General features: G+C 45.4%; 44 protein-coding genes and 1 riboswitch (2 of these 45 running past the window's edge). Of the genes, 28 read left to right on the top strand and 16 right to left on the bottom strand.

Annotated elements, in window-relative coordinates; all coding sequences use genetic code 11:
- From rlmKL to rmf, 5 genes are all read left to right on the top strand, one after another.
- Nucleotides 1-1,212 carry the 3' portion of a bifunctional 23S rRNA (guanine(2069)-N(7))-methyltransferase RlmK/23S rRNA (guanine(2445)-N(2))-methyltransferase RlmL gene (rlmKL, locus tag F0316_RS06855; RefSeq protein ID WP_032469989.1) on the top strand. Its footprint begins 915 nt before the window's first position, so 1,212 of the gene's 2,127 nt are visible here — the last part of the coding sequence; its start codon lies beyond the left edge, outside the window; it ends in the stop codon at nucleotides 1,210-1,212.
- 8 nt (nucleotides 1,213-1,220) lie between these two features.
- Complete coding sequence (locus F0316_RS06860; RefSeq protein ID WP_080342404.1) at nucleotides 1,221-1,463, top strand: glutaredoxin family protein; 243 nt, start codon at nucleotides 1,221-1,223, stop codon at nucleotides 1,461-1,463.
- On the top strand, nucleotides 1,441-3,360 hold the full coding sequence (locus F0316_RS06865) for an ABC transporter ATP-binding protein (protein ID WP_149560339.1): 1,920 nt from the start codon (nucleotides 1,441-1,443) through the stop codon (nucleotides 3,358-3,360). The genes F0316_RS06860 and F0316_RS06865 overlap by 23 nt, the downstream gene beginning before the upstream one ends.
- Nucleotides 3,361-3,365: 5 nt before the next feature.
- Nucleotides 3,366-5,102 carry a DUF3466 family protein gene (locus F0316_RS06870; protein WP_149560340.1) on the top strand — a complete coding sequence of 579 codons (1,737 nt, stop codon included), beginning with the start codon at nucleotides 3,366-3,368 and terminating at the stop codon, nucleotides 5,100-5,102.
- Nucleotides 5,103-5,268: 166 nt separating this feature from the next.
- Nucleotides 5,269-5,442 (top strand): ribosome modulation factor, encoded by a 174-nt coding sequence (rmf, locus tag F0316_RS06875; protein WP_001881287.1) that lies wholly within the window; start codon nucleotides 5,269-5,271, stop codon nucleotides 5,440-5,442.
- 82 nt (nucleotides 5,443-5,524) lie between these two features.
- Here the strand turns inward: rmf and fabA are convergent, their stop codons facing one another.
- Both fabA and F0316_RS06885 read right to left on the bottom strand, forming a co-directional pair.
- The gene (fabA, locus tag F0316_RS06880) at nucleotides 5,525-6,043 is read right to left on the bottom strand and encodes a bifunctional 3-hydroxydecanoyl-ACP dehydratase/trans-2-decenoyl-ACP isomerase (protein WP_001180252.1); all 519 of its coding nucleotides are present in this window, start codon (nucleotides 6,041-6,043) and stop codon (nucleotides 5,525-5,527) included.
- A gap of 64 nt (nucleotides 6,044-6,107) precedes the next feature.
- Complete coding sequence (locus F0316_RS06885; protein ID WP_001965088.1) at nucleotides 6,108-7,757, bottom strand: S16 family serine protease; 1,650 nt, start codon at nucleotides 7,755-7,757, stop codon at nucleotides 6,108-6,110.
- A gap of 163 nt (nucleotides 7,758-7,920) precedes the next feature.
- Here F0316_RS06885 and matP point away from each other — a divergent pair, with 163 nt between their 5' ends.
- The 3 genes from matP (at nucleotide 7,921) to F0316_RS06900 (ending at nucleotide 9,173) form a co-directional block, all read left to right on the top strand.
- The gene (gene matP / locus F0316_RS06890; RefSeq protein ID WP_000877146.1) at nucleotides 7,921-8,370 is read left to right on the top strand and encodes a macrodomain Ter protein MatP; all 450 of its coding nucleotides are present in this window, start codon (nucleotides 7,921-7,923) and stop codon (nucleotides 8,368-8,370) included.
- A gap of 19 nt (nucleotides 8,371-8,389) precedes the next feature.
- The gene (locus F0316_RS06895; protein ID WP_001918575.1) at nucleotides 8,390-8,707 is read left to right on the top strand and encodes a DUF3634 family protein; all 318 of its coding nucleotides are present in this window, start codon (nucleotides 8,390-8,392) and stop codon (nucleotides 8,705-8,707) included.
- Nucleotides 8,708-8,861: 154 nt separating this feature from the next.
- Nucleotides 8,862-9,173: a hypothetical protein gene (locus F0316_RS06900; RefSeq protein ID WP_000948763.1), complete on the top strand. Its 312-nt coding sequence runs from the start codon at nucleotides 8,862-8,864 to the stop codon at nucleotides 9,171-9,173.
- Nucleotides 9,174-9,560: 387 nt separating this feature from the next.
- Here F0316_RS06900 and rtxA read toward each other — a convergent pair whose 3' ends face one another.
- From rtxA to rtxH, 3 genes are read right to left on the bottom strand one after another with little or no spacing between them, the layout of a single operon-like run.
- The gene (rtxA, locus tag F0316_RS06905) at nucleotides 9,561-23,198 is read right to left on the bottom strand and encodes an MARTX multifunctional-autoprocessing repeats-in-toxin holotoxin RtxA (RefSeq protein ID WP_172625977.1); all 13,638 of its coding nucleotides are present in this window, start codon (nucleotides 23,196-23,198) and stop codon (nucleotides 9,561-9,563) included.
- 23 nt (nucleotides 23,199-23,221) lie between these two features.
- On the bottom strand, nucleotides 23,222-23,683 hold the full coding sequence (gene rtxC, locus F0316_RS06910; RefSeq protein WP_001910779.1) for an RTX toxin-activating lysine-acyltransferase RtxC: 462 nt from the start codon (nucleotides 23,681-23,683) through the stop codon (nucleotides 23,222-23,224).
- 25 nt (nucleotides 23,684-23,708) lie between these two features.
- Nucleotides 23,709-24,056 carry a protein RtxH gene (rtxH, locus tag F0316_RS06915; protein ID WP_001906284.1) on the bottom strand — a complete coding sequence of 116 codons (348 nt, stop codon included), beginning with the start codon at nucleotides 24,054-24,056 and terminating at the stop codon, nucleotides 23,709-23,711.
- A 425-nt stretch (nucleotides 24,057-24,481) separates the two neighbouring features.
- Here rtxH and rtxB point away from each other — a divergent pair, with 425 nt between their 5' ends.
- The 3 genes from rtxB to F0316_RS06930 are packed head-to-tail and all read left to right on the top strand — an operon-like array spanning nucleotide 24,482 to nucleotide 30,113.
- Nucleotides 24,482-26,587, top strand: coding sequence for an RTX toxin T1SS ABC transporter subunit RtxB (gene rtxB, locus F0316_RS06920; RefSeq protein WP_149560561.1), 2,106 nt, complete (start codon nucleotides 24,482-24,484; stop codon nucleotides 26,585-26,587).
- Entirely contained in the window at nucleotides 26,584-27,945 is a 1,362-nt protein-coding gene (locus F0316_RS06925; protein ID WP_172625978.1) for an HlyD family type I secretion periplasmic adaptor subunit, read from the top strand. The genes rtxB and F0316_RS06925 overlap by 4 nt, the downstream gene beginning before the upstream one ends.
- Before the next feature lie 2 nt (nucleotides 27,946-27,947).
- Nucleotides 27,948-30,113: a type I secretion system permease/ATPase gene (locus F0316_RS06930; RefSeq protein ID WP_149560343.1), complete on the top strand. Its 2,166-nt coding sequence runs from the start codon at nucleotides 27,948-27,950 to the stop codon at nucleotides 30,111-30,113.
- Between the two features lie 60 nt (nucleotides 30,114-30,173).
- Here F0316_RS06930 and F0316_RS06935 read toward each other — a convergent pair whose 3' ends face one another.
- From F0316_RS06935 to F0316_RS06945, 3 genes are all read right to left on the bottom strand, one after another.
- On the bottom strand, nucleotides 30,174-31,886 hold the full coding sequence (locus tag F0316_RS06935; RefSeq protein WP_172625979.1) for an ATP-binding protein: 1,713 nt from the start codon (nucleotides 31,884-31,886) through the stop codon (nucleotides 30,174-30,176).
- A 2-nt stretch (nucleotides 31,887-31,888) separates the two neighbouring features.
- Entirely contained in the window at nucleotides 31,889-33,007 is a 1,119-nt protein-coding gene (locus tag F0316_RS06940; RefSeq protein ID WP_000377952.1) for an FIST signal transduction protein, read from the bottom strand.
- A 167-nt stretch (nucleotides 33,008-33,174) separates the two neighbouring features.
- Nucleotides 33,175-33,531 (bottom strand): hypothetical protein, encoded by a 357-nt coding sequence (locus F0316_RS06945; protein ID WP_172625980.1) that lies wholly within the window; start codon nucleotides 33,529-33,531, stop codon nucleotides 33,175-33,177.
- Between the two features lie 258 nt (nucleotides 33,532-33,789).
- Between F0316_RS06945 and ccoN the strand changes: the two genes are divergently transcribed.
- The 11 genes from ccoN to ttcA all read left to right on the top strand — a co-directional run bounded on the left by ccoN (nucleotide 33,790) and on the right by ttcA (nucleotide 43,763).
- Entirely contained in the window at nucleotides 33,790-35,217 is a 1,428-nt protein-coding gene (ccoN, locus tag F0316_RS06950; protein ID WP_000076726.1) for a cytochrome-c oxidase, cbb3-type subunit I, read from the top strand.
- A gap of 13 nt (nucleotides 35,218-35,230) precedes the next feature.
- Nucleotides 35,231-35,851, top strand: coding sequence for a cytochrome-c oxidase, cbb3-type subunit II (gene ccoO, locus F0316_RS06955; protein ID WP_000097777.1), 621 nt, complete (start codon nucleotides 35,231-35,233; stop codon nucleotides 35,849-35,851).
- Nucleotides 35,852-35,862: 11 nt separating this feature from the next.
- A complete protein-coding gene (locus tag F0316_RS06960) occupies nucleotides 35,863-36,027 on the top strand; it encodes a CcoQ/FixQ family Cbb3-type cytochrome c oxidase assembly chaperone (RefSeq protein WP_000351115.1) in 165 nt (54 codons plus the stop codon).
- A 7-nt stretch (nucleotides 36,028-36,034) separates the two neighbouring features.
- A complete protein-coding gene (gene ccoP / locus F0316_RS06965) occupies nucleotides 36,035-37,015 on the top strand; it encodes a cytochrome-c oxidase, cbb3-type subunit III (protein ID WP_000206863.1) in 981 nt (326 codons plus the stop codon).
- Between the two features lie 77 nt (nucleotides 37,016-37,092).
- On the top strand, nucleotides 37,093-37,569 hold the full coding sequence (locus tag F0316_RS06970) for a FixH family protein (protein WP_001897374.1): 477 nt from the start codon (nucleotides 37,093-37,095) through the stop codon (nucleotides 37,567-37,569).
- A 4-nt stretch (nucleotides 37,570-37,573) separates the two neighbouring features.
- A complete protein-coding gene (locus F0316_RS06975; RefSeq protein WP_000361686.1) occupies nucleotides 37,574-39,946 on the top strand; it encodes a heavy metal translocating P-type ATPase in 2,373 nt (790 codons plus the stop codon).
- A 3-nt stretch (nucleotides 39,947-39,949) separates the two neighbouring features.
- Nucleotides 39,950-40,114, top strand: coding sequence for a cbb3-type cytochrome oxidase assembly protein CcoS (gene ccoS / locus F0316_RS06980; protein ID WP_000445305.1), 165 nt, complete (start codon nucleotides 39,950-39,952; stop codon nucleotides 40,112-40,114).
- A complete protein-coding gene (locus F0316_RS06985; RefSeq protein ID WP_000074296.1) occupies nucleotides 40,111-40,785 on the top strand; it encodes a sulfite exporter TauE/SafE family protein in 675 nt (224 codons plus the stop codon). Before ccoS ends, F0316_RS06985 begins: the two co-directional genes overlap by 4 nt.
- An 89-nt stretch (nucleotides 40,786-40,874) precedes the next feature.
- Nucleotides 40,875-41,627 (top strand): FNR family transcription factor, encoded by a 753-nt coding sequence (locus F0316_RS06990; protein WP_000622582.1) that lies wholly within the window; start codon nucleotides 40,875-40,877, stop codon nucleotides 41,625-41,627.
- 129 nt (nucleotides 41,628-41,756) lie between these two features.
- Entirely contained in the window at nucleotides 41,757-42,704 is a 948-nt protein-coding gene (gene uspE / locus F0316_RS06995; protein ID WP_000029912.1) for a universal stress protein UspE, read from the top strand.
- 126 nt (nucleotides 42,705-42,830) lie between these two features.
- Nucleotides 42,831-43,763: a tRNA 2-thiocytidine(32) synthetase TtcA gene (ttcA, locus tag F0316_RS07000; protein ID WP_000126820.1), complete on the top strand. Its 933-nt coding sequence runs from the start codon at nucleotides 42,831-42,833 to the stop codon at nucleotides 43,761-43,763.
- A gap of 75 nt (nucleotides 43,764-43,838) precedes the next feature.
- On the opposite strand, the gene F0316_RS07005 is transcribed toward ttcA, so the two are convergent.
- From F0316_RS07005 to F0316_RS07015, 3 genes are read right to left on the bottom strand one after another with little or no spacing between them, the layout of a single operon-like run.
- Nucleotides 43,839-44,498: a DUF2987 domain-containing protein gene (locus F0316_RS07005; protein WP_000837783.1), complete on the bottom strand. Its 660-nt coding sequence runs from the start codon at nucleotides 44,496-44,498 to the stop codon at nucleotides 43,839-43,841.
- Between the two features lies 1 nt (nucleotide 44,499).
- The gene (locus tag F0316_RS07010; protein ID WP_000549540.1) at nucleotides 44,500-45,300 is read right to left on the bottom strand and encodes a glucosaminidase domain-containing protein; all 801 of its coding nucleotides are present in this window, start codon (nucleotides 45,298-45,300) and stop codon (nucleotides 44,500-44,502) included.
- Entirely contained in the window at nucleotides 45,293-46,099 is an 807-nt protein-coding gene (locus tag F0316_RS07015) for a hypothetical protein (protein ID WP_172625981.1), read from the bottom strand. The genes F0316_RS07010 and F0316_RS07015 overlap by 8 nt, the downstream gene beginning before the upstream one ends.
- Before the next feature lie 324 nt (nucleotides 46,100-46,423).
- On the opposite strand from F0316_RS07015, the gene potA reads away from it, so the two are divergent.
- The 5 genes from potA to F0316_RS07040 all read left to right on the top strand — a co-directional run bounded on the left by potA (nucleotide 46,424) and on the right by F0316_RS07040 (nucleotide 51,451).
- The gene (potA, locus tag F0316_RS07020; RefSeq protein WP_001881184.1) at nucleotides 46,424-47,557 is read left to right on the top strand and encodes a spermidine/putrescine ABC transporter ATP-binding protein PotA; all 1,134 of its coding nucleotides are present in this window, start codon (nucleotides 46,424-46,426) and stop codon (nucleotides 47,555-47,557) included.
- Nucleotides 47,541-48,398: a spermidine/putrescine ABC transporter permease PotB gene (gene potB, locus F0316_RS07025; RefSeq protein ID WP_001911544.1), complete on the top strand. Its 858-nt coding sequence runs from the start codon at nucleotides 47,541-47,543 to the stop codon at nucleotides 48,396-48,398. Before potA ends, potB begins: the two co-directional genes overlap by 17 nt.
- Complete coding sequence (potC, locus tag F0316_RS07030) at nucleotides 48,398-49,168, top strand: spermidine/putrescine ABC transporter permease PotC (protein ID WP_000533748.1); 771 nt, start codon at nucleotides 48,398-48,400, stop codon at nucleotides 49,166-49,168. The genes potB and potC overlap by 1 nt, the downstream gene beginning before the upstream one ends.
- Before the next feature lie 102 nt (nucleotides 49,169-49,270).
- A complete protein-coding gene (locus F0316_RS07035; RefSeq protein WP_000731892.1) occupies nucleotides 49,271-50,302 on the top strand; it encodes an extracellular solute-binding protein in 1,032 nt (343 codons plus the stop codon).
- A 111-nt stretch (nucleotides 50,303-50,413) separates the two neighbouring features.
- Nucleotides 50,414-51,451: an extracellular solute-binding protein gene (locus F0316_RS07040; RefSeq protein ID WP_000791554.1), complete on the top strand. Its 1,038-nt coding sequence runs from the start codon at nucleotides 50,414-50,416 to the stop codon at nucleotides 51,449-51,451.
- A gap of 148 nt (nucleotides 51,452-51,599) precedes the next feature.
- Here the strand turns inward: F0316_RS07040 and F0316_RS07045 are convergent, their stop codons facing one another.
- Entirely contained in the window at nucleotides 51,600-52,334 is a 735-nt protein-coding gene (locus tag F0316_RS07045; protein WP_149560347.1) for a chromosome partitioning protein ParA, read from the bottom strand.
- A gap of 16 nt (nucleotides 52,335-52,350) precedes the next feature.
- A complete protein-coding gene (locus F0316_RS07050) occupies nucleotides 52,351-52,509 on the bottom strand; it encodes a hypothetical protein (RefSeq protein ID WP_000251901.1) in 159 nt (52 codons plus the stop codon).
- 310 nt (nucleotides 52,510-52,819) lie between these two features.
- Nucleotides 52,820-52,919: riboswitch (glycine riboswitch) on the top strand.
- 92 nt (nucleotides 52,920-53,011) lie between these two features.
- On the opposite strand from F0316_RS07050, the gene F0316_RS07055 reads away from it, so the two are divergent.
- Nucleotides 53,012-54,388, top strand: a complete 1,377-nt coding sequence (locus F0316_RS07055; RefSeq protein WP_032481511.1) for an alanine/glycine:cation symporter family protein — start codon at nucleotides 53,012-53,014, stop codon at nucleotides 54,386-54,388.
- A 72-nt stretch (nucleotides 54,389-54,460) separates the two neighbouring features.
- On the opposite strand, the gene F0316_RS07060 is transcribed toward F0316_RS07055, so the two are convergent.
- The 3 genes from F0316_RS07060 to F0316_RS07070 all read right to left on the bottom strand — a co-directional run.
- Nucleotides 54,461-55,099 (bottom strand): LysE family translocator, encoded by a 639-nt coding sequence (locus F0316_RS07060; protein WP_000236663.1) that lies wholly within the window; start codon nucleotides 55,097-55,099, stop codon nucleotides 54,461-54,463.
- Between the two features lie 87 nt (nucleotides 55,100-55,186).
- Nucleotides 55,187-55,918, bottom strand: a complete 732-nt coding sequence (locus F0316_RS07065; RefSeq protein WP_000753349.1) for a DUF2931 family protein — start codon at nucleotides 55,916-55,918, stop codon at nucleotides 55,187-55,189.
- On the bottom strand, nucleotides 55,915-57,671 hold the 3' portion of the coding sequence (locus F0316_RS07070) for a phospholipase effector Tle1 domain-containing protein (RefSeq protein WP_149560348.1). The gene runs 373 nt beyond the window's last position; only the last 1,757 of its 2,130 coding nucleotides appear in the window; its start codon lies off the right edge, out of view; its stop codon occupies nucleotides 55,915-55,917. Before F0316_RS07070 ends, F0316_RS07065 begins: the two co-directional genes overlap by 4 nt.

The raw sequence follows: 57,671 nt of genomic DNA on the forward strand, positions 1-57,671 counted from the left end.
ATTTGTAACCCACCGTATGGTGAGCGTTTAGGCACTCATCCCGGTTTGATCGCTCTGTACACTGCATTTGGTGCACAGCTTAAAGCTGAGTTTGGTGGTTGCCACGCTTCTATTTTCTCGAGTTCTGATGAATTACTCAGTTGTTTGCGCATGCGTGCGGACAAACAATTCAAGCTGAATAATGGTGCGTTACCATGTCACCAAAAGAATTACACCATAGCCATGCGAGAGCAAAACAGCGTCAGCAATGGAGGCTCTCAAGAAATCCTCATTGCCCCCGATTTTGCCAACCGTTTGAAGAAAAACTTCAACAAGATTGGCAAATGGGCTAAGCGTGAGGGGCTCGATTGCTTCCGCCTCTATGATGCGGATCTTCCCGAATACAATGTGGCTATTGATGTCTACCAAGATCATCTCATGATCCAAGAGTACGCAGCGCCAAAGGATATTCCTGAAGAGAAAGCGAAGCGTCGTTTGACCGATATTATTCGCGCAGCCATTCAAGTGTTGGATGTCGATGCGAACAACGTCGTGCTCAAAGTTCGTGAAAGACAAAAAGGCACGTCGCAATACGAGAAACTCGGCCAGCAAGCACAGACCATGCAAATTACCGAGTATGGCGTGAAGTTGATCGTCAACCTATACGATTATCTCGATACTGGCTTATTCCTTGACCACAAAATTACTCGTCGTCGTTTAGGGCAAATGGCACAAGGCAAAGATTTTCTCAATTTATTTGCCTATACCGGCTCTGCGACAGTACATGCTGCTTGTGGCGGTGCAAAATCGACGACGACCGTCGATATGTCGAAAACTTATCTTGAATGGGCCAAAGAGAACATGCAGTTAAACGGGCAGGTTGGGCGTCAGCACCAGTACGTTCAGGCCGACTGTCTACAGTGGCTCGCGAATGCCCAAAGCCAGTACGATCTTATCTTTATTGATCCGCCAACGTTTTCTAACTCTAAACGTATGGAGCAGACTTTTGATGTGCAACGTGACCACGTCACGCTTATGACCAATCTTAAACGGTTGCTGCGCCCAGAAGGGACGATTGTTTTCTCTAATAACAAGCGCCATTTCAAGATGGATATGGAAGCGCTACACGCTTTGGGGCTCAACGCTCAAAATATCTCGCATCAAACCTTACCGCTGGATTTTGAGCGAAATAAACAAATTCATAACTGCTGGCTGATCACCCATCAGAGTTAGGAAATTCAATGATAACCTTGTACAGCACTGAAGGATGCCATCTCTGTGAGATGGCCTATGCGTTACTTAATGAAGTAGGGCTCACCAAACAAGTTAACGTGGTAGAGATTGCCTTTGATGACGAGCTATTTTCTCGTTACGCGGTCACTATACCGGTTATCGCTTACCAAGGTAATGAACTGAATTGGCCTTTTGACATACAAGAATTAAGAGAGTGGTTAAAACATAATGGCATTAATTACCATCCATAACGGTTTGCTGGCCTTTGGCGATCACCCATTACTGGATCACGCTGATTTCGCCTTACAAGAAAATGAAAGAGTGTGTCTGGTTGGGCGTAATGGCGCCGGAAAATCCACGCTGATGAAAGTACTCGCAGGCGAGATTCTGCTGGATGATGGCAAGATGCAAGTCATGCAAGATGTCGTCGTATCCCGTTTAGAGCAAGATCCGCCTCGCAATCAAGCGGGTACTGTATTTGATTATGTTTCAGGTGGTCTGCAAGGCATTGGCGAACAACTCAAGATCTATCAAGATCAATTAGATCTCGTAGCAACAGATCCAAGCGAATCCAACATTAATAAGCTTGCACATATCCAAGAGCAGCTTGAAGTTTCTGGTGCTTGGCGCTTTGAAGATCGAATCAAAAATGTGCTAGGTTCCTTAAAACTAGATGGCCACACCAAATTAACCGACCTGTCTGGTGGTTGGCAGCGTAAAGCTGCATTAGCGCGAGCGCTGGCGTGCGATCCCGATGTCCTGCTTCTTGATGAACCAACCAACCACCTCGATGTAACAACGATTGAATGGTTAGAAGGTTTTCTGAAAGATTTCCGAGGTTCTATCATTTTCATTTCCCATGACCGTGCTTTTATTAAGTCTATGGCAACCCGCATTGTGGATCTCGATCGCGGTCAACTCAGCTCTTTCCCAGGAGATTATGAAAATTATCTTACTGAAAAAGAAGAGATGCTGCGGGTTGAAGAGCTGCAAAATGCCGAGTTTGATAAAAAGCTCGCTCAAGAAGAGGTTTGGATCCGTCAAGGTATTAAAGCACGAAGAACTCGTAATGAAGGACGAGTTCGGGCACTGAAACGTCTTCGTCAAGAACGTAGTGAACGTCGTGAAGTGCAGGGTAAAGTGAACCTGCAAATCGATGATTCCAACCGCTCAGGGAAAATCGTTTTTGAAGCCGAAAATCTTCATTACTCGATCGGTGGCAAAACCATTGTTGATGGTTTCAGCTTCAACATTATGCGCGGTGACAGAATTGCGTTAATTGGTCCTAATGGTTGTGGCAAAAGTACCTTACTCAAAATTTTGCTGGGTGACTTACAGCCCGATAGCGGCAAAGTACACTGTGGTACTAAGCTTGAGGTCGCCTACTTTGATCAATACCGAGAGTTACTCGATCCTGAAAAAACCGTTATCGATAACTTAGCGGATGGCAAACAAGAAGTGATGGTAGGCGGGCGTCTTCGCCACGCGTTAAGCTATCTACAGGACTTTTTGTTCTCACCCAAGCGGGCAAGAACCCCAGTAAAAGCGCTATCTGGTGGTGAAAAAAACCGTTTGCTGCTTGCGCGCATTTTGCTTAAAGCCAACAACCTCTTAGTGCTTGATGAACCAACCAACGATTTAGATATCGAAACTTTGGAACTTTTGGAAGAATTACTTGCCAATTACCAAGGCACTTTATTGCTGGTCAGCCACGATCGTGAATTTGTCGATAACACCGTCACCTCAAGTTGGATTTTTGAAGGCGACGGTAAGATTGAAGAATTTGTCGGTGGCTACCATGACGCTCAGCAACAGCGTGCCCAAGTTTTACAAAGCAGAGCTGCTGAAAATATCGTCAAAAAAGAAAAAGTGGTTGAGGAGTCTCCCAAATCCGCACCATCGAAAACTAAGCAGAAGAAATTATCTTATAAACTGCAGCGCGAACTTGAAGCTCTTCCGCAAAGATTAGAAGAGCTGGAAGTTGAGATCGCAGAGTTACAAGACATCGTCAATAGTCCAGACTTTTTCAGTCAGCCTGTCGATAAAACACAACCCATTTTAGACAAGTTAACTGCAACAGAGCAGGAACTCGAAATTGCTTTTGAGCGTTGGGAAGAGCTTGAAGCGATGCAACAGGAAAGTGAATAGAAAACATGAGTCGTATTACTTTTAAACGTTCGATTTTAGCCAGCGCCGTATTACTTGCTACCCAAACGGCCAACGCGGCACTCTACCAAGTGATGGAAGTGACCCCAAGTACAGGGCAAAGCTACGGTAGTGCATGGGGTGTGGCGATCCAAGCAAGTAACCCTGATACTATTGCAAACTGCTTCACGAGCTCGTCAATTGATATTGGTTCTCCTTCTACTGGTACAATTGCATGTACAGACTTTGCTTTAGCAGGTGAAACTCGCATTGAAAAAGCCAGCACAGGTAAAGCAGTCGATGGTTTAAGTTACCGTGATGAAGTGGCTTTCGGGATTGATAATGCGTTCGTGTATGTACAAGAACGCAATGACTTTGAACGCTATTGCTACAACGAGCTTTTGTATTCGACGTGTAATACCTGGGCAGATCCCCATTGGAATCGCTGGCAAGCAGAGATCAATAGTACGCAAGTTCCTAACTCAATTGCTTTTGTTGGTACTGGAACAACGGGCGAGCCTCTTAATGATGGTGTTGATGAAGCGCAAAACGTGATGATAAATAGCCTAACGGAGAGCGCAGAACCTATCGGGATCAATGTAAAAACTGGTGACGTGACAACGTATCGTAGAAATACTAATGCCATTCAAGCCCGTCTACCATCAACAATCAGTGCACCTAATGTAGCTGATGCCTTATATACCCGTGCATGGAAAACAGATGGTGTTTACACTGTTGGTAGTATTTCACGAAGCTCAAACAATAATGAAGGTGCCTATTTTTATTCCAAACCCACAATTTGGAAAAATGATGGCAGTGCCGTTGAATTGAATTGGCCGAGTACACGTGAAAGTACCAATAACCGTTTAGCACAAGGTAGCATCCGAGATGTCCTCGTACGTGACAATAAAATATATGCTGTTGGTTATAGTTCTTTCGATGCCGACAATAACTACATGCAGGCCTCAGTTTTCCAACTAGATGACACCAGTAATTTTTCTAATGCAGCAAGTTGGACGACCAAAGCCGTTTCAGGTGCGGAATCTAGAATTGGTGGCGATTACATTCACAGCAATTCGGTAGTCACCGATGTAAACAAAAACCTCGTCGCGTTAGGTTCTGCTAAACGTGCAGGTAGCCGCCCAGAGAATGGAGCCGCGGGCAATCGATTATTTGTTATCGAAGATGTTTCTGCTAGCACTCCAACAGCGAACTTCTTAACCGGCGGCATCTTCTTCACAGGAGCCGGCGGCAAAGCAGGGGCAATTAACAGCTATAACGAGATTGTCGGTCAAGTCGACGCAAACGACACCCGTGAGAATGATGGTAAACCGCGCCGTAAAAGAGGGTTTATTTATCCATACAGTGCCAATGGCAGTGATCCAAGCCGCATGGCTATTTTTGCTAATAAGGCTTGGTTGTTAGATGATCTCACTAATGACAATACCGCAACAGGCAACAACAACCAGTTCCGCATTATTGATGCCACAGATATTAATGATGCTGGCGTTATCTCTGCAACTGCGCTGAAATGTTCAGGTGGATACGATACGACAGCACATAATTCATTGTGTAGTAACCGCGAAGAAACCGTCGTCGCCGTGAAGTTAGTTCCAATTGTGAATGCAACAAGTGCTAACATTCAACAGCGTTCAACCGAAGAGCAAGCCTCTGAACGTAAAGGGGGTAGCTTCGGATTAGGGCTTTTGATGGTGCTTGGTGTACTAGGGTTCCGTAGAAAATAGGGATTTTTGTCAGGAAGGGCACAAGCTCACAGATTTGGGTTTGTGCCTTTTTTATTGCTTGAGAAAGGCGAATAATTGATCGATTCTGTATTGGTGTGGTCATAAAAGATCCACACAAGTTTAATAGTTGTACGTTACACCAAAGTTACCGTATGAGGACAGAACTATGAAGAGACAAAAGCGTGATCGCCTAGAAAGAGCTCAATCGCAAGGATACAAAGCCGGTCTAAACGGTCGATCCCATGACGAATGTCCCTATCAACAGACGGAAGTACGCTCTTATTGGTTAGGTGGTTGGCGTGATGCTAGAAACGATAAACTTTCTGGTCTCTGCAAATAATTTCCCATACAACAAAGCTTGAAAAGGCTTATCGCTAGGAAAACAGCCCGAAACGGGCTGTTATTCGTTAGAGATTCTATCTTTAAAACGCAGATGTATCTTGGAACAAGCCAACTTTAAGATCTTTGGCTACGTATATTTCTTTGCCATCAACAAGTACGCGACCATCGGCTAAACCCATCACTAGCTTACGGTTCACCACACGCTTCATGTTAATTTCGTAGGTGACTTTTTTAGCTGTTGGTAAAATTTGTCCTGTAAATTTCACTTCGCCAACGCCAAGCGCGCGACCTTTACCTTTACCGCCAACCCAGCCAAGGAAAAAACCCACCAGTTGCCACATGGCATCTAAGCCCAAGCATCCCGGCATCACTGGGTCTCCTGGGAAATGGCAATCAAAAAACCATAAATCAGGCGTGATATCGAGCTCAGCTAAGATCAAACCTTTACCAAATTCACCTTCAGTTTCTGACATCTTGGTAATGCGATCCATCATCAACATATTTGGCGCTGGAAGTTGAGGATAGCCCTCACCAAACAACTCACCTTGGCTTGACGCTAAAAGATCTTCTCGATTATACGAATCACGTTTGTTCTGCATTATTGGTTACTCCATTTTTTGTTGGGTGCATGTTAGTGAACACGTGTACGCCAAACAACTCCGATCAGTGCCAGCTAAGCCAGTTTTTGATCCGTTCCACAATTCCGTGCGGTTGCACAAGTTTTTCAAAATTATCAATTCTTTCTGCGATCTTTGCGATCACGCTGTCTTCATCTTCTCCACGGAAAGGTTTACCCATGAGAAGAGGAATCGCTTCATCCACCGTCGAAACAGGCCAGATGTTGAATTCACCATTCTTAATGCTTTCTACTACTGATTTATGAAGCGCCAAGTGTTTCAGGTTCGAACTTGGCAAAATCACACCCTGTTCTCCAGTTAAACCTTGGTGACAACAGACGCGATAAAATCCTTCAATTTTTTCATTCAGACCACCGACCGCTTGAACTCGGCCAAATTGGTCAACAGCGCCAGTAACGGCAATCTGTTGGTCAATCGGATACTCAGAAAGCGCACTCACTAATGAACATAATTCCGCCAGTGAAGCGCTATCACCATCAACTTCACTATAAGACTGCTCAAAAACAATCGAAGCAGAAAAGGGCAGAGAACCATCAAGATTCAAGGCACTACTCACAAAAGCTTGCATAATCATCATGCCTTTAGCATGCAGGTTGCCGCCTAACTCAACTTTTCTCTCTACATCCGCAATGTCACCATCACCAAAATGGATCACACAGGAAATTCGAGCAGGCTCACCGTAAGGCATTGGGTGTCCAGTAACTTCGATGACTGTCAAGCCATTAACTTGCCCGACTTGTTCACCCTGGGTTTCGATGATCACTTGACCGTCAAGAATGTCGTCTAGAGCTCTTTCGGGTAAATAAGACTCGCGCAGATAGCGTTTATCTAGAGCAATTTCAATATGTTCAGCGTCAATCAACGGATCTTCAGATTCAAGGCGAGCTTCTTCAAGTAACGCTCGATGCCACATTAAACAAAGGGGGGCGTAATGTTGATCTTCAGTATAACGAGCACCAGCCGTCATCAGAGACTGGATGGCAGAGCTGGTTAATGAAGGCAAATTGTACTGTTCACACAACCAGCGTAAGTAGCCGAGGTAGTCTTCAATCGTTTCTTCTTCTATCTTGAGATCTAATTCAAGCTCTGAAAACAAACATAAGCCGGAATGAATATCAGCATCTAAAAAATCCAGATCGCCAAGCTGCGTGCGATCACCGACAACAATAAGTTTAACGTCGTAACTTGAACCTAAGCGATTAGGGAGCGGAGATTTTGGATCGCAATTGATAGGAGAGACAGTTTCACCCAAAACGGCGGCTTTTACTGTTGGCCAATAGCGTGGATTAGCCAGCAATAAATTCGCTGAAACAATCAAATAACCGCCATTCGCTTGTTCGAGATATCCTGACGTTTTATGAACTAGACCACCATGCTCAACTTTGACTTGGCCTAGAATCTCTGAAATATCTAACGTCTCTGTACTCACGACAGGAACATCAAGATCCTGCTCAAGTAATGCGTCTTTAAAGAGAGAGCGATAAATCGAGTTATCGGGAGCATTAATCAAGAGGATTCGACTAAACCCTTTAAGGTGAACAAACTGTTCAAGCGCACTGGTTAAACGAGGCTGAATCTCGATCAGTGAAATGGGAGCTAGGTTAGGGTAGTTTTCAAAGACTTTGTTAAACTGCTCAAATTGAGGCGTTACACTGCGCCAGATGCTTTGGGTCATTGAGATATCGAACTGATTGAAAAGAGCCAAATTATATAGAAAAAGCCGAGCAGCGAACAGTGAAAGTCGACGATGATCTTTCTCGCTTTTTTGATAGGGAGAATTGCAAGTCTGCAGACAGTGGGTTACGCTGTCACTGTATAACAATGGAAAGTGGCCGAAGATGAAATATCAACAACTTGAAAATTTAGAATGTGGTTGGAAATGGCAGTATCTCATCAATAAATGGAAGGATGGAGAGCCCGTTACTCGCTATATTGATAAAAGTGAAATTGAAGCTGCGGTACAGAAGCTCAGGGCGATAGAACATGAACCAACCCATGTACTGTCTTGGATTGAAGAACATATGTCCTCTGAGCTCGATAACAAACTTAAACAAGCGATCAGAGCCAAGCGTAAGCGCCACTTTAATGCAGAACAAATCCATACACGCAAGAAATCTATTGATTTAGATTACCGAGTTTGGGAAAAATTATCCCTAAAAGCCAATGAGTTAGGTTGTACATTATCCGATGCGATTGAGTATCTACTCAGCGAGGCTTCAAGAAGTGAAAAGGCAAGCAAAACCGTCAACAGTTTAAAAGAAGATCTCAGTCGGTTATTAGCAGAATAAGGAGATGTCTCTTATGGATATGCTGTATGTAATACTTGTTGCGGCGATAATTATCTTCTGGCTAGTCGCGATCGATAGACCCATCTTGGTGGTCAGCTTCAAAGATGGTCATCTTGTTCGTAGCAAGGGACATTTTCCGCCAACATTCAAACATAACCTTATCGATATCGCTCAACATGAACCTTTTTCAGGGGAAATTAAGGTGTATCAACAAAGGACTGGAGCCAAGCTGGCGTTTTCGAAGCAAGTCCCGAAAAAGATCCAGCAAAGAATCCGCAACGTATTCCCACACCAAGGATTTACACGCCAAAGCTCGACATTAAAGAAAGGTCGCTAAGCGTATCATCCTTGCTCGACATCGTCATTGCAAGAAAAAGCAGGTTAAGCTCCAAACAGCACAAGTTCAAACTCGCCAAGAAGATATTTCTGTTACATTTTCCTCCTTGCTTAATCTTGGTGAGGTGAATTTGATGAAGTTTTTGAGGCGAGTAATGTTGAGCATTTTCCTCACAATTTTTAGTCAATCGACGCTTGCGGACGATGCGGATTTGAATCGAGTGGCAAAGAAAATCAAGACTCAAATTGAAAAGTCGCTCAAAAAGAGCAAAAAACCACTTGAAGGTTACTGTGATGTTTTTGTTGATTTAGATTACACACATCCGAAAAACGCTGTCGTAAAGAAAGTTTCCACATTAGGTGACAACGAACTTTGCTTTATCGCAAAGAAAACCATAAAAGTAGGCAATAAATATGCTTATGATTGGCCAGAGAGATACATAAGAGTTCAAGTGGTTTCGAAATGAAATCCGTTACAAAAATCATCCATAAATCAAAACACCTTAGTGCGCATTAGGTATATTATGTTAAATGGCAATATAAAAGCAAATCGCAAACCCCAATCTGCTCCCTATTCTTAATCCAACATTAAACATAACCGTATTTACCATAAAATACCTAATAATCATATTTATCATTTGACAATGTTAAGTATGATTATTAGTGACATTGTCACTGTACTTACGTCAATTGTGTATGCCAAAGTGTTTGTGTAATCCCTTGATTTGAAAACCTGTTACCAACACATTTCAAATGTGTTTAGGTTTGCTTCGCTAAAAAAGAACTCCACACTAAGGCGGAGTTCTTGGATATTTTGGCAGCTTGTTTTTGCTGCTTAAATTTGGGCTACGCGATTACACCATCAATCCTTTTTTGTGAACCACGTCTGACCACGCCATGCTGATCGCAGCTTGAGATTTACTCTCTAGGCTGTCGATAAAGCCATTGTCACCCGCTTGCGGTTCAAAACCACTCATCGCTTGAACCAGAGCGTCAATCGCACTATCCGATAGCATGGTGTATTCACGTTCACCCGACAGGTCTTTCTCACTCATTCCGATAACCACTTGAGCGCGGTTACCATTAAAGTAATCACTGAATGTCACCGAACCAATATGCTCAAACTTCGATTGGTCACTGTCGTTAGACGGATCACGCAAAATCGACAGTTTCAGGTCATACCCGCTGCGCTCGAACCACAGTTTCTGCCAATCGATACCATTGAAGACAATTTTATCTTCGCTGCGAATGTCTTGCACAAGGTTGTCGATAACATCACCGCTCACCACAAAGCTGTCCACATCCGTGCCACCTTTGAAAGTATTTTGATAACCACCAAGTACCATCAGATCACGGCCTTCACCACCGTTGAACTGGCTAAACTTAGAGATGGCCGCTGCAATCAGGTGATCATCTCCATCACCACCGTTTAGCACGGCATGGTAACCCATCAGTTTCACCACATCGTTATCCGCACCGGCATTGATACGGTTATAGTTACCAAAGACATTGGCAAAGTCATTACCTGATCCGAGTTCCACTTGGTTATTGTTGCCAATCGTAACGGAGTAGTCTTGATCATCTCCCGTATCCACACGGTTGAAGTTGCCAGAAGTCACCACATAGTCACGACCTGACCCTGTATCAATTTCACCACCTTCGCCAAAGACAAACGACTGGTCGTCACCAGCACCAAGGAAGACATGGTTAATGCGTCCAGCAACCACTGCTGTGTCGTTGCCATCGCCACCAAACATCATGTTTTCACGTCCCATCAGAACGCCCATGTCGTGGCCTTCTCCACCCGTGAAGATGTTTGACGTGCCTGTTGCGTAGAACACATCATCGCCTCGTCCGCCCCAGAAGTTGTTGTTATCTCCGAGATACGCACCGAGATCTTTACCATCACCACCCCAGTTGAAGTTGTAGTTTCCTAGGGAGATGTTGATATCACCATCTCCTTGGAGATGGCCACTATTACGAAGGAAATCAAACGTTTTCTCCTTCATGTTCAACAAATCAGCAGTGAGATTCTGTTTGAGATTCTCCACCAGTGACTTCATTTCCTTCTGCTTATCTTGGCTGAAAATAGTCGCAAACAAGTTAGGCAGGTTAAGCGAGTTAAAGCCAAGGGCACGATCTTGTGTTTCTGCTGTTTCAGTATTGCCATCAGCCATAGTCGCACCTTGCGCACTGTTCACGTTCGCACCATTAACAGAAACCGAAGAATTGTCCTTTTCCTCTTCAGGCGCTTTCTCTTTCAGCCCATGAGTTTCAGCAAAAGACTTAATGCCATCCGCTCCCATGTCGATACCCGCTTTCAGGCTATCTAGCAACTTAGCTGGGTCGACAAAAGCCTGCAGTTGATCTCCGCTGAACTCACCGATGACTTCCTGCATCTCTTTGAGAATCACCACTCCATCGACGGCTTGACCATTACGCGAAACAATTTGACCTGACGCGGTGTAATCCACACCAAAAATATCCGCCAATGTCGTTTCAGCCCCTACTCCTGCTAACTGGCCGAGTAGCTTATTCTTGAGCTGGCGCGGCAAATCTTGTGGCGTATAAGTGAAGGTGGTTTTTGCTTGTCCCGTTGCGGTGAACTGCTGCGTCATGAGACCAAACAGTGAACCTAAGTTTGTATCCAAAATCGACTGAATGTTATCGCCGAACATAAAGTTCCAGTTACCCGTCGTGACTTGAATATCCGCCCCTTGTCCACCTACGGCAAAGTTAAATGCTAGCTTTTCATTGGCTTGACGAAGCTTATCAGCGCGGCTGAGCTGACTCGTGCCACTATTACCGTTACCGCTTAGCCACTGATTGTATTGCTTATTCAGTGTCGCTTCTGCATCGTGCTTCAGGCCACGGCTATCACGTTCATTTTGTGAATCCAATTCAACTAATGTGGTGTAATCCACACTGCTACTTTGATCCAAACCAGACATATCTTTGACGAACTTCTTCGCGCCAGACAGTGTCCATTGCTGCTCTTGAGCGGCAAGCCAATCTTCTCCCTCTCCAGACGTAGCAATACTTTGCAGCACACCAGAAATACGCGCGGCACCGTCGAATGGATTGACGAGTGGTGGAGTTGGGATCGACTTATCCATCATTAGGATCAGATCATTACTGTGTCCGAAATTAAAGCTCACATTACGGTTACCGAGGAACATTTGCGCTCCTTCCAGTGCTTGATAGCCACCGATATCGACACTGTGTTTGCTTTCACCGTCACCGATATGAACCATAACGTTATTGTCACCAAAGGCCAGCGATTTAAAGCCACCAGTACCGACTTTAATACCCACATTCGATGTGCCCCAGTTCACCGCCGTAAACTCCCCTTCGCCCACGTTAACTTGAATGTTACCTGAGTAGCTGAGTTGATTACTGTTGCTAGAATTAGCAATCACTTCCGTTTCTGGCTTGCGTTTTTCTGGCGCATCAAACACGTCATTATTGTCACCGATCGCGCCACGAGCAGGCTCATCAACGTCGCTGACACCAATACGAGAGAGATCGATGTCGCCTTCCGCAATACCATTGCGAATACGTTCATCCTTGGCAACAACTTCACCTTGCGCGTCCCAGCTTAGCGAAACTTTGTTGTTTTCTGCCTTTTGAACCCAATCGCCATTCGCGTCCTTGGTATGCTTACGTCCCGCCTCGTCTATGGCCAGTTCAGAACTACGAACAGAGACATCGACACGAAGACCATTCGCATCCATCGCGTTAATAAACTGATGACCAAAGCCTTTTTGCTTGTCGTCACTCACCAAAGAACAACCAACAATACTGATGTGATCCGGTTTGTTGTTGATGTTTTCGGCTTGATTAAACGACTGTTGGAACTTGGCCAATTTCACGGCCAACTCATCGGCACTGTAACCACTTAAGCGAGTATTGTTACTTTCTGAGTGATCGCGACCATGCCCCACCAACTGCCAACGTAGCTTTCCATCCAGTTTTGACGGATCGCCATACACCACGCGATAGTTGCCGTCTGAATCGAGCTGCACCACCACACTGCTTTCTGGATGCTTACCCGCAAGGTTCGCAGCCGCTTTTGCAACAACATCATCGTTCTCCATTTGCACGATAATTTGACCGTCGAAGCGGGTTTCACCACCATCTGTCGTTGGTGTAACCGTAATCGGGCCCCAGCCATTAACATCTTGATTATGGAGTATTTTTCCATCCGCTAATGCTTCTTTACTATCCACCACTTGCAGATGATCATCCTTATTTGAGACGCCTTGATCCTTGGTTGATGTGGTATCCAACCCTTGTTGATCTAGGTCTTCATCTACACTTGCACTGCTGGACAAACCGGAGACAATTTGATCCGCATATTGACTCATCAAACGGTTGCTTGCTTCGTGACCATAGAATGTCTGCTCACCAGTGACGTTGTAACCAGAGGCAGTGAGTTTGGTACGAAGTTTCTCACCTTCGTTACCCAAACCTTCGTTATCGGTCAACAGCAGAATGGATGTTTCTTTTGGCAAACCTTCGAGATTTTTCTCTACAGAGAACTGGCCGTTAACCGCTTTCGCGATAGCCCCCACAATGCCCGCTGGATTCGCCACTTCGTGAGCGGTGATGGCTTTGGTCATGCTTGGCATAGGACGGTCAAGCAATAAGCCAGACACCGCTTGGCCGTTTTGCGCGGCATAACGTGCTAAATCTGCGGCAATTGGACCGCCCATTGAGTAGCCGTGAATGATGATGTTGCTTGGGTCAATACCCTTATCATTCACTAGGTAGTTGAACATGGTGCGAGCATCTTGGTACAAGCCTTTTTCGCTTGGTCCACCGTCGCTTTCACCATAGCCACGCAGGTTGACTGCGAGCATATCGATACCTTGCTTCTGGTAGTGATTTCGAATCGCGCTCGCTTGCTCTTCAGCAGAAGAACCAGAACCGTGCAGGAACAATACGACTTTGCCGCTTGTCGTGCTCGTTTCACCTTCCCTTGGGGCAGTTCCCTGATGGTAATACCCCGTTAGACGGCCCGCTTCTCCTTGCAGAGTGATTTTCTGCGATTCACCTTTTTCCACCGCATGATCAAGTAGGGTTTGCGTGATTTCGCCAATCTTACGGCGAGCCTCTTTATCACCATACAACTCGTTATTGAGGAATCGAGTCAATGGGCTCAGAGATTCTTTATCGCGCGGTGGCGTACCATCATTTTCAATCGCCACGTTTTCTTTGGGCTTCTCATTGCCTGACAAGGCATCAAGGACATCAGTGACTTGATGACTTTGCTTCTTCGCGGCAATTTCCATCTGAGCTTCCTGCAGTGCCTGACCAAAGTTGAAAAGCTCGGTCGGCGTCCAAACACCAAACTTAGGCAGCCATGTATGGCCAATCAGTTTATCCGCCCCGCCGGCTTTCAACACTTTAGCCACTGTGCTGGAGCAGTTTTTGGTCAGTAATTGATAGCGAGCATCCGGATCGTTGCTTAGACGATGCCATTCTGCTTGCATTGCCGCCACATCGAGGCCTTCAAGGTTAATGCGGAATACTCGACCTTGATCGGCTTGGCTTGCTTTGAAGGTTTCGATCTCTTCCAGTGCTCTTTCTGCAAATTGGCGAACCACATTGCCGATGCGCTTTTCAAGCAGTTCGGGATCGTCACTTCTTTGAGCCTGTAGTCTGAGCTCTTGCGCAAAACGGTTTGCCACGTCCATCATGTCATAACTGGTGTCATTCCATTGTTCGACAAATGGTTGGAAAACATGTGCAGGAATACCTGTCGTTTCGAGCATATCTGGGTTACCCAGTAGTACGCTCGCGTAACCTTCAGAAGCCTCTTTAAATGAAGCGTCAATTCCTTTCGCAGCATTGAGCTTCTCGATAAAGCGTTTCAGCTTAATGTCGCCATCATGCAAACCAAAGCCATCGTTTTCTTCCGAAGCAACATCATGCTCAAGCGTGTCATTTTGATGTGCAGGTTGACTGAAGTCGCTCCAGCGCAGCTTAAGATCAGGTTGGTCTTTTGTGGCCACATTCAAGATATTGCTGATATTGGATGACTTGCTGCCTAGTGGCCACCAGCTTACGTAATTTTGCTGGTTAAAATCAGCTGCAGCTTGACCTTCAAGTTGCGTGCGACCTTGGCCTATTTGCAATGCGGCATGACCTAGCGCGCTATGATCACTCGGTTTCCAAACGTACAACGTGGCGCTGACAGGTGACAGATGCTGTTCAATCGCTTGATGTACTTTATTCAAACCCGCGATATCAATCCCTTTACCGTCTTTGGCAAGATCTTTGGCTGATAATCCAGCAAAAATTGTATCCGCAACGGTTTGACCGTACTCGTTACTTACTGTTAACTTCACTTTTTCAAGCACAGCTTCGCGGCTACCTAGCAGATCGATATTGGCAAGATTACCTTTGCCTTTGGTAACAAAGTCACCATTTTGATCCAGATAAAGGTGCTTACTCTCTTTCAAGTTAGCGGCTTCTAGCTGGTCATATAGTCGGCTGAAACTGTCTTGCGCTTGGATAGTTTGCTCAGCAACTGACAGCAGTGAAACTTCACCTAAACGCGTATTCACCTGATTTAACAGTGAATTCATCGCTTCAACACGACCTGAGTCTGGGTGTCCGAGTACATAGCCTTCAATTTTTTTACGCAAGTTGAGCAGTTTTTCCACGGACTCCGGTTCATAATCTGCGTGCTCAGTGATGCTGGCGTGGTAATCAGTCAATGCGTCGATCACTTGCTGATAGCTTTCACCGCGGATCTTACCCGTTACATTCGCCGCATCCAGTAGTTCAGTGACTGACATCAGCTCTACTGTGGCGTTGTATTGCCATGCACCATCGACTTTTTGCGCCAACACATGTGTACGACCTTCATGGTGTGAAATCACCTTGTTATCCACCAAGAAGAGCTCGTCTGGCATTTGTTCGAAATTATCGAAGTTGGCCAGAATGAAGCGTTCGATGGCTTTGTGCTGAGCCGCGTCTTCAGGGTCCTCAAGAATAATGGTTTTACTCTTGTCTTCGGTTCCTGGCCAAGCACGCACTTCGAAGCCTTCATCTCCTTCTTGTACCAGTAGATTTCGTTCGGTACGCAGTGCATAGAATGGCAGCATGTCATTTAACATGGTGTTAATTATGGAAGCGACGTTTTCTTGCTGCTTGTTATGCTCTAGATTCGACGTTTCACCTAAAGCGTGTAATTCTTCTTTATCGTTAGAAGCAAGCTTGGTAGATGTGAGCGTCTCATGGTTATCAGTATAAGGAGCGGTAATTTTCGCCCATTGTTCAGCATGCTGCGTCATCAACCATTCAGCTTTGTGATTGGCGGATGCACTGGACTTAGGATTTTTGACTGGCGGCTGTCCTTTGCTTGCTCGATACTCCTGATACCAAGCATCGAAATCCTCACTACCGCTAACCAAAGCATTTACTTCAGTAATGATGGCTTTACGGCTTGCCGAGTCAAAATGATCGAGTGCCTTAACATCCACTTTCACCGTTGACGCTGTTTTGGGTACAAAGTCACTTAATGCACTCGGTACACTGCGAAACTCAAATAAGATCGCTGGTTCAGGCTGTTGCACACTTCCTGTCGTCGCATTATTGATTCCATGTCCAGCGACTTCTCCACCATATTGGAAGTATTCAAACACGTTCTTAGCAAGGCTTTCTGAATAGGTGCCTTTCAGCTTTTCCGCAATTTGTTGCCTTACGTAGCGTGAGTCTTCCGCACTCAGAAGTTCCAGCATTCTAACGGGTTTAGTTCTTGGCAATATGCTCCAAGCATTTTTGACTTTCGGATCCGTTAACCCTTGAGCATTCGGTGAAAAACCTTCAGAGGCAGGATCCCAATCATTGATGTAGATCCCATACTCTTTGGCCAAATCTGCTGTTTTTGAATAGACAGACGTGAGATAGGCATACACATTTTGTGCTGTAGCGGGATCATCCAACGTGGTGTTTTTCGCGTTTGCTAAAAACTCATCTCTCAACCCTGCTTGATACCAAGGCGCAGATTCAAGCAGTCTGACTTCCGGCGACGAGCTTGTACCAAATTCTTTCGCACTGATCGCCATTGTTGCTTGTTGACCACTAGGAGTCATTCCTATGGTCTTGCCTTGTGCATCAATAGAGGTTCCGTTACCCGCCGCGATAAGATGCTTAGAGTTCGATATAACCAGTGTGAAACGACCGTCATCACTCACTAAATGAGGTAAGCTTTGGTGGTTAGACTGATTGATATGATCGGTAAACTCTTTCGCAAGCCATAGCATTGCCTCTTTACGACTTTCAATCGCTGCTGTATCACTGATTTCACTAGGATATGTAACCAGTTCAATCGTATGCGTCTGCCAGTTGTTCACCCCTTGAATATCATTGATACCCACTGGGTTGCTATAACCACCTTGATTCATATCCTTGGTTAGCATGAACAATGGGTTACCTTGTGAATCATGCACATAGCCAAAAGTCTGCGCTGAGTTTTTCGGTAAAACCACCACCAGACCGGATAGCTCATTTTCTATACCAATGGATGTCGATGCGAAATGGCTTTTAAATCCGGGGACACTTTTCGAAGCCAGTTGACCCGTTGGTTGACTTCCCTGTACCGCACTTAGACTTTCGAGGTTCACCCCTGAGATACGGACGTCTCTACGAGTCACTTCTTGGCGATCTGGTTCAGGCGAGACTTTGGTAGGAACAACAATGCTCTTGCTATTTGTTTCAGAGAACATAGAAGTCATACTGCTAACGCTGTTTTTCGCTCGAATACCTGCGTTAATTTGCAAACGGTTCACTGCGTTGGTCGCACCTTCTAGCGCTTCTTGCTCTTGTTCGGTCAAACCTTCACTGAATCGGCCATCGGCGTTGGTTTGGCTGTCGGTTTTGACATGACTGTCTGTTTCGCCAGCGCCTTCCACGCTATGAGCGTTACCCGAAAGGCCACTACCAGTCACGCCTTGACGATCAGGACGATCACCTTCGCTTTGTTTAGCACCTTGAGCATCAGCTTGCGCTTGGTTGGCTTTGTTTTCCGCCACTTGCACATCACGATCGCCGCGTGATTGAGCGTTATTTACCGCATGATGTGCATCAGATTCCGCTTGTTGCGCATCCTTACCTTTTGCTAAAGCATCAGCTTTACGTTTTTCAGCATCGGCTTGAGCATCAGCAATATCTTGCTCTGCTCCCGCTCGATTTTGCTCGCCTTTGGCGACTCCCGCTTCAGACTTCGCAACCGCATCTTTGACTTTATTTTGATTGTCCGCGTGCGTCTGCTTCGCCTCAGCAATCTTCTCATTCGCGAGCTGCTTCGCATCGTCGAGTTGAGTTTGAACGCCAGCCAACAGACCGCTAGCAAATTCGTTACGCCATTGGTCGCCTGACTCGCCAGTATGCGTTGCTTGGCTATCAAGCACATCGAGACCTTGCGCCAGTTTTGTCAACTCAGCCGTGATAGCTTCTGATTCTTCTTGCACCGCATCACGTTGAGCTTGACCGTTATTTTCTAAGGCTTGTTGGTCGGTCGACTCCAACTGACTTTGTGAACCTGCGACAGCATCAAGCTGTTTCTGTTTTTCTTGTTCTAGACGTTGGCGATCCGCTTCTGCACGCTCTTTATCGGATAGAGCATTCTGCGCTGCTGGGTTTTGCGTTGCGTGCTCACGGATTGCATTGGCTTGTTGCGATGACTCTGAGGTCGCCACCACATTATCTAGGATGTAGCCCAGTCCATCATTGTGGCCTGTGCCTTTGAATTCGATACGGTTACTGCCAGCCTGCGCGGTCAGCTTTAAGGTTTTTTGCTGCCAAGCAGACTCGTCACCCGACGATGAGAATACCACTTCACCGTTCCAAAGAACTTCGATGCCTTCGTTATTAGAAAGGCCCGCGCGTTTTGCAAAATCAAAGCTCACCGCAATAACTTCACCTTGCGCTAGATTAGCCAGATCTTGATAGAGACTGGTGTTGGTATAAGTATCGAGCTCGGTCACACGTGCGCCGTGACCTTCACCCTCTACACCATACACACTGCCTGCATAAGAGGCTTCAACCCCATGAGTAGATTGCCAGCCATGTTCGCCCAGCTCGAAATCCCCATTCACAATCAGATTCGGAGCTTGAACGGAAGAATCATCAACATTGAGCGCATGCTGCATCTTGTTGAGATCTGGGGTATCAACCTTAGTCACGCTGCCCGTGAGACTATCACCGAGGTCAGAACCGACTTCCTTAATGGCATCCATTTGGAAACCATCCAGTTTGGTGATTTCAGGTGTAGTAATCGCACCACGACCTTTATGCGTGCCGGATGAGGAGGCTTCATCGCCTTGCACTAAGTAGTTGATGGCTTGGCTGCCACCGACACCGAGTACAGTTTGTTTGATGTTATCAAACAAGGCAGAGAGCTTGTTGCTGCTGGTATTGCTCGATGCCACCGCTAAACTATAGAAATCGCCGTTACCGACTTTGATGGCGACGTTGTTTTGTGCGTAGGAGGCATTGATGTTGAGACCGTCCCCAACGTGAATATTGGCGTTAGCTTTGCCCTTCATCACAGCGACATTGAGCCCATCACCCACTTTCGTGTTGATGTTATATTTGCCCCAAGCGACGTTGACGGATACCCCATCACCGACCTTGGTGTTGATATTGGCATCGCCGTAGGCAGCAGTGACACTTAGACCGTTACCCACGGTGGTGGTGATATTGGCTTGGCCTTTTGCCGCCGTCACCTGCATACCATCACCCACTTTGGTAACTATGTTGCCTTTACTCCAAAGTGCGTTAAAGCTATCACCATTACCCACTTGAGTAACAATGTTGGCTTCACCTTTTGCCAGTACCACGTTTTGGCCATTACCGACTTTAGTAATGACGTTCGCTTTACCCCAAGCGCCAGTGTAGTCGTCGCCATTGCCCACATGAGTAATGATGTTGGCTTCGCCTTGCACCACGGAGACTTCTTGGCCATCACCCACCTTGGTGATGAGGTTGGCTTCACCTTTGGCAAAGTTATAGCGATCACCGTCGCCCACTTGGGTAAACACGTTGGCTTGCCCCCAAGCGACATTAACACCTAAACCATCACCGACTTTGGTAATGAGGTTGGCCTTACCTTTGGCAATACCAATGGTGGTGCCGTCACCAACGTGGGTCATCACGTTGCCGACATCGGAGATCAATAAACCAACGGTTGTACCTTCACCCACCTTGGTGAGGATATTGCCTTTACCCGCCAATACGGCTGCGGTGGTAGCATCACCAACATGAGTCACGACGTTGGCTTTGGCCGCGGCCACCACACCCATGAAATCATCACCCACTTTGGTAACGATATTGGCTTCACCCAGTGCGAGTACACCGGTTAAGCCATCACCGACATGGGTCATGATGTTCGCTTTACCGAACATCGCCGCTAACGTGGTGCCGTTACCAACCTTAGTCATCACGTTCACTTCGCCAGCAAACAGCCCTAGGCTGGTACCATCGCCAACATGGGTCATGATGTTCGCTTTGCCGACCATCAGCGCCGCCGTGAGATCATTGCCCACTTTGGTCATGATATTGGCTTGGCCGATCATCGCCGCAAACGTGCTGCCATGACCAATATGGGTAAAGATGTTGGCGTTCCCCACCATCGCCGCGAGTGTGGTTCCATTACCCACTTTTGTCGCAACGTTACCTTTGGCTAACATCAGTGCCACCGACATGCCATCACCAATGTGAGTGAAGACGTTGGCTTCTGCTACCATTAACGCGAGAGCATCACCGTTGCCTACTTTGGTAAAGACGTTACCCAAGCCGCCCATCAGCGCCCAAGCATTCCCTTCTCCCACATGAGTAAAGATGTTGCCCGCGCCAATCATGACTGCAATAGAGGTTCCATCACCCACTTTGGTGAAGATGTTACCCGCCGCGCCCATTACGCCAAGGGTTTGGCCATCACCCACATGCGTCAGCACGTTGCCAACGCCAAGCAGAATGCCGGTCGTGTCGCCGTTACCTACTTTGGTGAGAATGTTCGCACCGCCGACCATGACACCCGTTGTGGTGCCATCACCCACATGCGTCAACACGTTTGCGCCACCGCCCATCACCGCAAGGGTATTACCTTTGCCTTTTTTGGTGAGAATATTTGCACCGCCAAGTGCCACAGCCGTGGTATTCGATAATTGATCATCATTGCTGATTTGGGTTATTACGTTCGCGCCACCCAGCATACCCGACGTGAGTTCACCCTCACCCATTTTGGTCAGTACGTTTGCACCGCCAGCGAGTACCGCAGCAACATCACCTTTGCCGACTTGCGTCATCACATTGAAACCGCCCGCCGCCAACCATAATCCGTTGCCAGAGCCGATTTGGGTATGGGTGTTGTAGCCACCGAGCATGGCGACACGACTGTTGCCATTGCCCTTGTGCACAGAAATGTTGCCGTAAGCCAGCAAATGCGCAAGGTATTGACCATCGCCAATTCGAACCAATACGTTTACCGCACCGCCCGCGTAAACATCCATCTTGCCTTGCTTGCTTTGGTGTACCAATACGTTCGCCAAACCCGCACCGCGGAAGGTGAGATCCCCTTCCTCGCCACTTTTGACAATCACGTTTGCCGCACCACCACCGTTAAATTCGGTATTACCAAATTGGGAGCTATGCAAAATCACATTGGCAATACCGCCACCGTTGAAATGCACATTACCGCGAGTCACATTGGACTTGATGACGTTACCGCCACCGGCACCGTTGAAACGAACATCACCTGAGCTTTCACCGCTATCGTTTGCGGGTTTAAACAAGGTTTGATCTGTGTATTCTTCGATATCCGCTACGGTTTCGCTGGTACTTCTAACGGCGTTTACGCTGTAGTGCAAGTCACTGAGCGAGTAGCCACCTTTGCCCATTGGGTTATACCCAGTTGCAGATGAAATATCTTGGTTGGCTATATTGGCCGTGTGATCACCTTCTTTATACCAAGAGCGAGCTTGATATTTCAGTGCCCCGGTTTCGGGATCGTTTGCCAGTTCCACCACCACAATTTTTGTGTAAGGCCCAAGCACTTTGGCATAAATGTAAGTGTTGGGTTGGCGGTTGGATTTTACCGCTTTGACATCCACCTTAGTGCCATCAGCATAAATCGCATGACCGCCCATTTTGGCATCCGACAATGACACCTCTTTCGCATCAATCACCGCACCATTGGCGTAAGTCACCCACTCGTATTCAGTCAGGCTTTTTTCAACCGCATGAACGGTGACGGATTGCTGATGTTCAACTTTGAGGTCAGATAGCGTGTAGGCGCCATTGATATTAACGGCTGTGAAACCACCGTTGTCGGAAATGTCTTGATTCGCTAAGTTGCTTAGATGGTTACCCTCTTTATACCAAGCCGTAGAGTAATATTTCAGTTCTCCAGTTTGAGGATCATTGCGTAACTGTACTTTGTTAATTTTGGTATACGTAGAGTCTGCGAAAGCAAAAAGATATGTATTAGGCTCGCTAGCCGATTTCACCGCTGTGACATGATGATCTTGCCCTATCCATGAGCCACTCATCACGGCCTTAGTTAATACAATCTCATCAGCCTTAGCATTGGTCATGCCTTCTTTCGCAAAGTCATTTCCAGAACCTTTACGAATAATGGTGTTGTACGCACCGCCACCCGAGAAATGAATGTCACCATGAGCCACATCAGAGTAAAGACTGTTGTAACCACCCACACCTTCAAAACGAATATTGCCGCGGGTTTGTGTGTAGACATCTTCGGCCTGATGTGTCCGCTCAATGCGGTTTGAAGCCCCAGCACCTTGCAGAGTAATATCGCCCACTTTGCCTTTACGGACTAAATGGTTATCCGCACCTGCGCCACGGAAGGTGATGTTACCGGTTTCAACGCGTGAACTGATGCTGTTCGCGGCACCGGTACCATCAAAGGTCACATCGCCATGCGAGCCTTGATAACGGTTAAACCAAGTACGGTCTAATTTATTACCTGCGCCTGCTCCTGTAAAAGACAGGTTCCCTTGGTTGGTTTCATGCCAGAGGGCATTGTATCCCCCCGCGCCTGCAAAGGTGACATTACCGCTCAACCCTTTACGGGTAATGCCATTATAAGCCGCGGCACCGCCGTAACTGACATCACCATGATTACCTAAGTGGTCAATCGACACACCACCGGCGGCACCAGCGAATGACACATTGCCATCGCCACTTTTATTAATGTCTGCATACCCAGCTGCGCCTTTTACAGTTAGGTGGCCAGTGGAATCTTCCACTTTGAGATAGGCAGATCCGCCCACGACCGTATCGTTGCCGCTACCGGTGTACACCGTTGCACCAATCGATCCAACAGTGACGTGGTCGTCACCGCCGTAGGCATGAATTTGTCCCCCAAAACCAATGGCTACAATGTTGTTGTTTCCATCGTCGGCGGAATAGTTTCCTGTGAAGAAGTATTCAACACTTCTCCAAAATGGTTTTCCCATAAGCCAAACTCTTCTTTTAGGGATTAAATAGAAAACCACTGCACCTTTCGGATACAGCGGTCATTTTGAGCATCCACCTTGCCGCGGACAGTACAGACTTTCTGCCCCTGCCACGGAAGAAATACACGACGACGAAGATCATTGACGACCTCGCGACCATGCCCGAATGGAGCAATCATCTCTGGAATGTAGATTTGCTGGCCCGAACGCCAGTCGGATGGAGTTATTTCGCGCACACCAGAGAGCAGCTCATCTCGGATCTGCTCAGAGACAAACGCCCAATTACAAAAGGCAATTGGACGCCCATGCTCATCTTCGTAATAGCAAAACTGGTTTAGCTCAAACGCAGGCAGAATGCGTTGCAGCCATTCTGCAACCACATAACGACGATGAAGCGGCGAATGCTGGCTGAGCAGCATCACACCACCTATCATCTGTTGTATTTGCGCTAATGTGAGATTTGCAGGTTGATGTGTAATAGACATGTGCCCAGTATCAACCGATGCGCGGTTACTTTTTCACCTGAGCAGGACGTTTCTTCGCTGCGGTTTTCTCTTCCGCGGCGGCGTCTTCTGCTGAATTTGCGGTGGCATCACCTGCTGGCAGAAATCCAGCAGCAACAAGCTTATTAAATTCGGCTTCCATTCTAGGATCTTCTAACATGTTTTTGATCATAGAAACCATGTACATAAAACCGGATGCAGGCATATGAACAACTTGCTTTAATTCAAGATCATTATCGCTTTCAGCCATAACGCCGTGCGCCATATTTTTTTGATCCTGACCTACGAAATAAAGAGAAAACACACCTTTATTGTAGTTAACACTCGAGACTGTCTGAACGAACTTCTCCATCATAAATTTCCCCATTTATTTTACACAGATATGAAAAGATGGTTTCTATGAACCAATCTTTTCCAGCAAGCCCAAAGGGCAAAATATAACAAATCAAACCTAGGGTTATTATTGTATTATTTATTTGAAGGCGGGATATTACATCGTTAAATCATGGCTATCAACCGACTTAAACACATTAAATTAGAGTATATATTCTAATTTAACAGTGCGGTACTCCCTCAATTTCACACAGATGCAATCATCATACAAATTGCACATTAACGTGACTCATATCATTAATTTATATCAAAATTGGCTACAAAACAGACTATTTCAGCATTTATCATACAACGCTGACGGTAATTGAGGATTGAACATGTTAACAAGCGGTGATAGGATGCCGCCCTTTCAAAAATGCTGTAATACATCGGCGAAATAATTTAATGATATCCAACAATGAAAGACTCACGCTGATATGCATTCATTTTTATTTAAGCGTCATCAGCGGTAATCGAGAAAAAATAAAAGACGAAAGTCATTTAACTGACACTAAAAACTTCAAAGAAGAACTGAACAAAATACAGAAAGAACACAAAGTTAAAATACGCACAAAATTTTCACAATTTAAAAACATCGAATCACTAAAAACACCTGCAATTTTATTTGATCAGCACGACTTACCATTTATTCTAGCAAAAACTAATAAAGATAAATGTTTAATACAAAGACCTAATAAAGAAACTCCCGAAGTTATCTCTTATCACGAACTTAATTCTGCTTGGAATAAAAAATCGTTAGTAATACAGCAAGCACAATCGCGCTTTGATATCACTTGGTTCATTCCTGAATTCCTCCAGCATAAAAGAGTGCTGAGCGAAATTCTTTTATTTTCGTTCGTACTGCAAATTCTGGCTCTGATCTCACCTCTGTTTTTTCAAGTGGTGATGGATAAAGTCCTGGTCCACCAAGCTTGGTCGACGTTGGATGTACTGGTATTTGGTCTAGTGATTACAGGGGTGATCGAAGTGGTGTTACGCGGATTGCGCGAATATCAGTATGCCCATACCGCCAACCGAATTGACATACAGCTTGGACTTAAACTGGTGCAGCATCTGTTTGGACTGCCGCTCATGTTTTTTAAATCACGCCAAGTCGGCGCGATTGTCACGCGTGTGCGCGAGCTCGACACCATTCGCGAGTTTTTGACTGGCTCTATGTTTACCTTAACGGTCGAGCTACTGTTTATGTTCGTCTTTCTTTACGTCATGAGCTTACTTTCTGCTCCGCTCACAGGGCTATTTATCGCTACTGTGCCCTGTTATGTCCTTCTCGCTTGGTGGCTCACACCAAGAATGCAGGCGGCGATTGAAAAGCAGTTTTCACATGCTGCGGCAAATACCTCATTTCTCACTGAAACCGTAGCCGGTAGTGAAACGCTGAAAAGTTTGGCAGTTGAGCCGCGATTTATCCGACGCTGGGATGAACAAACCGAAAAAATGGTCACAACGGGTTATGACGTCCAGCAGCTTAATAACCGCTCTAACCATTTAGTGCAGTTGCTGCAAAAAATCACCAGCGTCGCCATTTTATGGTTGGGGGCGACGGAAGTGCTCTCACTTGAGATGACCATTGGTCAACTGATCGCTTTCAACATGATGACCAACCACATTGCGCAGCCCTTAGCGCGGATGGTCGAGCTGTGGGGACAATTTATTCAAACTCGGGTCGCCATCGAAAAGCTCGGCGATATGCTTAACCTACCAGTAGAACAACACACAGGGAGTGACAATGTCACTATAAGCGGCGCTATTAGTTTCAAAAACATCCTCTTTCGTTATCAACCGGATATTCCTCCTACCATTAATGATTTGTCGCTAGACATCCGTGCAGGTGAAACATTGGGGGTGGTCGGCACCTCGGGCTCAGGCAAAAGCACCCTCGCCCGTCTGTTGTTGCGACTTTATAGCCCTGAGCAAGGCAGTATTACCATTGACGGCATTCCACTCAATCACATCAATGTTCAACAGCTCAGACAGCGAGTGGGTGTGGTATTGCAAGAGAACTTTTTATTTCACAAAAGCGTGAGTGAAAATATTGCCCAATCTAAGCCTGAGGCAAGTTTGGAAGAGATCATTGAGGCTGCAAAACTCTCTGGCGCACATGACTTCATCCTCAAACTTCCCATGGGTTACGACACAGTATTAGCGGAAGGTGGTCAATCGCTTTCAGGTGGTCAACGGCAGCGTCTCGCGATTGCACGCACCCTTTTATCAGATCCGAAAGTGCTGATTTTGGATGAAGCAACCAGTGCGCTGGATGACGAATCTCAAGCAGTCATTCAAGCCAATATGGCCAGCATTGCCAGAGGCCGTACGGTGATCACGATTGCTCATCGCTTGTCTACGGTGCGTGATTGCGATCGCATCATAGTGCTTCATCAAGGCACGATTGTTGAGCAAGGCTCACACCAACAATTACTCGCCTACGGCAAACAATACAAACAGTTATGGCAGCTTCAGCAAGAGCTCAAACAAGAGGAAGCCTCCGCATGAACACCATCATGAAGCGTTTCTTTGGTCAAAAGTCACCACACCAACCCACGGAACATCACTATGAGTTTTTGCCCGCACATCTTGCTTTGGCTCAGCGTCCACCCTCGCCTTTTGCTCGCGTCACTGCGCTTACGCTCAGCTTAGGTGTGCTCGCAGCCTTGCTCTGGGCGTATTGGGGGAAATTAGATGTACAGGCCACCGCTACTGGCCGCCTTGTTGTATCTGGGCGTTCGCAAGTGATCCAGTCTTATGAGCAAAGCCGACTGTTAAGCATCCATGTCAGAGATGGTCAACGAGTTGAAAAAGGCGCCCCATTGCTGACTCTTGATACCTTGGGCGTCAATCAAGATATTACGCGTTTGGTCAGCCAAGCAGAGTTTCAAACGAACGAGTTGATCCGCTATCGCACCTTACTTAATGGCCAGCTCTTGACTCATGACCCAATGTTTACCGCTCTACCAGCCGAACAACAAGCTTTGATCCATGAAAACTATCTCAGCGAAAAAAACGAATTCGACTCAACGCTGGCAAGCATCACCGCCGAGATGAAGGTGAACCGCACGTCGCAAGCCGCGCGCCAAAGCGATATCCATGCGTTGTTGCAGCTCACAGAAAACATCAGTCAGCGCCTTGCCGCCCGCAAAAAGCTCAACCAAGTCAAAGTGATCGGTCATATCGAGTATCTTGAACAAGAAAAAGAGCTGCTCGAAGCGCAGCGCCAAGTCGCCCAACAGCGAGCCGAGCTGGAAGTGCTTAAATCACAATATGAAAGCCTTGAAGAGCGGCTAGCGGGCTTCAAAGCGCAAAAGCAGCGAGAGTGGTTGGAAAAGCGCAGACAGGCCAGATTGCAATTGGCTTCTTTAAATCAAGAACTTTCTAAGGTTCGTGAGCGTGAGCAACTCGAAATCATCCGCTCGCCCGTTGACGGCACTGTGCAACAGTTGAGTGTCTATACCCTTGGGGCAGTACTGCAACCGGCACAAAACTTGATGATCATTGTGCCTGAGAACCGTGTGCAACAGGCAGAAGTGCAAATTCTCAATAAAGATGTGGGCTTCGTGTATCCAGGCCAATCGGTCACGGTCAAAGTCGATGCCTTCCCCTACACACGATACGGCACAATCGACGCAGAGCTACTCAGTATCTCGCGAGACTCAACAACAGATGAACAGTTAGGGCTGGTGTTCCCTGCTCAAATTCAGCTAAAAACCAACCATATTATGATTGATGGACAAACGGTCGAACTCACTCCCGGCATGTCGGTCGTCGCGGAAATCAAAACCGATAAACGACGTGTGATTGACTATCTGCTTAGCCCGATTCAGGAATACCAAGCTGAAGCGTTGAGGGAGAGATAGCAATGAACACCCGTTTTACAACCGACGCTCATAGGCTTGCTGAACAAACGTTACCACAAGAGTCTCCAAGAACTAATTGGGGTATCGAAGCTGTGGTCTACGCAGGTCAGCAATTTCACAAAATATCGACCAGCTCGCAACTGAAACACGCGCTAGGGGTAAGCCACGCCAATCTCACTGACATGGAAATGAGAGAGGCCGCCGACTATCTTGGCCTGAAAAGCCAAATAACAAAGCTCAGTATTCAAGCGTTCAATACGCTGCCACTCCCCGCTCTTATCGAATATCAGGGTGGCTGGAAAGTGATGATCCAAACCGATGATAACGGTTGGACGGCCTACGATCCTGCAACCGACTCTCTGCACACACTCTCGTTCACATCGGCTGAATCCACCGCGCATTACAAAGTCATGCTGATTGCAGATGAGTCTCTGAGCGTCAAAGAGGTCAAATTTGGTTTAAGCTGGTTCGCCCCTTCCATTCTTCGTCAAAAAAGCCAACTGCGAGATGTGTTTCTTTACGCCATCGCGCTACAGATATTTGCGCTGGTTAGCCCGATGCTGTTTGAAAATGTTATCGATAAAGTGCTCGTGGGACGAAGCCTATCAAGCTTGCATGTGCTGGCGCTGGCGATGTTAGCGTTAGCGATAGCTGAGCCAGCATACAGCTATTTACGCAATACCGTATTTGGCCATCTTGCAAGCCAAGTGAATGCCGAGCTGTCAGGCCGACTCTATCGGCACTTAGTCGGTCTGCCATTAACCTATTTCAAGCAGCGCCAAACTGGGCAAATCATTGCGCGAGTGCGTGAAATGGCGCAAATCCGTCAGTTTCTGACGGGTTCGACTTTGATGCTATTACTTGATCTGATTTTTGTGACGGTTTTTCTCGCTGTCATGTTCCATTACGCCAGTACACTGACTTGGTTAGTGATTGGCTCGCTTGTGATTTATTTTGTGTTGTGGCTGATTGCAGGACCGCTGATCCGCAAAAAAGTGGAATCTGAATACGAGTCCGACGCTAATGCCACGACGTTTTTGACCGAAGCCGTTACTGGTATTGAAACCATCAAAACGACCGCGACGGAGCATCGCTTTCTTGAGCAGTGGCAACGTATTCTTAGCCAGCAACTAAACCGTAGCTTTGATGCACAAAAATCGGGGCTCATCGCTGGGCAAGCTATCGCTCTGGTGCAGAAGCTGACGGCGGCACTGCTGCTTTGGTGGGGCGTGAGCGCGGTACTCAAAGGTGAAATCACTCCCGGTCAGCTAGTGGCCTTCAATATGCTCGCAGGCCATGTGACTCAGCCCGTTCTGCGACTGGCACAAATTTGGCAGGATTTTCAGCACACTCTTATCGCACTGAGAAGGGTTGGCGATATTCTCGATGAACCGAGAGAAAACAGTAAACAAGGCTTAGCGTCCGTGCCCGAACTCGACGGTGGCATTGAGTTTAGTAACATTCGCTTTCGTTACCACCAAGATGCCCCTGAGGTACTGGCCAATCTATCACTCAAGATCAAACCGGGGCAATTTATCGGCGTTACGGGACCATCAGGTTCAGGCAAGAGCACACTCACTCGCCTGCTGCAACGCTTGTACGTTCCGCAACATGGCCAAGTGCTGGTGGATGGAATGGATCTTGCGATTGCGGATCCCGTGTCTCTGCGCCGCAATATGAGTGTGGTACTACAAGAGAGCATTCTTTTTTCCGGAAGTGTGGCGGACAATATTCGTTTATGTAAACCGCAGGCCAGCGATGAAGAAATCCGCCATGCCGCTCAATTGGCAGGTGCGTTAGCGTTTATTGAAGGACTTCCCCACGGTTTTAACCAGCCTGTCGGCGAAAAGGGCGCGGCACTGTCTGGTGGCCAAAGGCAACGTATCGCCTTAGCGAGAGCCTTGCTGGTCGATCCTAGAATCTTACTGCTGGATGAAGCGACCTCTGCTCTCGACTACAATTCTGAAGCGGCAATCATGAGCAATATGGATGAAATATGTCGTGGTCGCACTGTGATCAGTATTGCCCATCGCCTCAATACCATCCGCCATGCTGACAACATCTTTGTCTTGGATAAAGGACAAGTTGCCGAAAGCGGTACACATGAGGAACTGCTTGCCCAGCAAGGGCTGTACGCCAAACTTTGGACGCAACAAGTGGGAGAATAGCAGGTTGAGAATTCGGTAGAAGATCCGCAGGTTAATGCAGGCTGTGATCTACCAATCTAGCTATGGATTAAGGAAACGTTTCACAACCTCCATGATGTCTTTGCTGCGGATCGGTTTTAGTACAATGTCATTCATTCCCGCATCAATACAGTTTTGCTTGTCACTCCCGGCAGTGTGAGCAGTGAGTGCGATAATGGGGATTTCAATATGTTTATCTCGGAGTATTTTGGTTGCAGCAATACCATCCATAATCGGCATTGAAATATCCATTAGCACCAGATCAAATGCGTGGTTTCTTTCTAAAAGCTCCACCGCTTGTAGCCCATTTTCTGCAATCGTGACATCATAGCCCAACTTATTCAGTAGTAATTGAATAACCATTTGATTGGTCTTTGTATCTTCCACAACAAGAATGTGATGGTTTTTTACATTCACGACTTGTTGGGATGAGGAAGTACTCGGTTTAATATTTTTCAAGCGAGATTGAAGTGGAATATATAAAGTAAAGGTTGTGCCTATACCGAACTCACTTTCAACTTGGATTGTGCCTCCCATCAATTCAACCAAATGTTTGGTAATCGCAAGGCCTAACCCTGTACCACCATAATTTCTTGTAATTGAATTATCCGCTTGAATAAAGGGGGTAAATAATTGTTCTACCCGATTCTTTTCAATCCCAATTCCTGTATCTTTGACTCGAAATACGACACCATCCTTGGTGTAGTCTAATACTACATCCACTTGTCCTTGTTTAGTGAACTTGATGGCGTTACCAACAATATTAAAGAGTATCTGTGTGAGTCTTGCCGAATCGGTGTAGTACTCTAATGTTGGATTCTTATTCGATTGAACATAAAAATGTACACCTTTATCTTGCGCAATCTGTCTATGATAAACCAAAGATTGGTCTAGTTTCTTTTCTAGATCCAACCAGTGACAGTGTAATGAAAAGTGCCCAGACTCGATTCGGCTTAAATCTAAAATATCATTGATAATAATGAGAAGAAGTTCGGCAGAGTTTTCCATCTGCTCAAGCAGCTCAACTTGGTAACTCGTTGACTCTCCACGTAAAATATCAATCAATCCAAGCACCGCATTCAACGGAGTTCTGAGCTCATGGCTCATCATCGCGAGGAAGTTAGACTTAGATTGGTTAGCTTGCTCTGCCAGTTTTTGCGCCAAACGCAGTTCACGCGTTCTTATTTCTACGAGTTTCTGTAACTCTTCTTTATGTTCAATATCTGAGATAGCTCTTTCTAATAGCGGCCTAAAACGTGACAACGTCTCTTTTGCTTCAAGAGAAAACTGACCTTTATTCTGTCCCAATAAGATGAGGACAGAATCGCTGATTTGAGCTTGAATCCCAGTAATCAAAGCGGAATAAACCGGCTTCTCAATCGACCCCATTAAGCAGGCAAACTCATCTAACTTACAAGGTTCAAATAACAGAATGCACTCACCATTCAGCACACGCTGGAATTTAACTCCGTTTGGCCAAACAACATCATTAAATGAGGCGTTTGAGGCAATCGCCGTACGAAACTGGTGACCGTTTTTATCTTTGGAAATAACAATAAAATCATCAAACTGAATATATCGATTCAATAATTTTTTTAATTCTTCAAAGATATGATTTTTGTTGGTGGCAACACTGAATGCAGAGATAGCAGCGAGAATTACCCTATTCTCTTCTGCAAGCTGTTTTCCTCGTTCAATGCTTCTTTGTAACTCAAGAGTCAATTCATTTACTTTCTCTGTGTATTCAGAATCCATTTTCATGCCTCATAAAATACAACAGAAGAAATCATTAAGTTACCGTGCGCATTTTCACCATTAATAAAACGGCCTTGCTCTCCAAAAGTGAAGGGACAAATAAAAGCGCAACCATTGAGCTGCTCCATTATTTTCTGTTGAACCTTATGTATATCTTGACCAAGCCTCAACATGGAACCAGCACAGAATATAGTTAAAGAACCAAATAACGCCCGATCTTGATAACTTTTATAACTCGCTTCCTGAATAACGCGCGTCACACGTTCAATAAGCTGATTTTGCGATCCCGTCATCAAGCTTACTTGCTCTCCGACTTCCACATTCGCAAACATTTCTAGCCCGCCATTTTCAGTCCTTCTCACGGGGTGAGTAAGCTTATATTGCGGTGAACAGCTCTCCTCCTTTCCCACCACTCTCCCTAAAGGAAACCGAGTCACATGTTCGAAAAGGTACTGTTCCGTGATTTGAATTCCCGAGTGATCCCCAATCCACTCTTTATACAGTCCACTGGCCGATTCGTTATCAATTTCCTCAATCACTCGACCTTTGGCTTTCGTGATCACACCAGAAAATTCGGTTGGAGAATACCCAGCGCTGAATCCACCAAAAACCGACTGCGATGGAAACATCAATTGCAATGCAATGCCTTTATCGGTAGCACCTTCCTGCGTGAAGATAGACCAATTTTGACTGATGAAATTATCCGCAGCACTCCCGCCAATAATGGGGACTTGAGAGCCAAACTTGTTATCGATTCCTTCAATCAAAACTTCTTCAATACCGGGTGTAGCATGCAAAAGCACAAGACTAGGTAACTCTCCCGTTCTATCGGCACTTTCTAGTGCATTATCAATCGCTTGATCAATTAACTCAGGGATGGGGCGATTATCGCAAAGAGAGATCAATGCCGTGCCGTAAGCAGCCTGAGGACTATCATAAATCCCCATGATTCCCACTGCCGGATTGGAAAAATACCCATCTTGCGTCATCACACCACGACAGGAAGAACATCCGATAATTGGAATGCCGGGAAATGCCGCTTTTAACATTGAGGATAAAAGTTGAGCATCGTATTCTTCAGTGAAATAGCAGATTAAATTCGATAAACCATTGCTATCCATAGACTGTTGTAGTTCATGGATACAAGAATAGACATCAACTTGAGTAGAAACGGTTGTTTTTAGCCGCATTGAACGAGTTTTGTATACGTGAGATGACACTATTTATACCTGATATATCGGAGTGTTTAAATAGCGCCAATCTATGGTTTAGGCGTTGAGTGATGATTCTACGGTAGGTAACGCAGTTTTAGTGTGATGCCATGGTTAATTTTAAGCTCGATATTGTCTTGCGTTGTTGGGGACACTAATAGCACTCCAGACTGGAATTCCGTCGAACCATTCACTTCGATTGACCATTGCTCATCCCATGGAGAAATGGAGTACTTGGGAACGTCTCGTGACCCGAGTTGAGAGACAGCCACCCGCTTCCCCTCTATATCAAATTGACAAGGCTTTTCCATTCCACAGGTGATGTGCGTACCACTTTCATGTGAGAAGGTTCGCCATAGAAAAGCACTAATCAACACCAGCAAGGTGATTAGGATTTGAGCAAGTCGGGCTTTTGTGAGTTTTTCGGCTGCCATGAACGCGGGCTCCTCGTGTAACAAACTTCAAATTTTTGAAATAAAAGGCCAAAACCTGATGGAGTGTAAGGTTACTACACTGTCATTGAATTGTTAATTGAAGTATAGTTAGACGTTGAAAATGCCACTTTTTCATAAAGTCAGCAACAAGAATTAACAGTTTAGATGTCATTGTTTTTGTTGTGGATTTGGGTGGTGTTACGACGAAAGTCGTGTTGGAAGTAAAAGTGTAGTTAATTAAACATTGGAAGCATGCAAATGAGCCAAGAAAAGCAGCTTGAACAAAACTACAACTATACCGTGGTCCGCCAATTTACCCTGGTAACAATTCTCTGGGGTATCGTCGGTATGGCTGTAGGGGTTTTGATTGCCGCTCAATTAGTTTGGCCACAGCTAAACTTTGATACGCCGTGGTTGACGTACAGTCGCTTACGTCCTCTGCATACTAATGCGGTAATTTTTGCGTTTGGTACAAGTGCCCTGTTTGCAACATCATATTATGTTGTGCAGCGTACTTGCCAAACTCGTCTGTTCGGTGGACCGTTAGTTCCCTTTACCTTTTGGGGATGGCAAGCGATTATCGTTTCCGCTGCAATCACCTTACCTTTGGGTTACACCTCAGGTAAAGAGTACGCAGAACTGGAATGGCCAATCGACATCGCCATCGCAGCGGTTTGGGTCGCTTATGCGGTTGTGTTCTTTGGAACCCTAGTAAAACGTAAAACATCTCATATTTACGTGGCTAACTGGTTCTTCGGTGCCTTTATTATTACCGTTGCGGTATTGCACATTGTAAACAGTATGGCGCTCCCCGTTTCGATGGGTAAGTCTTACTCTATCTACGCTGGTGCCGTCGATGCCATGGTGCAATGGTGGTATGGTCACAACGCTGTAGGTTTCCTGCTCACGGCTGGCTTCCTAGGCATGATGTACTACTTTGTTCCTAAACAAGCTGAACGCCCAGTCTACTCTTACCGTCTGTCTATCGTTCACTTTTGGGCTCTGATTTCTCTCTATATTTGGGCTGGTCCGCACCATTTGCATTACACCGCACTACCTGACTGGACTCAGTCTTTGGGCATGGTAATGTCTCTCGTGCTGTTCGCACCCTCTTGGGGTGGGATGATCAACGGTATCATGACTCTTTCTGGTGCATGGCATAAGCTGCGCTATGATCCGATTCTTCGTTTCTTGATCGTTTCTCTGTCTTTCTACGGCATGTCTACGTTTGAAGGCCCGATGATGTCAATCAAGACCGTCAATGCTCTATCCCACTACACCGACTGGACGATTGGTCACGTTCACTCTGGTGCGCTTGGTTGGGTAGCTATGGTGTCGATTGGTTCTGTATACCATCTGATTCCACGTCTTTTTGGACAAGAGCGCATGTACTCTGTCAGTCTGATCAACGCTCACTTCTGGTTAGCCACGATTGGTACAGTTCTGTACATCGTTGCAATGTGGATCTCTGGCGTAATGCAAGGTTTGATGTGGCGTGCAGTGAACTCTGACGGCACACTGACATACAGCTTTGTCGAGTCAGTGCAAGCGTCATATCCGTTCTATACCGTGCGTTTCATCGGTGGTTTCATCTTCTTGTCTGGGATGTTCCTGATGGCTTACAACGCCTATAAGACCATTTCTGCACCTAAAAATAGCCTAAAAGCTATTGTGCAACCGGCATAAGGAGAATTAAGCAATGAGTTCTAATTCTAATAATCGCCATGAACTACTTGAGCGTAATGTCGGCTTACTGGCTATTTTCATTGTTTTTGCCATCAGTTGGGGTGCTCTGGTTGAGATTACTCCATTGATTTTCCAAAAACAGACCACGGAAGAAGTACAGAACCTCAAACCTTATACCGCGTTGCAACTCGAAGGTCGCGACATTTACATCCGTGAAGGTTGTAACGTTTGTCACAGCCAGATGGTGCGCCCATTCCGTTCTGAAACCGAGCGTTATGGCCATTACTCTGTGGCAGGTGAAAGTGTTTGGGAACACCCATTTTTATGGGGCTCTAAGCGTACTGGTCCTGACTTAGCACGTGTGGGTGGTCGTTATTCTGATGAATGGCACCGTGTTCACCTATTGAACCCACGTGAACTGGTTCCTGAGTCAAATATGCCTGCATTCCCATGGCTGGCAAAAAACACTCTGGACGGTAAATACACGCAACAAAAGATGACCTTGTTCCGTGACAAGTTTGGTGTTCCGTACACAGATGAACAAATCGCAAATGCGACAAAAGATGTAGAAGGTAAAACAGAGATGGATGCCATCATTGCTTATCTTCAATCTCTTGGTCATGCAATGAAATAGCAGAGGTAATTATGGATATCGGTACTATTCACAGTATTTGGACCATAGTGCTGTTCATATGCTTTATAGGCGTGGTTTGGTGGGCTTATGGCAAAAAGCGTAAAGCGCGTTTTGATGAAGCTGCAAACCTCATCTTCGCCGATGAAGAGCAAAATACCTCGAAAAACAAGGAGTGACTAAGTAATGACTACATTCTGGAGTCTTTGGATCATCGTGATTACTGTGGGTACTTTGCTCGGTTGCGCTATTCTGCTCGTTTGGTGTCTGAAAGACAAAATGGGTGTTGAAGAAGGCGTTGACATGGGCCATGAGTACGATGGCATTCGCGAGTTGAACAACCCGTTGCCAAAATGGTGGACCTATCTATTTATTGGTACTTTCATTTTTGCAGCCATTTATTTAACCCTTTACCCAGGTTTAGGCAGCTTTAAAGGCATTCTCGGCTGGCAAAGTTCAGACCAGACCGTACGTTCTCTTGAAGAATCACGTGCTTCGATTGCTGCCGCACAGCAAAACAAACAACTGGTTCAGTATTCAAAAGAACTGGACGACGCTGAAGCTTACTACGGTGAAGCTTTCAAACGTTTGGCTTATCAAGACGGCACCACTAACTTACGCGAAATCCCAGATATCGCTGCCGATAGTGATGCTTTAAAAGTAGGTCAACGCCTGTTTTTACAGAACTGCTCTCAATGTCACGGCTCAGATGCTCGCGGCCAAAAAGGCTTTCCTAACTTGACTGATGATGCATGGCTGTATGGTGGTGAACCACAAGCGATTGTGACCACCATTCGCCATGGCCGTATTGGCCAAATGCCAGCATGGAAAGACATTTTAGGCGAGCAAGGTGTGAAGGAAGTCGTTAGTTACACCTTAAGCCTGTCGGGTCGTTCTGTGAATGCTAAAGAAGCAGAAGCAGGTAAAGCTCGTTTCGCCGTTTGTTCTGCATGTCATGGTACTGACGGTAAAGGTAACCCAGCCTTTGGTGCACCAAACCTAACGGATAATGACTGGTTATTTGGCGATTCACGCGCAGAAGTAACCGAGACGGTTATGAACGGTCGCTCAGGTGTTATGCCTGCGTGGATCAATACTTTAGGTGAAGAAAAGATTCAATTGGTTGCCGCTTATGTATGGAGCTTAAGCAACTCAGAGAATAAGTAACATTCTAATAACAGCCCCTTTTCAAGGGGCTGTCTTTCTTATATTTTTAGCCTCTTTTCGTTGTAGAGAACTTTCTTATGGTAAAGCCTTGGTATAAACAATTTTGGCCTTGGTTCCTGATCATACTACCTCTCACTGTAGTGATCTGGACGGTCGTCACCGTTATTGTTTTTGCAAATAACTCCGTTTCATTAGTCACTGAGGATTACTATAAAAAAGGCAAAGGCATTAATATTGATCTTACTAAAATCAATGTCGCCAAAGAGTTGGGATTGAACGCTACCGTTCACTCTGAAGGTAGCACGGTCATCATTGAATTCGACAAAGGTCAACTTGCTCACTTCCCTGCTATTCAAGCCATGTTTGCTCATCGCACACTGCCTGATCGCGATTTTTCTCAGCTGATTACGGCAGATGCAAAAGGAATTTATCGCTTAAATCTGGAGAATGAACTGCAAGGCCCTTGGTTTATCGAACTGACTCCGCATGATGGCCAATGGCTTGTCCAAGGTCGCGTCACCTTCCCCTCTTCTCCAACGGTATTAATGAATTAAGATCATGGACAAAACGTGTTATCACTGCGGTGAGGATGTACCTGCCGGCACAAATTTCCACGTTGATATTTTGGGTGAACAACGTGACATGTGCTGCCCTGGCTGCCAAACGGTTGCTCAAACCATTGTCGATAGTGGCCTCGTTTCTTACTACCAATTCCGCACTGCGCCAGCGGAAAAAGTGGAATTGGTTCCCGAGCAATTGAAAGCTTTGATTCACTACGACAATAGTGATGTCCAAGCCGAGTTTGTGCGTAGCAAAGATGACCACTCTGAGGTGACATTGTCACTCGATGGTGTTTCATGTGCCGCCTGTGCGTGGTTAATTGAAAAACAGCTACACACCGAGCCGGGCGTCGTCTCTATTCGAGTCAATACAACAACCAATCGAGCGCTCCTCAGCTGGGACCGAACCAAAACCCAGCTAAGCCATGTATTAGCTCAAATTCATAAACTGGGTTATAAAGCCGCGCCTTTTGAAGCTGACAAGCATGAAGCGCAATACCACGATGCCATGAAAACATACTTGTATCGTCTTGGTATCGCGGGATTGGCGAGCATGCAGGTGATGATGCTAGCTGTCGCACTTTATCTCGAGGCGTTTGGCGATCTGGATGCCGAGTTTAAAAACTATTTCCGCTGGGTGAGCTTAATTTTTGCTACTCCTGTCTTACTCTACTCGGCTCTGCCATTTTACTTAAATGCATGGCGCAGTATTCGTGGTCGCACTTTAGGCATGGATGTCCCCGTCTCTCTCGCACTCATCTTTGCTTATATAGCAAGCTTAGTCGCAACCATTACCGAACAAGGTGAAGTGTTCTTCGAATCGATCTCCATGTTTACCTTCTTCTTATTGGTAGGCCGCTTTTTAGAGATGAGAGCGAGACGTAAGGCGGCTGCCGCAAGTGGTAACCTGTTGAAACTCATTCCCGCGATTGCAACAACGTTAGACGGTCAACAAGTACCGGTAAAAACGCTCAAGCCCGGCGACTGTGTACGAGTTTTGCCTGGTGAACACATTCCAGCAGATGGTGAAATCATTAATAACCGAGTTCATATTGATGAATCTATGTTAACGGGTGAGTCTTTACCCGTTGTCAAAGCGACAGGGGATCACGTGTTTGCTGGAACACTGAATGGTGATGAATCGTTTGATCTGCGTGTCACCGCTTCAAAAGCCGATTCAGTTATTTCCAATATTGTGAGACTGCAAGATGATGCTCAATCCTCCAAGCCAAAAATTGCGGAAATTGCCGATATTGTGGCGCGTTACTTTGTTGCCATCATATTAGTTATTGCTGCAGGCACATGGTTTTTCTGGCATCAGGTACGACCTGAAGATGCGTTTTGGATTATGCTTTCGGTATTAGTCGCCACCTGCCCTTGCGCACTTTCTCTCGCAACACCGACCGCCTTGACGTGCGCGACCTCCAGTATGGGTAGCGTTGGGGTAATGTTACGCAAAAATCACGTGTTCGAAACGCTTTGCAAAGTGAATCATTTAGTCATCGACAAAACGGGCACCCTCACCCATGGCAATATTGAAATTAGCACTGTCGAAACACTGGATTCATTAACGAAAGAATCTTGTCTGGCGATAGCGGCTGAACTTGAGAGCCATGCCAACCACCCAATAGCCAAAGCCTTTCGTCCTTATAAGGCAGAAAATGTCACGGTGAGCGAAGTAAGAAATATCATCGGAAGCGGGATTGAAGGTGTCTTTGCAGGACAAAAAGTCAAAATTGGCAGCGCAGAATTTGTGTTAGGCAATCCACTAGATTCCGCACACAATTGTGTTTTCTTATCGCTGGATGGACGACATGTTGCCACCTTCCACTACCGAGATCCAATTCGTAAAGAAGCTAAAGCGTTTATAGAGAAATTCCATGCTGCAGGAATCAAAATCACTTTATTGACAGGAGACTCACAAACCAATGCCCAAAGCGTTGCTAATGAGATGCAAATCGATAAGGTAGTCGCCCAGGCGAAGCCCGAAGACAAGCTTACCTATCTACGAGAATTGAATAAAACCGACGTGACTATGATGGTTGGTGATGGTATTAACGATGCTCCAACACTAGCTGGTGCTCATATTTCTGTTGCGATGGGCGGAGGTACAGATGTCGCTAAAGCCTCAGCAGATATGGTACTCATTGGTGATCGCTTAGATAAATTGCTTGAGGCAAGAGAGCTCGCGCTGAAAACGCGTAAAATCATTCGCGAAAACCTTGCTTGGTCGTTGGGTTACAACTTACTGATTTTACCTCTTGCCGTGGCAGGATTAGTCGCGCCCTATATTGCAGTGGTAGGGATGTCGGGAAGTTCGATTATTGTCGTGACCAACTCACTTCGTCTGCTGAAAAAGCAAGGGAGATAACCGGTGGAAAGCTTATATTTGCTCATCCCAATTGCGATTGTGTTAGTTTGTGTCGCGGTCGGTATTTTTTTGTGGGCAGTCAAAAGTGAGCAATTTGAAGATCTTGAGCGCCAAGGCCACAACATCTTATTTGAAGATGAAGAGAGCCAAGATAAGGATAAACGGTGAGTCCTGATTATTTGGGGGCTTGGGTGGTAGGCCTGCTGGGAGCGGGTCACTGTTTGGGCATGTGCGGCGGCATTAGCGCTTTGCTCACCCTTGATCCGTCTAAAAGCTCACCAGCACTGCTACTTTATTACAATCTAGGTCGCCTGCTGAGCTACGCCTTAATTGGCGGCATTGTCGGTGGCATCACCGCTTCACTGACAGAGCTCATTGATGTTCAATCCGCCTTAGTGTGGCTTCGAATTTTCGCAGCTGTGTTGATGATTGTATTAGGCCTTTACATCGGACGCTGGTGGTTTGGACTACTGTGGCTTGAAAAAGTCGGCCAGAAAATTTGGCCATGGATTTCACCGCTAGGCAAAACTCTTTTGCCGCTAAAAAAACAGTGGCATGCACTACCCTTCGGCCTTGTGTGGGGCTGGCTTCCTTGTGGTTTAGTCTACTCTATGTTGACTTGGTCTGCCGTGGCAGGCAGTTTCTCACAAGGGGCACTTATTATGTTGTCATTTGGGTTTGGCACCCTACCCGCCATGCTAGCCAGTGGCTGGGGAGCTAATAAATTAATGCATTGGCAAAATTCGCATTTATTTCGTCAATGTGCGGCAATACTGGTGATTGGGTATGGGCTCTTCACTGCCTACGACGCCGTAAAGCTGATGATTAATCTGGGTTAATGGTTTAGAGGTCGCTGATGTATTTTAACTACCCTTTAGGGTTAAGCGATGCTAAAATATTGACGTACATCAATTAGTGAAAGGTTGTTATGATTTCTGAAAAGCCTGCTGCGAAGCGCATTCAATCGGGTGGTTGTGCTATTCACTGTCAAGATTGCAGTATTAGCCAACTCTGTATCCCTTTTACCTTGAATGAGTCTGAGCTTGATCAGCTTGACCAGATCATTGAGCGTAAAAAACCGATCCAGAAAGGTCAGGAGCTGTTTAAAGCGGGTGACGAACTGAGATCTTTATACGCAATTCGTTCTGGTACGATTAAAAGCTACACCATCACTGAGCAAGGTGATGAGCAGATCACAGCCTTTCATCTGGCTGGTGATTTAGTTGGTTTTGATGCAATTACTGGAGATCAGCACCCAAGCTTTGCTCAAGCGCTTGAGACCTCCATGGTTTGTGAAATCCCGTATGAAATCTTGGATGACTTGTCTGGCAAAATGCCGAAACTGCGTCAACAAATCATGCGTTTAATGAGTAACGAAATTAAAGGCGATCAGGAGATGATCCTGCTGCTTTCAAAGAAGAACGCTGAAGAACGTTTAGCGGCCTTCTTGTACAACCTTTCTACTCGTTTCTCTCAACGCGGTTTCAGCCCAAGAGAGTTTCGTCTCACCATGACACGTGGTGATATTGGTAACTACCTAGGTCTTACTGTTGAAACCATCAGCCGCTTGCTCGGTCGTTTCCAAAAATCAGAAATCCTAAGTGTTAAAGGCAAATACATCACTATTCTCAACCATGCAGAATTGATGGAATTGGCTGGCGTCTCTAAAGAATCTAAATAACTTCAATGATGTAGCTCTTAATGAGCTACATCATATTTCTTCCAAATACCTCTTCTTTTTACTAAAACTCTGCTCATAACTAAGCTAAAGTGAAGCTAACAAACCTCCTCACTGAACAAGGAGTTTCTCATGAGCATTTACAGTAAAATTCTTGTCGTGGCTGATATCAACCATGATGAACAACCTGCTTTGGCTCGGGCAATGCAACTGGCGCAAAAAAGCACCTCCGTCAGCCATATCACTTTCTTCCTATCGATTTACGATTTTTCTTATGACATGACCTCCATGCTTTCTCTCGAAGAGCGTGATGCCATGCGCAAGGGGGTGATCCATCAACGAGAACAGTGGATGCGCTCCATTGCAGAGCCTTATCTAGATAAATCCGTTCAGTTTGACATTAAGGTGGTGTGGCATAACCGTCCTTACGAAGCGATTATTGGTGAAATTTTTGCGGGTGAACACGATATCCTGATCAAAGCGACTCGCAAACACGACATGCTAGAGTCCGTTATTTTCACTCCAACCGATTGGCACTTGATGCGTAAGTGTCCGACACCGGTCTTGTTAGTCAAAAATGCTGACTGGCCAGAAAATGCCAATATCATTGCCTCTGTGCATGTTGGCTCCGAGCTAGATACCCATATTGATTTGAATGATCGTATGGTCGAACAGCTCCTTAATTTGAGCAAACGCTTAGGAGCGAGTCCTTATCTTGTCAACGCTTATCCAGTCACTCCAGCCAACATCACTATTGAGCTGCCGGAGTTTGATCCAACCACCTATACCGATGCGGTTCGAGGACATCACCTTACGGCGATGAAGGCTCTTCGCCAAAAACATGGTTTAAGTGAAGAGCAAACGCTTGTCCAACAAGGATTGCCCGAAGATGTGATCCCAGAAGCGGCCAAACAGCTTAATGCAGCTATGGTGATTCTGGGCACGACAGGTAGAACGGGACTTTCGGCGGTATTTATCGGCAACACTGCAGAACATGTCATCGATAAAATTAACTGTGATGTGCTTGCCCTCAAACCCAATGGCTACGTAAGCCCTCTCGATCCACAGACAGCCATTTAACCCTCCTCAACAGTCCCTGCCATATGGCAGGGATTTTTTATCTCTTCACACTATAGATCTGGCATCTCTGCTATTTATCCGTATCATACGCACTTCATTTTGTTCTGAGATTTAAGATAGCAAGCAATGACAGCGCAAACTCAAGAGTTGACCAAAGCTCAACAATACAATTTCAATAAGTTGCAAAAACGTATTCGTCGCAATACTGGTCAAGCAATTGCAGACTTTAATATGATCGAAGATGGCGACCGGATTATGGTATGTCTATCTGGCGGTAAAGACAGCTTTACCATGCTGGATATTTTGATGAGCCTGCAAAAAAGTGCGCCTATCTCTTTTGAATTGGTTGCTGTCAATCTCGATCAAAAACAACCGGGATTTCCTGAGCATGTCTTGCCTGAATACCTAGATAGTTTGGGGGTTGAGTACAAGATCGTAGAAGAAGACACCTACTCCATCGTGCAAGATAAAGTGCCTGAAGGCAAAACTACCTGCGCACTCTGCTCTCGTCTGCGTCGCGGTATTTTATATCGTACCGCCAAAGAGTTAGGAGCAACCAAAATTGCTTTGGGTCACCATCGTGATGACATCTTAGAAACTCTGTTCTTGAATATGTTCTACGGCGGCAAAATGAAAGGCATGCCACCTAAGCTAGTATCAGACAACGGCGAACATGTGGTTATTCGCCCGTTGGCCTACTGCCGTGAGAAAGACATCATCAAATATTCAGATATGCGCGGCTACCCAATCATTCCATGTAACTTGTGTGGCTCACAGCCTAACTTACAGCGCCAAGCAGTAAAACAGATGCTTAATGACTGGGATAAGCGCTTCCCTGGCCGTATTGAAACCATGTTTAGAGCCATGCAAAACGTGGTGCCAAGCCACCTTGCAGACTTCTCTTTGTTCGATTTTAAATCGATTGATAAAAACTCTGGCGTCATTAATGGTGGTGATATTGGCTTTGATAAAGAAGAAATTGCACCGCAAGTCGTGGAAGATGAAGACTTAGTGATGGAGTTTGACCCATCACTCCAGTTAAATGTCACCAATATCTAGGTGACTTCAAAAGCATAAAAACAAACAAAGGCTGTCTACTGACAGCCTTTGTTTTAGTCTTTCAATCGCTAAAGCTTACTTTTTTGCAGAAGGTAAGTAAGGTAAAACTCGCAAAGCTGGAGCCGGCAGTTGCATCCACCCTTCTTTACCAATTTGCGTTAGCGCTACTTGCGCCTTGTGATCCACAATAGCAATGGATTGACCATTACTGAACGTAATCATTCCCTCTGTCTCTGGGGCGAATTCTAAGGTAACGCCTTCAACCGCGGGCGTAAACCAACTGGCGAACATGCCGCCAAGCTGTTCAAGCATTACCTGCATCTGCGGCAACAAGACCTCGACTTCCTGATAAGTTACTTTACCCTCAAACGACTTTTTCGCCATCACCACCATAGAATAATCACAGCGTTTATCTTGCGGTGTATTCACAAAAACCAGTGGATTCGCCTGTCTCAGATTGTTATCGAGTGGGATCACCAGCTCATTACTAGGGCCAATAGGTAACTCTTCGTAGTGTTCTTCCTTTTCCATCCACGCTTTTTCTATCACGCAGTTTTGTTTACTCTGTGCATCAACAAAGAAAATCCCCATTTTTACATCAGGATGATCTTCTTTTGTGTTGCTTTTCATTTGAGAGAACAACTTGCTGTAGGTAAACATATATTGCTGCGCCAAAGCTGGAGCACTTAGGCTTAAAAACAAAGGGGCAAGTAGGAGGTAAGATTTTGATTTCATTCTAATTATCGTTCCAATATTCTTGATTCGCTAACATCATGGCTTGTAAATCACGCACATAGGCTTCACCACGCTCGGAATATTTTAAAAGGCCATTACTCATCGCTTTAGCACTTTCATCACTGTTGGGGTTGATTTTCTGCTGGCGAAGCTGAAAGCGTATTTCACGTAATTCTCGATAAGCCGGATTACGATTGACATTCATAAAATAGCTCTGAATTGAGTCTTGAACGCTGTCAAATTTAGCCACTTCATGGAACGCTCCTTCTGCTCTCGCTAAGGGTACTAAGCCACATCCCGCGCTATAACACCATTGGCCAAAATAGTTGTTGGCTTCTTTGGCAAATCTTGAGGTTCCCCATGCCGATTCATTCGCAGCTTGAGTTAAGACTAAGGCTTCAGGTATTACATCGACGCGATGAAACATTTCCTGTAACCAAGCGTTATCAACGTTGTTTTCTGTCAGTGCCACAGAATACGCAGTAGCCAAATGTTGTGCTTGTGCCAGATTGTGAGATGAGAGCTGACCGTCGGCAAAATCCTTTTTTATTCGCTTCAATAGTGTTCGTTCTTGAAGAATCCGCGAATTTTCATACCTCACACCGGGTTTTAAGTAGTTAAAAAAAGCCTCTTTCCGTTCAGCAATGTCGTGGATTGCAGAGAAATCTGGGGCTGCACCGACCACTTCTCCTCTGAGCAAAGGTAACTTGAACTTCTTCGGTTTCTCAAATCGATACACGCCAAACATGGCGATGAAGACAATGATTAACCAAACTAGGGTAATGGTTATTCGCTTATGCATCAAAAATTCCAGAAGAGTTGTTGCTATCAGGTTGGTCAGGCTGAGCTTGATCCGTTGCGATGATTTTCAAGCGAATGCCAAACATGTTGCGATAAATAATGCCTTTAACATGAAAGAAGAAAGGCAAGAACAACACTAGACCAATACCGTACAGAAGTACGGCCATCATGAACAGCACCATCAAGATCGAATAGATAGCGATTAACGGGAAAATCTTTTTATTCACTGCTCGCAATGACAATAACAAAGATTGCATAGGTGGGACTTTCTTTTCACAAATCAATAGTAATGAGTTACTAAAAGCCACAGAGAGATACATAGAAAGGAATGGCAAAATCATCCCTGCCACACCTTGTAACAATAAACTGAACAGAGTGGCGAGGATAACAGGGATCGTAAACTGTAATCCTTTCGTGATATGCCGAGTTTGGGTTTTTAGCCCTGCCGCGTGACTCATCGCCATTAAACTGATGCCTGCATAAATCGGCGCGCTGATCACTTCATAGCTAAAGTTAGCAATAAACATGGCTTGGACTAGGCCTTCGGGCAGCGCACCGCCCCCCTGAAACACAGACAGAATCACGGAGAGATCGCCGATCTGCAATTTGAACGCAAAATAAAAAATCGCCAACTGCACCAAAATCAGCGCAAAAATGGCAGGCGTAAAATTAATAAAGTGCTTGACTGTAATACCCCAAGCTTCCTTGAGTACATCACCCACTTTTAATTCATAACTTCCCGATAGCGCTTTCTCTACCGAGCCGCCAAGATTGAACTCTCTTTCGATATCGTTATTCATAAAATGCCCTAGTTCGGTCGAATGCGCAGATAACGTCACGCTTCAACGTGAAAATTGTGTTCATTATACTGAAATGCTGCTCAGGCTAAAATCTGATTACCAATATCATCTTGCTTTATTGTCGATATGATTGATAATTAACCGCTTGATAGCATTAAGAGTTAAGCAAAATCAGTATGCTAGACAAACTCTATTCAAACTGGCAAAAATTTTTCTGTTTCAAGGTGAGAAAAAGACTTTGAAATCGTGCTCTTGGTGTTTATGATGCGCCCCTTATTTTTGTTTAACTACAGGTCCAACAAGTAGGATTTTCTACAGGCCGAGGTGGGAGAAATACAGACGTTGAACGAACAACATTCAGTAGGAAAGCCAGTCATTCGTTTATCTGGCATTAGCAAAAGTTTCGATGGTAAGGAAATCATTGGTAACCTAAATCTTGATGTGAATCATGGCGAGTTCTTAACCATCCTAGGTCCATCGGGCTGTGGTAAAACGACGGTGTTAAGAATGATTGCTGGTTTTGAAACTGCAGATCAAGGTCAGATTCTGCTAGATGATCAAGACGTTACTCAAGTTCCTGCTGAACAACGACACGTCAATACGGTCTTCCAAAGCTATGCTCTATTCCCCCACATGACAGTGTTCGAAAACGTCGCTTTTGGTTTGCGCATGCAAAAAGTCCCTCAAAGCGAAATCGAACCTCGTGTTATGGAAGCACTACGCATGGTGCGCCTTGCCGAAATGGCACAGCGTAAACCGCATCAACTTTCTGGTGGCCAGCAGCAGCGTATCGCTATTGCGCGCGCAGTGGTTAACAAACCTAAAGTACTGCTACTTGACGAATCGCTCTCCGCTTTGGATTACAAATTGCGTAAACAAATGCAGAGCGAGCTCAAACAACTACAACGTCAATTAGGCATTACCTTTATCTTCGTTACTCACGATCAAGAAGAAGCGCTGTCTATGTCAGATCGCATCATCGTTATGCGTTCAGGCAAAATTGAACAAGACGGCTCTCCTCGTGAAATCTACGAAGATCCAAAAAATCTCTTTGTTGCTCGTTTTATCGGCGAAATCAACGTCTTCCAAGCAACGACTATCGATCGTATCGACGAAAAACGCATCCGCGTTGACATCGAAGGTATCGAGTCGATTGTTTACTATGAAGATGAAGTGAAGGCCGGTGACAAGCTGCAAGTGCTCCTCCGTCCTGAAGACTTACGTATCGAAGAAATCAAAGAGTCAGAAGAAAAAGGCATTGTGGGTCACGTGACTGACCGTACCTACAAAGGCATGACTCTGGAATCAGTGGTAGAACTGGAATCCGGTATGTGTGTGATGGTTAGCGAATTCTTTAACGAAGATGATCCAGATGTTGATCACTCTATCGGACAGAAAGTTGCCGTCACTTGGGTTGAAAGCTGGGAGGTAGTCCTCAATGATGAGCAAAAAGCTTAATCTACAAAATGCGATTGTTACCTTAATCGTAGGTTGGTTAGTGCTGTTTGTACTGATCCCCAACCTGATGATTATTGGTACCAGTTTTCTGACTCGTGATGAAGCGAACCTGATTAAGTTTGCATTCACCTTTGAAAACTACACGCGTCTGCTTGATCCACTATACGGAAAAGTGATGCTGCACTCGTTCTACATGGCGATTGTTGCAACATTAATCTGTCTAGTGATTGGTTATCCTTTTGCGTACATAGTGGCGAAAATGCCTGAAAAATGGCGTCCATTTATGCTGTTTTTGATTATTGTTCCTTTCTGGACCAACTCACTCATCCGCACCTATGGTTTAAAAATCGTACTCGGCACGCAAGGTATTCTTAATCAAGCGCTAATGTCTCTGGGCCTTATTGATGCACCACTGCGCATTATGTTTACCGAAACAGCCGTCATGATCGGTCTGGTTTACATTTTGTTGCCATTTATGATCCTTCCGCTCTATTCGGCTATCGAAAAATTGGATGGCACTTATATTGAAGCGGCGCGCGATCTCGGTGCCAACAAGTTTCAAACTTTAGTTCGCGTGATTTTACCGCTGACTATGCCTGGCATTATTGGTGGTTGTTTGCTGGTTCTGCTCCCTGCCCTCGGTATGTTCTACATAGCTGACCTACTTGGCGGTGCGAAAAACCTACTGATCGGTAACGTGATTAAGAGCCAAGTACTCAACGCCCGTGACTGGCCATTTGGTGCCGCAACCAGTATTGCACTGACTCTGGCCATGGCGATCATGCTGTACGCCTACTATCGTGCAGGTAAACTTTTGAATAAGAAGGTGGAGCTAGACTAATGGGACGTTCAATTAGATTTAGCTTTATGAGTTTGGTGTACTTATTTTTGTACTTACCAATCATCGTTCTGATTGCAAACTCATTTAACGAAAACAAGTTTGGTATCAAATGGGGCGGTTTTACCACCAAGTGGTACCACGCTTTGATGAATAACGACAGCTTAATGCAAGCCGCTTGGCACTCCATCAACGTAGCGGTGTTTTCTGCTACTGCAGCAACCTTGATCGGTAGTTTGACGGCGGTTGCCCTCTTCCGCTACCAATTTAAAGGTAAGAAAGTGGTGAGTGGCATGCTGTTTGTCGTGATGATGTCACCTGATATCGTGATGGCTATTTCGCTGCTTGCTCTATTCTTAGTGATGGGAGCGAAACTGGGCTTCTTCACTCTGTTGATTGCGCACATCACTTTCTGTCTGCCTTTCGTTGTGGTGACGGTTTACACTCGACTCAACGGCTTTGACGTTAAGATGCTTGAAGCAGCAAAAGATCTCGGCGCTGGCGAATGGGTGATTTTAAAGAAAATTATCCTGCCACTGGCGAAACCTGCGGTTGCCGCAGGTTGGTTACTGAGCTTTACCCTATCTCTGGATGATGTGATCATCAGTTCATTTGTGACAGGGCCAACCTACGAAATTCTGCCATTGAAGATATACTCAATGGTGAAAGTGGGTATTTCACCTGAAGTAAACGCACTGGCGACCGTCATGCTTGTGGTTTCTTTGGTACTTGTTGTCGCTTCACAGTTGTTAGCAAGAGAAAAAGTGAAGTAAAATCCACGTCCGTTTGGAAACACGCGAAACAGAATGACGGAAGTCATTCTGTTTTTCTTTGCAACGCCCAAAAGGGCAACGTTTAGTTTGGAGCTAACGTCGATGAAAAAACTGGCTACTCTTTTAGCAGGTAGCGCATGTGCGCTTTCTCTGTTGTCTGGCACAGCGGCAGCGGAAGATAAGGAACTGGTGTTTATGAACTGGGGACCGTATATCAATAGCGGCATCCTAGAACAGTTCACCAAGGAAACGGGAATCAAAGTGATTTACTCAACTTATGAGTCAAATGAAACTTTGTATGCAAAACTCAAAACGCACAACCAAGGTTATGATCTGGTAGTTCCTTCTACCTACTTCGTGGCAAAAATGCGTGATGAAGGAATGCTGCAAAAGATTGACAAATCTAAGCTGAGCAACTTCAAAAACCTAGATTCCAACTACCTAGACAAACCTTACGACCCAAACAACGACTACTCAATTCCACACGTTGTAGCGATTACCGGTCTCGCGGTTAATACCGACATGTATGATCCTAATGACTTCCAAAGCTGGGGCGACCTATGGAAGCCTGAGTTAAAAGGTCAACTGATGTTGATGGATGATACGCGTGAAGTATTCCATATCGCTCTGCGTAAACTGGGTTACTCAGGTAACTCTACGGACGACAAGCAGATTGATGAAGCGTATGCCGAGCTACAAAAGCTGATGCCAAACGTACTGGTTTTCAACTCTGACAACCCTGCAGCTCCTTACCTTTCAGGTGAAGTAGGTCTTGGTATGCTGTGGAACGGCTCAGCAGCAGCGGCACAGAAAGAAGGTTTACCAATCAAGCTAGTCTTCCCGAAAGAAGGCGGTATCGGTTGGGTTGATAACTTCGCTATCTCTTCTGGTGCCAAAAACGTCGATGCAGCACACAAGATGATCGATTTCTTGTTACGTCCTGAAATTGCAGAGCAAATTTCACGCGACACAGGTTATCTGACTGGCGTTAAAGCCTCAAACGACAAATTCCAAGATGTCGCACCACTGTTCCCATCTCAAGAAGATCTGGACCGTGTTGAGTGGCAATCTGCCGTTGGCGATAAGACAGTGAAGTACGAAGAGTACTTCATGAAGTTGAAAGCTGGCCAATAAGGTCTAAGAAAAGCATCAAATAGGCAGCCATTGCTGCCTATTTTTTTTTATCTTGTTATACTCCCCTCTCCAACGCCTAGTTAGGTTCTTTCTATACACTATGGGAACGTAATGAAAAATAAACTGTTTGCGAGTGCTCTGTGCGCAGCAGCATTGTTCACCACCAATGCAATGGCTAAAGACCAAGAACTTTATTTCTACAACTGGTCTGAATATATCCCGAGCGAAGTCCTAGAAGACTTTACCAAAGAAACCGGAATCAAGGTTATCTACTCTACCTACGAATCCAATGAAAGCATGTATGCCAAGCTCAAAACGCAAGGCGCTGGTTATGATCTTGTGGTTCCTTCCACTTATTTTGTCTCTAAGATGCGCAAAGAAGGCATGCTGCAAGAGATTGACCATTCAAAACTTTCACATTTCAAAGACTTGGATCCAAACTATCTCAATAAGCCTTTTGATCCAGGCAATAAATTCTCTATCCCTTATATCTGGGGAGCGACGGGTATCGGCATTAACACCGATATGCTGGATAAAAAATCACTCAAAAACTGGGGCGATCTGTGGGATGCCAAATGGGCAGGTCAATTAATGCTGATGGATGACGCTCGTGAAGTCTTCCATATCGCCCTGAGTAAGCTGGGATACTCGCCTAACACGACCAATCCCAAAGAGATTAAAGCTGCTTACCGTGAGCTGAAAAAGCTGATGCCAAATGTCTTAGTGTTTAACTCTGACTTCCCAGCCAATCCTTACCTCGCTGGTGAAGTGTCACTAGGTATGTTATGGAATGGCTCAGCGTATATGGCTCGCCAAGAAGGCGCACCAATCCAGATTATTTGGCCTGAAAAAGGCACCATTTTTTGGATGGACAGCATCTCAATTCCTGCCGGAGCCAAAAATATCGAGGCCGCCCACAAGATGATTGACTTCTTACTGCGTCCAGAAAATGCTGCAAAAATCGCCTTAGAAATCGGCTATCCAACACCCGTCAAAACCGCGCATGACCTACTGCCCAAAGAATTTGCGAATGACCCAAGTATCTACCCACCACAATCAGTGATAGACAATGGCGAGTGGCAAGATGAAGTTGGAGAAGCTAGCGTGCTTTACGATGAGTATTTCCAAAAGCTAAAAGTGAACGATTAAGCCTTTTCTATCCCCCATGAAAAAGCCACCGACGACGGTGGCTTTTTTGTATCTTCAGAATGCGATTCACTCTAGAGAGTGAAAAATCGAACGCTCAAGTTATGTGACGAAAATAATCGCTTTAATTCAGCCTGATAGATTAAATCACTTATAAACCTATCTCTTCTGAGAGCGCCTTAATCTCTTCCAGATCCATGTGATGCACACGGATCATCTGATCAATTTGGCTTACCCGTGAATTCGCTTCATCTTGTTTATCACAGGCATCCGACTTCGCATCCCAAGATTTCCCTTCAAGGTAAATGTCACACTCTTTTTTCAGTACTTTGAGCTTGGGAACCAGAGAATCGCGCTCTTTTTGTAATCCCTCGAGTTCTTGTTTGATTTTTAGTTCTCGTTGGAACAACTCTCGAGAACGCTCAAGCATGGTCACTTGCATATCGGCTTGACGATTAAGCTGATTATTTTGTGTATTGGCCAGTTCCAATGCAATTTTCTGCTCGTTCAGTTGCTGTTCTAAATTAAGATTTTGCTTTTCGAGTTCAGCAACGTATTTATCACGCTGTACAGCCTCTGCCTGCCACTCTTCTCTTTGCTTCTCTAAAGCCTGATCCATTTTATGTTGCCACGCTTCCTCTTGATTTTGCTCAGAAAGCTCAGCCGCTTTAGAAACTTCTGCTTTCGCATTATTGAGTTGTTCAAGCTGGTTTTGTAGTGCTTGGTAAGACGTCTCCCAACGACTGGTGGTGACAGTGGAACCAATCAGACCACCCAAGGCAATACCTAATACCGCAGCAATCGCGATATAGAGATAGCTCTGTTTATCTCTTCGTTCGATAACAACAACTTCTTCGTTGTCGTCAAACTCATCATGTTTATTCACGCTCGCTCCTCTTGCGTCAGCGAATCAGTTCAGAAATCATCAAGAAGGCCGTATAAGTGACAAAGGTCGCCAAAATGACGATAACGACCCCCTTCTGCAATTTTTCATTGGTACGGTAGCGAATCAACACAAACGCTAATGCTATCAGTAAGGCTATTGCAATTAATCTCACCATCTCCCGCCTCCAAGCGTGATTATCTTATAACACTTATACGTAGTTTAACGTCAGAGAAAAGTGGATTAGCAAAAGACTTGCGCAACATTTCATCAGTTGATTTCTTTTGTAGGTGACATCACATTTTCTTTTCGCTAGTATCCGCCTTGCAAATCGTTTTATTCAAGACGATTGTTCCGTTGAAGACTGCAGGAGAGTGGTTGTTAACCAGATTTTAACATCTGAGCCAAATAACCCGCCGAAGAAGTAAATCTTTCAGGTGCATTATTCTTAGCCATATATTGGCAACGAATAAGCGAGGACTGTAGTTGGAGGAACCTCTGGAGAGAACCGTTTAATCGGTCGCCGAAGGAGCAAGCTCTGCGCATATGCAGAGTGAAACTCTCAGGCAAAAGGACAGAGGAGTGAAAGGCCAATCTTTTAGTGAGCTCGCTAGAGCTCTGCTGTGCATTTTTCGCACCCTTTCTCTCTTCTCCTTATGTTTATTTTTTAAGGGGAAATCATGAATAACCTGCAATCTTTTCTGCAAACTGTTGATAGTTTAGTGTGGGGTCCACCACTGTTAATTCTTCTGGTCGGCACCGGTGTCTATTTCACCTTCCGCTTAGGCTTACTGCAATTTCGACGCCTGCCGACGGCTTTAGCTATGGTATTTGGCCGCGAAAAATCTTCAGACAAACAAGGTGATGTATCAAGCTTCGCCGCATTGTGTACTGCTCTTTCTGCCACCATTGGTACAGGAAACATCGTGGGTGTTGCGACTGCAATCAAACTCGGCGGTCCAGGTGCCCTGTTCTGGATGTGGCTCGCCGCCCTGTTTGGTATGGCAACCAAATACGCAGAATGCTTACTCGCGGTGAAATATCGCCAAATCGATGACAAAGGACAAATGGTCGGCGGGCCAATGTACTACCTGCGTGATGGTGTGGGATCAAAAACACTGGCAGTATTATTTGCTGTGTTTGCCGTAGGGGTTGCCTGCTTCGGGATTGGTACTTTCCCGCAGGTGAACGCGATCTTAGATGCCACTCAAATCTCTTTTGGCATCCCTCGTGAAGCCTCTGCGGTAGTACTGACCGTACTGGTTGCCATTGTCACTATCGGTGGTATTCAATCCATCGCTAAAGTCGCAGGAAAAGTGGTTCCTGCGATGGCGCTGTTTTATATCATCGCCTGCTTAAGTGTGATTGTTACCAATGCAGACAAACTCGCAGACGCAGTGGAATTGGTGCTGGTATCCGCGTTCACCTCAACTGCTGCAACTGGTGGCTTCTTAGGTGCGAGCATTATGCTCGCGATTCAATCGGGTATTGCCCGCGGCGTGTTCTCCAATGAATCTGGCTTAGGCAGTGCGCCTATGGCGGCGGCGGCGGCGAAAACTGACTCCTGCGTTGAGCAAGGCCTTATCTCTATGACGGGGACTTTCTTTGACACCATTATCATCTGTACGATGACTGGCTTGGCTCTCATTCTAACCGGCGCTTGGCAAAGCGATCTTTCCGGTGCTGCGATGACCACCTACGCCTTTGCCACAGGCTTAAATGCACAAACTATCGGCCCGATGCTGGTTTCCATTGGTTTGATGTTCTTTGCCTTTACGACCATTCTGGGTTGGAACTACTACGGCGAACGCTGCATGGTGTTCTTATTCGGAACCAAAGCGGTATTGCCTTATAAAATCGTCTTTATTGGCTTGATTGCCTCAGGCGCATTCCTGCACCTCGATTTGATTTGGATTATCGCCGACATTGTAAATGGTTTAATGGCCATTCCGAACCTTATTGGCCTTGTTGCCTTACGCCATGTGGTCGTGGAAGAAACGAAGCAATATTTTGCCGCGCGATATCAATACACCGAAGCAGAAGCCCAAGTTCAATAACACCTAGTCGGTCTAAGCACAAAGAAAAAGCGCCCAACGGCGCTTTTTCTACTTTTAAACCTTTATTACACGCTAGGCTTGAGGTTTCTCTAAGAGAAGTTTGATACCTAATGCGACCAAAACAACTCCCGTTGTACCTTCCATCCAACGCATAAAAGAAGCGTTTTTCAGAAGGTTTTTAGCGCTACTCAAAGCACCGGCTAAACCACATTGCCATACCATCGCAATCGCAAAATGAATCAACGCCATCAGCAAAGATTGCGCTAACGGTGAATAGTCAGGATTAATAAATTGAGGCAGAAAAGCTAAGTAAAAAACGGCAGTTTTCGGGTTCAGCACATTCGAGAGAAAACCCTCACGCAGCGATCGGGTTAAGCGAAATTGTGCATGAGCTAGGCTCGCAACCTCAATGCCCTGCCCTGTTTTCATTAATGAGCGTAAGCTCGAAATACCCAACCAAATTAGGTAGGCCGCACCAATCATTTTAACGATTTGAAATAGCTCAGCCGATTGGGCAAGAATCGCAGAGATACCAATGGCAGAGAAAGTCGCGTGAACAAACAATCCAAAACAGATACCTAAGCTAGTTGTACAACCATCCGCAAACCCAGCCCGCGAGGTGTTACGGATCACCAAAGCAGTATCTAGCCCCGGTGTTAAAGTCAAAATAGTAATAGCGATAAGAAAAGCTTCGAAATTCTGGATAACCATATCAATCCTTGAAGGAAAATCAGCAAGCCTTTCTTATACCGCAAAGCCTCTCATGTGTCTTATGAAGATTTTTCAACTCACGCTAAGTTACTCGCCAAGCGTTTTAATCTCATTGATGGAATAGACTTTATTCACTTTATCCCAAGGGATAGGCTCTAGCTCAACACCTGCATCCTTAGCGCGTTGCTGAACATCAGCAAAAGAGGAAGATTTCCGATAAGAATCAAATTTAACGCCATTACTGTCACGATCAAGTATTTCGTCAGGAGCTAACTCCGTAAGATAAATAGTCTCACCACAGCCACTCAACCACACCTTAGCTTGCCCATTAGGCAGAAGACCAAAGACAAATCGAGTACGATAACAAGATTCAAAGAACTCACCATCGCTTCGAGTATAACCGACCTCTGTCGCACTCAACTGTTTTACGTTGTCAGGAATATCATATTTAGTGACATAAAACTTAGTGTCGAATAAAGAAACCCAATATACATAGAGTGTATCAGGCAAGTGATTGGTTCCGGTACCAATTTGGTTTCTGCTTGTAATACCTAATGCATGTGGAAGACCAAATCCGTCATAGTCTGGAAATCTATTACGTATATACTCAACATCGCTATCACTCACAAATGTCATAAAGTTGTGAATTAAGACTGTCCAATCCTCTTTATTATTTACTCCATAAACTTGTGTAACTCGTACTGGATAAAAAGAAGGCATAGTAACACCGACATACCAAGGCTCACCAGGAACTGATGCAGCATTAGACGTGCAAGCATTTACTAAAAATAGGGATAGAATTACCAATGTCTTTTTCATTTGCCTTCCTCACAAAAATAACTTGCTCTTTTATAGCAACCAGCTCTTTCATCCCAGAGTGGTGACATCCCAATATCATCCCCCGATGAATGGTGAAAGAGATTCAATTCCATGAAACTTGCCTTTAGTTCTGGGATTGAGAGTTTCTGTTGCAACGCTGAATATTCCCCATGTTTAGCAAGTTCTAAGATTTTTTGATTAAGATCGGTAAATAAACCGCCATAATCCTCAACGTTATAATCTACTCTTTCAGGGTCTTGCCATAATTTTGCATTATTATCTGAAATCGGAACTCCATGAAACTCTGCCAAACCGTACATTAAACGTAAGTATAAACGTGAGAGGTCGCCTTCTACTTGACGTTGAATATAAAGTTTGCCTGTCACTCGCCCACCATCGTTCTTACCTTCTTGGCGAATGTCCAACGGTTCAATCACGTAATCCTCTTCTTTCCACCCCGTAAGCCTATCTCGTACTTTATATTTTTCTAGCTCATTTAACACATACTGCTTAGTTTTCTCTTCGTCCCAGCGTTCGGAAAACGTACGACTCACACGCTTAACAAGCTTCTTCTCTAAAACAGGTAACAAATAGTCTGGATTGTCAAAACTGAGCCTAGAGTGATAGCCGCCCCCAATATCTGAGTGAGCGCCTGGCAAAACAAATTCATGAAAATGTTCTTCATCCGTAGAATTAAGATGGTTCAAACTAAAGTTATCTCGGCATTCAATGGTCGGTTCCGCAGTTAAATGTACAGCACGCCTGACTCGTCTAGGGTCAATCCATAGTCTTACATCACCATTATCCGTGTGTGTATTGAGATCTAGGCCCAAAGGGGAATTTTTAGAAAAAATATTGACTACTGAGGCCACTGTATCAAACAAACCAGAAAAGGTAATTTCACAATTGGCTTTTAATTCATTCGATTCATTCCAATCGAAACCATACACTAGCGGAAATTTAGCTTCCTGACATGCTTTTGAAAACGTAGTCGAAAATTCACCCTTTTCACCATCCAGCACCACATTCACAAAATGCCTTGCTGCGGCAGCTCCTCGACTAAACCCAAATACATCGAGTTGAAGCTTTTCGATTCCATCTGCTTTTATTCCGAGTTCATCTTTGACTATAGTCGCTACTTTATCCATATTCTTAGAAAGAGCTTCAATTCCCGTTGTAACTTTAGCCGTTACTCCATACTTACCAATTCCTAAGCCTTGCCCGACAACGATCGACTCATCTGCAGGAGCAATCGCGGTGCTATTTCCCGTACCAATCCCAGTGATATACTCAGCATGGCTAAACATATTTTTTTCTTTAAAAAATTTGTCTTGAGAGTATAAATCGAACAGTTTTTGAACATTGGTTAATTCATTACTTGCACTACCCGCAACCGTTTCCATTTCTCCCTCATCATTTTTAAATAAGGAGAGAATAAAATTGTCTTTTTTCGGATAGGTAAAACAATCATTAGAAAGTGCCGTAATTGGAACTTCTTTTTTTGTTCCATTACCGTTTTTGGAATTAATCTCGCATTCAGCATCGTACTTTGCTTTCCATTTACGATAATAATTTTCTAATTGTTGTTTTCCCCATTGGGCGCTGTAGGTATTGTTAGCGGTACCATCAAAGAACATTCCGACTCGAAGAGTAATAAACTTGTATGCCCTAACTTGAAGAATATAGGTTTTATCTGTAAAGAGTTTTAACGTTCCGGCTTTGCCTTTTTGATGGTTAGTTGGCAATACGATCT

This window comes from Vibrio cholerae (assembly GCF_008369605.1).
Taxonomy (GTDB): Bacteria; Pseudomonadota; Gammaproteobacteria; order Enterobacterales; family Vibrionaceae; genus Vibrio; species Vibrio cholerae.

Coding starts and splice junctions, on each gene's coding strand:
- F0316_RS06900 (WP_000948763.1), top strand. CDS start 8,862: ATGTTGAGCATTTTCCTCACAATTTTTAGTCAATCGACGCTTGCGGAC.
- F0316_RS06990 (WP_000622582.1), top strand. CDS start 40,875: ATGATTTCTGAAAAGCCTGCTGCGAAGCGCATTCAATCGGGTGGTTGT.
- F0316_RS06925 (WP_172625978.1), top strand. CDS start 26,584: ATGAACACCATCATGAAGCGTTTCTTTGGTCAAAAGTCACCACACCAA.
- rmf (WP_001881287.1), top strand. CDS start 5,269: ATGAAGAGACAAAAGCGTGATCGCCTAGAAAGAGCTCAATCGCAAGGA.
- F0316_RS06960 (WP_000351115.1), top strand. CDS start 35,863: ATGGATATCGGTACTATTCACAGTATTTGGACCATAGTGCTGTTCATA.
- potB (WP_001911544.1), top strand. CDS start 47,541: ATGAGCAAAAAGCTTAATCTACAAAATGCGATTGTTACCTTAATCGTA.
- F0316_RS06935 (WP_172625979.1), bottom strand. CDS start 31,886: ATGGATTCTGAATACACAGAGAAAGTAAATGAATTGACTCTTGAGTTA.
- ccoO (WP_000097777.1), top strand. CDS start 35,231: ATGAGTTCTAATTCTAATAATCGCCATGAACTACTTGAGCGTAATGTC.
- F0316_RS07055 (WP_032481511.1), top strand. CDS start 53,012: ATGAATAACCTGCAATCTTTTCTGCAAACTGTTGATAGTTTAGTGTGG.
- F0316_RS06940 (WP_000377952.1), bottom strand. CDS start 33,007: ATGGATAGCAATGGTTTATCGAATTTAATCTGCTATTTCACTGAAGAA.
- ccoN (WP_000076726.1), top strand. CDS start 33,790: ATGAGCCAAGAAAAGCAGCTTGAACAAAACTACAACTATACCGTGGTC.
- F0316_RS07035 (WP_000731892.1), top strand. CDS start 49,271: ATGAAAAAACTGGCTACTCTTTTAGCAGGTAGCGCATGTGCGCTTTCT.
- F0316_RS07005 (WP_000837783.1), bottom strand. CDS start 44,498: ATGAAATCAAAATCTTACCTCCTACTTGCCCCTTTGTTTTTAAGCCTA.
- F0316_RS06895 (WP_001918575.1), top strand. CDS start 8,390: ATGCTGTATGTAATACTTGTTGCGGCGATAATTATCTTCTGGCTAGTC.
- F0316_RS06945 (WP_172625980.1), bottom strand. CDS start 33,531: ATGGCAGCCGAAAAACTCACAAAAGCCCGACTTGCTCAAATCCTAATC.
- F0316_RS06885 (WP_001965088.1), bottom strand. CDS start 7,757: ATGACCCAAAGCATCTGGCGCAGTGTAACGCCTCAATTTGAGCAGTTT.
- F0316_RS06865 (WP_149560339.1), top strand. CDS start 1,441: ATGGCATTAATTACCATCCATAACGGTTTGCTGGCCTTTGGCGATCAC.
- F0316_RS07065 (WP_000753349.1), bottom strand. CDS start 55,918: ATGAAAAAGACATTGGTAATTCTATCCCTATTTTTAGTAAATGCTTGC.
- F0316_RS07060 (WP_000236663.1), bottom strand. CDS start 55,099: ATGGTTATCCAGAATTTCGAAGCTTTTCTTATCGCTATTACTATTTTG.
- ttcA (WP_000126820.1), top strand. CDS start 42,831: ATGACAGCGCAAACTCAAGAGTTGACCAAAGCTCAACAATACAATTTC.
- F0316_RS07050 (WP_000251901.1), bottom strand. CDS start 52,509: ATGGTGAGATTAATTGCAATAGCCTTACTGATAGCATTAGCGTTTGTG.
- rtxC (WP_001910779.1), bottom strand. CDS start 23,683: ATGTCTATTACACATCAACCTGCAAATCTCACATTAGCGCAAATACAA.
- ccoP (WP_000206863.1), top strand. CDS start 36,035: ATGACTACATTCTGGAGTCTTTGGATCATCGTGATTACTGTGGGTACT.
- uspE (WP_000029912.1), top strand. CDS start 41,757: ATGAGCATTTACAGTAAAATTCTTGTCGTGGCTGATATCAACCATGAT.
- F0316_RS06975 (WP_000361686.1), top strand. CDS start 37,574: ATGGACAAAACGTGTTATCACTGCGGTGAGGATGTACCTGCCGGCACA.
- potC (WP_000533748.1), top strand. CDS start 48,398: ATGGGACGTTCAATTAGATTTAGCTTTATGAGTTTGGTGTACTTATTT.
- F0316_RS06870 (WP_149560340.1), top strand. CDS start 3,366: ATGAGTCGTATTACTTTTAAACGTTCGATTTTAGCCAGCGCCGTATTA.
- F0316_RS06930 (WP_149560343.1), top strand. CDS start 27,948: ATGAACACCCGTTTTACAACCGACGCTCATAGGCTTGCTGAACAAACG.
- F0316_RS07010 (WP_000549540.1), bottom strand. CDS start 45,300: ATGCATAAGCGAATAACCATTACCCTAGTTTGGTTAATCATTGTCTTC.
- F0316_RS06970 (WP_001897374.1), top strand. CDS start 37,093: ATGGTAAAGCCTTGGTATAAACAATTTTGGCCTTGGTTCCTGATCATA.
- fabA (WP_001180252.1), bottom strand. CDS start 6,043: ATGCAGAACAAACGTGATTCGTATAATCGAGAAGATCTTTTAGCGTCA.
- matP (WP_000877146.1), top strand. CDS start 7,921: ATGAAATATCAACAACTTGAAAATTTAGAATGTGGTTGGAAATGGCAG.
- F0316_RS06860 (WP_080342404.1), top strand. CDS start 1,221: ATGATAACCTTGTACAGCACTGAAGGATGCCATCTCTGTGAGATGGCC.
- rtxH (WP_001906284.1), bottom strand. CDS start 24,056: ATGATGGAGAAGTTCGTTCAGACAGTCTCGAGTGTTAACTACAATAAA.
- rtxA (WP_172625977.1), bottom strand. CDS start 23,198: ATGGGAAAACCATTTTGGAGAAGTGTTGAATACTTCTTCACAGGAAAC.
- F0316_RS07040 (WP_000791554.1), top strand. CDS start 50,414: ATGAAAAATAAACTGTTTGCGAGTGCTCTGTGCGCAGCAGCATTGTTC.
- F0316_RS07015 (WP_172625981.1), bottom strand. CDS start 46,099: ATGAATAACGATATCGAAAGAGAGTTCAATCTTGGCGGCTCGGTAGAG.